The organism is Methylobacterium adhaesivum (assembly GCF_022179065.1).
Lineage (GTDB): Bacteria > Pseudomonadota > Alphaproteobacteria > Rhizobiales > Beijerinckiaceae > Methylobacterium > Methylobacterium adhaesivum.
This window is the reverse complement of record NZ_BPQD01000008.1, coordinates 1-56,565: the sequence shown is the minus strand read 5'-3', so window position 1 is coordinate 56,565 and position 56,565 is coordinate 1. Positions and strand designations below refer to the sequence as shown.

Genomic DNA, 56,565 nt, shown 5'->3' with positions numbered 1-56,565 from the left:
AGATCGATGATCGGCGCGCTGTGGGTGATCCAGCCGCAGGAGATGAGATCGACGCCGGAGGCGGCCACGGCCCCCACGGTGTCCGCCGTGATGCGGCCGGACGCTTCGGCGATGGCGCGCCCGTCGATCCGCCGCACCGCCTCGGCGAGCTGATCCGGCGTCATGTTGTCGAGGAGCACGGCGTCGGCGCCGACGGACAGGGCTTCATCCAGCTGGGCCAGGGTATCGACCTCGACTTCGATTTTCACGAGGTGTCCGGCATAGGCCCGCGCCCGCGTGATGGCCGGGACGATGCCGCCGGCGACCGCCACGTGGTTGTCCTTGATGAGCACGGCATCGTCGAGGCCGAAGCGGTGGTTCGAGCCGCCGCCGGCCCGCACGGCGTGCTTCTCCAGGGCGCGCAGGCCAGGCGTGGTCTTGCGGGTGCAGACGATCCGGGCCTTGCCGTGCGGCCGCGCCGCCGCGACCAGCCCCGCCGTCGCCGTGGCGACGCCCGACATCCGGCATAGGAGGTTCAGGGCGACACGCTCGGCGGTGATGATGGCGCGGGCCGGACCACTGAGCCGGATCACCACGTCGCCCGGTGCCACGCGGGCGCCGTCGCCCCGCTCGACCGTGACGGTCACGGCCGGATCGACGAGGCCGAAGGCAATCACGGCGGTGTCGACGCCGGAGATGACGCCCGCCTGACGGGCGGCGATGACGGCGTTCATCGTCAAGCCCGCCGGCACGATGGCGTCCGTCGTGAGGTCGCCCGCCCGGCCGAGATCCTCCAGGAGGGCGGCGCGCACGATGGGCTCCACCATGAGGCGGGGCAGGGAAACGAGGGGCGCGGCGTCGGTCATGAAAACCCCTCCGGGGCAGTTTAGGGCATCGGCGCGGACCGGAACGGCGGGTCCCGAATTGGTCGATGCGTTGTGGGGTCCCGGCGTGTCGGCCAGGTTCAGACGAAGGCGGGCGTGTCTGACAAGGCCCGGATCTCGGCCAGATCCGTCTGCGTGTGCCGGACGGGCGCCTGATCGGGATGATCGCTGCGCCAGTGAGCGCCTCGACTCTCTTGGCGCGACAGCGCCGAGGTGGCGACGGCGAGGCCGACGAGGGCGGCATCGCAGCCGGCCCGGGCAAGGGGCGCCAGCCGCTCGACGGCCTCGGTGAGACCGGCGGCGTCGCGCACGACGCCGACCCGCGTTTCCATCAGCGGTCGGATCACCGACCATTCCGGTTCTGTGCGCATCCGCTCGGGCTCGGCCTGGGCCAGGCCGGGCTGCGGGAGTGCTTCGACGGCCTCGGCGATCCACGGCGCGTAGGCCATGGCCTCGAGGAGGGAGTTGCTGGCGAGGCGGTTGGCGCCGTGCAGGCCGGTGGAGGCCACCTCGCCGCAGGCGAACAGGCCCGGCACGGTGCTGGCGCCCGACGCGTCCACCATCACGCCGCCCATATGGTAATGGGCGGCCGGACGGACGGGAATCGCTTCGCGGCTGGGATCGAGACCGGCCGTGGCGCACAGGCCCGCAACGGTGGGAAATCGCGTCGCCATGCGATTCCCGAGCGTGCCCCGGCAATCGAGGAACACCCGCGCGCCGCGTGCCTGAGCCTGGAAGATCGCCCGCGCGACGACATCGCGGGGCGCGAGGTCGCCGCCTGCGATGCCAGCCATGATGGCGGCGCCGTGCTCATCGACGAGGCGGGCGCCCTCGCCGCGCAGGGCTTCGGTGGCGAGCGGCATCGGGTCGGCGCCGACCGCGATGGCGGTGGGGTGGAATTGCACGAACTCCATGTCGCGCAAGCGTGCCCCCGCCCGCGCCGCCAGGGCGAGACCGCCGCCGACGGCGCCGCGCGGATTCGTGGTCGAGGCGTAGAGCGCACCGAGGCCGCCGGTGGCGAGCACCACGGCCCTGGCCGGAAGGCGCAGATGCGTGCCGCCGCGTTCGCAGACAATGCCGGCCACGGCCCCGTGCGCATCGCGCATGAGACTGCGGGCCTGCGCCACCACCACGTCGATGGACGGCGTGGCGGCGACGGCGCGGACCAAGGTCTCAAGGACGAGGCGTCCGGTGGAATCCCCGCCCGCCCGCACGATGCGGCGGCGAGAATGGGCTGCTTCCAGACCAAGGGCGAGGGCGCCGGTCCCGTCACGGTCGAACGGCGCGCCGAGGCCGACGAGCCAGTCGACGAGGCCGGGACCGGCCGCCGCGACCCGCCCGGCGACATCGGGCTGCGTGAGACCGGCGCCGGCCGCAAGGGTGTCGGCGGCATGGAGGGCGGGGCAATCATCCGCGCCCGTGGCGGCGGCGATCCCGCCCTGGGCCCAGCCCGTGGCTGTGCCGAGCCCGAGGGGGCTCGCGGTGATCAGGGTGACGGGACGCGGCGCGAGGCGCAGGGCCATGGAGAGGCCGGCGACTCCGGCCCCAACCACGATGACGCGGTCGGGCGCCGCGAAGGAAAAGGCGGCGTGGGCGTTCATCGCGGCCGCACCGCGAGCATGCGCTCCACCGCCAGCCGCGCCCGGTCGGCGAGGTCTGGCTCGACCGTGACCTCGTGGGTCAGGGTCTCGAGGGCGTTACGGATGTTCTTCAGGCTCATGCGCTTCATGTGCGGGCACAGGTTGCACGGCTTGATGAACTCGATGTCGGGGTTCGCCGCCGCGATGTTGTCGCCCATGGAGCATTCGGTCACGAGCACCACCTGCCGGGGGCGCTTTTCCGTGACGAAGTTCATCATCATGGCCGTCGAGCCGGAGAAGTCCGATTCGGCGACGACATCGGGCGGGCATTCGGGATGCGCGATGACGGTGACCCCGGGATAGCTCTCGCGCACGGCGTGGATATCGGCGGGCGTGAACTGCTCGTGCACCTCGCAATGCCCCGCCCAGGTCAGGATCTCGACCTCGGGCACCAGGGACTGGACGTTCTGGGCCAGGAACTCGTCGGGAATCATCAGGACACGGGGCGCGTTGAGCGAGCGCACCACGTCGACGGCGTTGCCCGACGTGCAGCACAGGTCGGACTCGGCCTTCACGGCGGCCGAGGTGTTCACGTAGGTGACGATGGGCACGCCCGGGTATTTTTCTCGCAGGCCGCGCACATCGGCGGCCGTGATGGAATCGGCCAGCGAACAGCCGGCACGCATGTCCGGGATGAGGACGGTCTTGCCGGGATTCAGGAGCTTCGCCGTCTCGGCCATGAAGTGGACGCCGGCGAGCACGATGACGTCGGCATCCACCGTCACGGCCTCACGGGCCAGCGCCAGGCTGTCGCCGACGATGTCCGCCACCGTGTGGAAGATTTCCGGCGCCTGGTAATTGTGCGCGAGGATGACGGCGTTGCGGGTCTTCTTCAGTTCGAGGATCGCCGCCACGTCGTCGGCCAGGGCCGGCCACTCGATGGCCGGCACGTGCCGGCTGACCCGCGCGTAGATGTCGGGCAGGGGCAGACCGGCATGATTCACCGGGGCAATCGGAAGACTGGTGGCCGCCATGGACGCGTCCTCACTTATGCTCAAAATGAGCATTGTGCCGACTAACGTAGGGGCGTCGGATGGCGTTGTCCAGATATGCTGGACTTGAGCATAACGTTTTTGCGATGCAGGACTTGATGGTGCGCCGCGATTGTCAGGCGGGGCGTTTGGCCGGCCTGAGGCGGAAGCCCGGCGCTGGGCGCTCGAGTAGGACTTCCCGGCGGAACCGCACGAGGCGGGCCGGTCGGCCGGTGGCGCCGCTGGTGACGCCCTCGGTCTCCTCCACGAGGCCCTGCTGGGCGACGAGGCGACGGAAATTCTGCTTGTGCAGGTTGGTGCCCGACAGGGCCTCGACCGTACGCTGAAGCTGGAACAGGGTGAAGGTCGGCGGCATCAGCTCGAACACCACCGGTCGATACTTGATCTTGCCGCGCAGGCGCCCGATGGCGGTCGCGAGCACCCGGCGGTGGTCGAACGCCATGGGCTGACCCGTGGCGGCGCCGTCGCAGGCGGCCCCCGACTGTCCCTGCGCCTCCGGGATCAGGCCGGCCTCGAACAGGAGTTCGTAGCGCTCTAGCACGCGCTCTTCGTTCCAGGTGCCGTCGAAGAGGCCGAAGGTGAGGCTCAAGCGGTCCTCGCGGCGCCGCCGAAGCTTCGGGTCCGCCGTCTCGCCGGCCCAGGCGAGGAGCTTGGCCTCGATCTCTTCCAGCGCCGGCGGACGCCCTTCGCGAAAATCCTCCCAGGGGAGATAGCGGTACCAGTTGCGCCACGACGCTTCGGCAAGGCCGCCGGGACGCACCTCGCGCACGAGGGCGAGGTAGGCCACCGAGAGGGTGTGGAGCCCATGGGCCTCGTCGCCCTGCCGGTCGCGATCCCCGAAGGTGTAGAGTTGCTCGACATAGCCGAGGCGCTGATGGGTCTGGCGCTCGACCCAGGCGCGCAGGCCCCGCTCCAGGGTCGGGTGCTCCGGCACGAGGGGCCCAGCGGGCAGGCCGTCCGAGCGGCCCCGCGCCTGACCCTCGACCTGCACCGTGAGGGCGCGCGGCTCGCCATCCGTCGCGGCGACGATGACCGCGACGAGCCCGACGGCAGACGGGTTCACGAGCGAGGCGGTGTCGCGCCCCTGCGTGTCCTTCACCGTCGTCACGTCGTCCACCCCTCGTCCCGCTCCGGCTGCTCATGACATATCGCGTCGCCGCGATGAACGACCAAACGGCGCGGCATGTGGGTCGAGCTCCGTTCGGATCAGGCCTGCTCGCGCCGGGGCAGGGGGCGGGCGGGGTTGCCCACCACGGTGTCACCGGCCGCAACGTCGCGGGTCACCACGCTGCCGGCCCCGATGATGGCATGGTCGCCCACGGTGACGCCCGGCAGGATGAGGGCGCCGCCGCCGATCCAGACGTTGCGGCCGATGCGGATCGCCCGCGCGAATTCGAGGCCCGCCTCGCGCGATGGCGCATCCCGAGGGTGATCGGCCGTGAGGATCTGCACGCCGGGGCCGATCTGAGTCCGCGCGCCGATGAAGACGGGGGCGCAATCGAGGATCACGCAACCGAAATTGAGGAAGACGTGGTCTTCGAGGGTGATGTGGAGGCCGTAATCGCAGTGGAAAGGCGGGCGGATGACGGCTCCCTCGCCGACGGCGGCGAAGCGTTCGCGCAGCAGGGTGCGGCGCTCGGCCGGCGAGAGCGCCAGCGACGCGTTGTAGCGCACCATCCAGGCCTTGGCGTCGTGGGCATCGGCCTGAATCTCGGGGTCGTTGGGGTGGTAGAGTTCGCCCGCGAGCATCTTCTGTTTCGGGGTGGATTCCATCCGGCTCGATCCTCTCACGATTCGGAGGGGCAACGCCGCTTGCCCGGTCAAGCTCCCTTGGTCGAGCCTTGCGAGACCGGGCGATGGCCTTAAGACAGAGGGGCACGCGACCAGAGGAAATGCCGTGATCGGACAGGACGACGCGCTGGGACGAACGGTCCCGGTGGATCTGCGCCTCTACGGGCTCCTCGATACGGGCGTCTGCGGCCTGGACGCGGAGCGCCTCGCCGCCATGGCGGCGGCCTCCGTGCGCGGCGGCTGCACCCTGCTGCAGTACCGCGAGAAGACCATCGACAACGCCCGGGCCGCCCTCGCGCGCATCCGGGCGATCCACGCCGCCCTGCGGGGCAGCGGCGTTCCGCTCCTCGTCAACGACCGCCTCGACCTTGCCCTCGCGGCGGGTGTCGAGGGCGTGCATCTCGGCCAATCCGACCTGCACCCGGCCGAGGCGCGGCGTCTCCTCGGCCGCTCGGCCATCATCGGCCTGACCTTGAAGACCGGGCCCCAAGCGGACGAGCTCTATCGTCTGCCCGTCGATTACGCCTGCATCGGCGGGGTCTTCGCCACGTCGAGCAAGGACAATCCCGATCCACCGGTGGGTCTCGACGGCCTCGGCCGCATCCTGTTCCGGGGCCGGCTCGCGCGCGGGGCCGGCTTCCCCCTCGGGGCCATCGCGGGCATCGATTCGAGCAACGCGGCGGCGGTGATCGGCGCCGGGGCGGACGGAGTCGCGGTCATCTCGGCTCTGTTCGGGGGTGAGGACGCCGAGGCGCGGGCGCGCGACCTGCGCCACCGGGTGGATTCGGCCCTCGCCGCGCGCGGTGTCACCCGGTAGACCCGGACCAACCGGAGGCATGCCATGACCCCCATCGCCGTCACCATCGCGGGCTCCGATTCGGGCGGAGGCGCCGGCATCCAGGCGGACTTGAAGACCTTCGCGGCCCTGCGGGTCTACGGCGCCAGCGTCGTCACCGCCCTCACGGCCCAGAACACTCTCGGCGTTCAAGCCATCCATGACGTGCCGGCGGACTTCGTTGCGGCCCAGATCGACAGCGTGTTCGCCGATCTCGACGTAAAGGCCGTGAAGATCGGGATGCTGTCGCAGGTCGCCACCATCGAGGCCGTCGCCGATGGTCTGCGGCGGCACGCGCGGGGAATCCCCATCGTGCTCGATCCGGTGATGGTCGCGACGAGCGGCGACCGGTTGATCTCCGAGGATGCGGTGGACGCCCTGCGCCGCCTGCTTCTGCCGCTCGCCGACCTCGTCACACCCAACCTGCCGGAGACCGGGACCCTCATCGGCGCGGCGACCCCGACGAGCGAGAACGACGCCGTGGCGCAGGGGCGCCGTCTCCTCGCCCTCGGCGTCCGGGCGGTTCTGGTCAAGGGTGGTCACGGGGAGGGTGGCGAGAGCGTCGACCATCTGCTCTGCGCCGATGGCACGCTCCGCCGGTTCGCCGCCCCCCGGATCGACACCCGCAACACCCACGGCACCGGCTGCACCCTGTCGGCGGCGGTGGCGGCGGGCCTCGCCCGGGGGCGGCCCCTCGTAGACGCCGTGGCGGAGGCCAAGCGCTATCTCACGGCGGCGCTCCAGGCCGCCGACACCGTCCCGGTCGGACGCGGCCATGGACCAGTCCATCACTTTCACGCCCTGTGGACCTGAGACGACCACCCGCCTTGCGCCGATTTCAAAATTGCGTTTGAAGTACCGCACGTTCGTTCGATGTATGGAACGATCCGTTGGGCTTCAGGGATCATGGACGAGCAGGCGACGACCCCGGACCGGCCGAAACCGCGGGACATCCTCACGGGTGCCCAGCTGCTTTCGGGGCAGCTCGGCAAGACGATTCAGCGCCTTCGCAAGGCCTATAATCTGTCGCTCTCGGAACTGGCCGAGCAATCCGGCGTCGCCAAATCGATCATCTCCCAGATCGAGCGCAATGAAACCAATCCGACCCTGGCGACGATCTGGCGTCTGAGTCAGGCGCTGGACGTCTCCATCGAGCGGGTGCTGGCCACCAGCGACGAAGAACCCTTCATCGAGAAAACCTCGCGGGCCGACACGCCGATCCTCGTTTCCGACGACGGCAAGGTGCGCCTTGCCATCGTCGGCTGGATCAAGACCGTCGAATGGCTGCAATGGTACGAGGTCTCGGCCGATCCCGGCGGCGTCCTCGATTCCGATCCGCACCAGCGCGGATCGGTGGAATCGCTGACGGTCACCGCCGGCCAGCTCGAGGTCGAAGTCGCGGGTGCCGTGCAACGGGCGCGGACGGGCGAGACGCTGCGCTATCGCTGCGACCGCCCCCACACCGTGCGCTGCATCGGCACGGAGCCGGCCAAGGCGATCATGGTCGTGATCATGAAGGCCGCCGTAATGGAGTGAGGGCTTGGAAGCGTCCGCTCCAGCGCTGTGCGCTCAACGCCCCGAATTGACCCAGGCGACCATTTCGGCGAGCACCCGCGCCAGGGCCGCGTCGAGGCCTACGGCGGCGGAACCCGCGTCGACCTTCGCCACGGGGATGCGCGCCGTGAACACCCGCGCGGCCACCACCTTGCCGGTGCCCTCGGCGATGATCTTGGCCGACAGATCCACGACCGCCTCACCGGACCCGGCGGCGATGTCGAAGGCGCGAATCTCCGAGATGAGCTGGAAATCGGAGACGATCTTGTCTCCCGGGCGGCTCACGGACTTGAGGCGGCCGGAATTCTCCAGGCTCTGGATCAGCCGGGTCTGGATCAGGCGCGGCAGCCGATCCGCCCACTGGCCGCCGCCGAGGAACGACAGGGCTCCGCCGGGCTCGCGCACGATGATGCGGTCCGCCTCGAACGGCTGGATGCCCACGGGTTCGGCCACGGTGAAGGACCGTGCCGTCGTACTCGCGCGGCCGGTGGGCGGCAGGGCGGCGAGGTCGAAGGTCAGGGGGGTGGCGCCACCGCAGCCGCCGAGGGCCACGGCCATGAGGCTCGCCCCGAGGGCGAGCGCCGTTGTGCTGTGTGTCATACGCGATCCGGACGTTGCAGCGCGACGGGCTGCGTCCGGTAAACTACGGCAAAGCTGTTTTCGTGCCGTGCGCCCGGACACGCTCATCCCGCCAGGGATGCATTCAGCGGCCACCGTTGTATTCCGGCAACGACGGCTTGCCGCCGAAGATCACCTGGCTTGGGTCGCGCTCGAGGTTCTTCACCGTGCGGTTCAGGGTGTTGAGGGTGCGCTGACCGTCCGTCGACAGGGCCTCGACCTCGCGCCGGCCCGTGCCGCTCAGGCGGTTGAAGCTCGTGGCGATGTTCGAGGTGCGCTTGTCGAGGTTCTCGGACAGAGTTCGGAATGCCCTGCCGGCGTCGCGCACGGAAATGGCCGCCTCGCGCACCTCCGTGAAGGTGCTGGTGCCGGCCGAACCGGACGCGGAGCCGAGGAAGCCCTCAGCGCCCTTGAGCACGGCATCGACGCGGTCGGCCGAGGCGTTGAGCTTGGCCATCATACCGCGCGCGTCCTTGAGGGCGCCCTCGATGTCGGGACTGCCGGCGGCGAGCGCCGCCGAGAAGCGGTCGGCGTTGTCGATGACGCGATTGAGCTTCTGCCCGTCGATGGCCTTGACGAGGCCGCTCACCGCCGGACCGGCATCGGCCAGAGTCTTGGAGAAGGCTTCGACGTTGGCGAGCGTCCGGTTGATGGCGCCCTCGTTGCCGGCCACCACCTTGTCGAGGCGCTGGAGCACGTCGTCGGCGCGCTGGGCGATCTGCTTGGCCGCCGCCATCATGTCCTGGATGTCGGACGAATCAGCGAAGATCGTCGGCATCTGGTCGCCCGTCCCGGTGCCGAGCGGCGGCGCGTCGGCATTGCCGCCCGACAGCGAGATGGTGGAGACGCCGGTCAGCATCGCGGAATCGAGGCGGGCGCGGGTGTCTGCGCGCAGCGGGGTGGTGCGCTCGACCTCAACGACGGCGACGACGCGGCGCGGGTCCTGCGGCAGCAGGCGCACATCCGCCACCTCGCCAACCTTGATGCCGTTGAACGCCACCGTCGAGCCTTTGGCGAGCCCCCCGACGCTACCGGAGAACACGATGCGCACGGCCTGCCGGACCTGGCTGCGCGAGCCGCCCTGCAGCCAGAACACGAAGCCGAAGGCGGCGACGAGCACGGCGAGCGTGAAGGCGCCGATGACGGCGTAGTTCGCACGAGTCTCCATCGGATCAGCGAATGCCCGGCTTCGTGGCGGACGCGCTGTGCGTCACCACACGGTGGAGGGAATCAGGCGGCTGCATGGCGCGTGCCGTTGGGAACGACGGCGCGGCCGCGCTTGCCGTGGAAGTAGGAGCGCAGCCAGGGATGGTCGCTCTCCAGCATCTCGGCGATGGTGCCCTGCGCGATGATCTGGCCGTCGCCGAGCGCCGCGATGCGGTCGCAGGCGGTGTAGAGGCTGTCGAGGTCGTGGGTGACCATGAACACCGTGAGCCCGAGGGTCTGCTTCAGGGTGGCGACAAGCTCGTCGAATTCGCCCGCCCCGATGGGATCGAGCCCCGAGGTCGGCTCGTCGAGGAACAGGATCTCGGGATCGAGGGCGAGGGATCGCGCGAGCGCCGCGCGCTTGATCATGCCGCCGGAGAGTTCGGACGGCAGCTTGTCGGCGGCGTCGGGCTTGAGGCCGACCATCTCGATCTTGAGGCGGGCGAACTCGTCGAGGAGGCGCTCGGACAGGTTCAGGTGCTCGCGCATGGGCATCTGAATGTTCTGCTTGACGGTGAGCGCCGAGAACAGGGCGCCCTGCTGGAACAGCACGCCCCAACGCTGCTCGATCTGCCGTCGCCGCGTCGGGGTGAGGCCGTCCACATCTTCCCCGAACACGGTGATCTGCCCCGAGCGCTTCGGCACGAGGCCGAGGATGGTCCGGGTCAGAACCGATTTGCCCTGGCCCGACGGCCCGACGAAGCCGAGGATCTCGCCCCGGCGGATGTCGAGGTCGAGGCCCTTCATGACGATCTTCGAGCCGAACCCGACCACGAGGTCGCGCACGCGGATGATCGCCTCCGGCTCGGAGACGGCCGGATGGTCACGGGTCGGCCGCTCGGCCTGGGCGCGTTCGGTCTGCACAGGATCAGAAATCGATTGCCGCGAAGAAGACAGCGAAGAGGCCATCGAGCACGATGACCATGAAGATTGACTTCACGACTGAGGCCGTGACGTGGCGTCCGAGCGATTCGGCCGAGCCTTCGACGGCGAACCCCTCGATGGTGGCGATGATCCCGATGATGAGCGCCATGAACGGTGCCTTGATGAGCCCGACGGCGACATGGTGGAACGACACCGCCACCTGAAGCCGGGCCAGGAACGCCTCCACGGTCATGCCGCCGTAGAGCGCGGCCGTGAGGCCGCCGCCGGCGAGCGCCGCCAGGGACGCGAGGAAGGCGAGGATCGGCAGCCCGACGACGAGGGCGAGGATGCGCGGGACGATGAGGATCTCGATGGGATCGAGGCCCATCACTCGCAGGGCGTCGACTTCCTCGCGCATCCGCATGGAGCCGATCTCGGCCGTGAAGGCCGAGCCGGAACGGCCCGCCACCATGATCGAGGTGAGGAGAACGCCGAGTTCGCGCAGGATGAGGAGCCCGATGAGGTTCACGACGAAGCTCTGCGCCCCGAAGCGCTGGAGCTGGAAGATGCCCTGCTGGGCGACGATGCCGCCGACGAGGAACGAGATAAGGACGATGATCGGTACGCCCCGGAAGGCGACCTGATCGAGCTGGTTGACGAAGGCCGTGCCGCGGAAGGTGCCCGGACGCGCCGCGACGCGCAGGCAGGCGGTGACCACCTCGCCAAAGAAGGCGAGCCCGGCCACGAGGTCCGAGCGTGCGCCGACGACACGCACCCCGAGATCGTGCAGGAATCCCATGATCCGGCCGCGCGGCGCCGGGCCGGATTCGGCGGGGGGCAGCTTCACTTCGCCGAGCAGGATGCGATGCTCGGGGCTGGCACCCGCATAAGCGAGGCGCCCGCCATTTGCCTCGATCTCGGCCCGGGTCCGCTCCAGCACCCAGGCCCCGAGGGTGTCGAGGCGAGTCACCCCCGTCAGGTCGACCACGATGGGGCCCGTCGCGGCATCGCGGGCGATGCCGGTGGCGGCGGCCTCGACGGCGTTGCCCTGGTCGACGGTCCAGCGTCCGCGCAGGGCGATGCGTCCGCCGGTGAGGGCGGAGGCGTCGGCGACGTCCGGGTTCGACAGGGCTTCGGCGGTCGACACGACACGCGACTCCTTTGAGGGTGCCTCACACAGTTTCCGCCTCCTGCCGGGTCTCGCTCTCGGCGGGACAGGGCAGCGGGCGATTCTTCAGAGACACTGAGGCGCTCCCCTCTTTTCACAGGGTGGGGTTACGCAACCGTGTCCGGGTGCTGGCGTACAAAGGCGGCGCTGTGAAGACGGGTCTGCCGCGCGAGGCGCGCGGCGCGTGCCGTCAGGCACAGGCCGATCACAGCCAGGGGCGCCATGAGGCCGAAGGCGAGGGCGCCGCCGCCCCGGCCGTAGGCGAGGCCGCTTGCGAGGGTGGCGCAGGCGGAGGCGAGGGCGTTGCAGGCGCTCAACGTTCCCTGGGCCCGCCCGCGCGCGCCGTCCGGGGCGAAGCGCGACACCGCCGCCATGGCACCGAGTTGCGTCGCACCGAAGCTGAGCCCGTGCAGGGTCTGAAGCACGACGACGGCTCCAAGGCGATCGCCGTAGACCGCCATCCCTAAGGCCCGCACGGCGCCGGCCGCGGCGCCGAGGCCGAGAAGGCGAAAGGGCGTGCGCCAATGCGCCGGACAGAAGCCGATGCCGGCGAACAGGCCGATTTCGGCCAGCACCCCGATGGCCCACAGGGCGCCGATCCAGGGCGCGGGAAAGCCGTGGAGGCTCCAATGGATGCTGGCAAAAGCGTAGAGCGCGGCGTGGCTCGCCTGGATCGCCGCCCCGGCCGCGATGGTCAGCCATAGGATCGCCGGCAACGGGATCCGCTTTCCCGTGGCGCGCGCGGGCACGGCGGCGGGCAGATCGACACCCACTCGGGCGCAGACGAGGGCGGCCAAAAGGGCCAGGGCCGTGGTGAGCACCGGCACGGCCAGGGTCTCGCCGAGCAGGCCGAGGGCCGCGCCGCCGGCGAGGTTGGCGGCCAGGAAGGCGATGGAGCCGGCCATGCGGATTCGGGCGTAGTCGAGACGAGCGCTGCGGCGCACGGCGGCGAGCGTCAGATAGTCGATAGTCGGGACCAGAGGCGCCCCGGCGGCGGCGTTGAGCGCGATGAGGAGCGCCAGCACCGGCCAGCCCACGGCCGCCCCCGCCGGCATCAGGGCGTAGGTGGCGGCGAGGGCGAGGCTCCCGGCGACGAGGAGGGCGCGGGCGCCGACGCCCCGGTCGATGAGCCCGACGAGGGGAGCGGTGGCCACGATCTTGATTGCGATGGGCAGGGCGAGGAGGGCGCCGATGATGCCGGCCTCCAACCCGAGGGCGTTCAGCCAGACCGGCATGAACGGCATGGCGATGCCGATCTCGACGAAGACCACGGCGTAGAGGCTCGCGAGCCGCATCGGGTTCGGCTCGGGTGGCGTGGCGGTGGGGTGTATCACGGGGATCGCGGGCGCCGGAGGATGTGAGGGCCGAGTCGGACTCGTAAAGCCCGTGTTAAAACCATCGTGTCAATTGGAGTGGGACGCCTGCGGCACCGGTTGGATTCGGAAGTCGCGGCAACCCGAGGACTCTGATCTTCATGTCGCGTTCCCGCCTGATGACGTCCACCGACGTTTCGGAATTCGATCGCATCGAGATGGCGATGTCCGAGAGCGACCGGGGACGTTGGTTCCTTGCCGAATTCGCGCGTCGCGCGCGGGGCGCGGACACCCAGACCGTGCTCGGCGCCATTGCGCGCCTCGAGACGGTTGTCACACAGGATCGGGACGGAACGCAGGTCGGGCGCTTGCGCGGCGACCTTATGGACATGGCCAACGCCATCGCGCGCACCAAAGCGGAGATCGCGGCGCTTGGGACCCCCGATCACGAGTCGAGCCGCCTCGGCGGGGCGTCCCTGGCCCTCGACGCCATCGTGCGCGCCACGGAACGGGCGACCTCCGAAATCCTGAGTGCCGCCGAGGACGTGCAGGAGACCGCCTGGACCTTGCGGGAAACGGGTTCGGACGCGGCCATGTGCGACGCCCTCGATCAACGCGCCACGCAGATCTACACCGCCTGCTCGTTCCAGGACCTCACGGCCCAGCGCACGGCCCGCATCATCCACACCCTCCGCTACCTTGAGGAGCGCGTCGCCTCCATGATGGCGATCTGGGGCGACGAGGCCGATGCGGTGCCGCCGCCCCCGGGAGAGTCCGCGGGCGCCGGTCCCATCGACCTGTCCCAGAGCGACGTCGACCGGTTCATCGACGAGCCGGCCGCCGTGGCGACCGCCGTCGCCGCAATCGATCACACCGTCGCGGCCATGGCGCCGGAGGAAGCGCAGGCCTCGTCGCACGAAGCCCCCGCCGATGCGGAGGATGCCGACGCATCCGAGGCCGAAGAGGCACCGCACGCCCCCGCGACCGCCGCCACCGTGGCCGACACCAAGATTGAAGAGACCAGCGCGGAATCCGCGGCCTCGACCGAGGCGGATATCACCGCCGCCTTCGCCGATATCGACAGCCTCTCGGACGAGGAGAAGCGCGCTCTGTTCTCATGAGAACGCGGCGGCGCGGTCACGACGTTTTCGGGATGAAACCCGGTTCGACGCGCATTAGGAGGAGGGCATGTCGCTCCACCTCCTGAAGCTGTGCGTCGGTCCCGCCTCCATCGCCGAGCTCGAAGCCCGCATCGCCCAGACCCGCGTCGAGGCCTTGGCGCAGGGGCGTGATCCGGCTCCCGCTCACGTGACCCGCATGGTGCCGACCCGGGCCGCCGAGATCGTCGGCGGCGGTTCGATCTATTGGGTGATCAAGGGCACCCTCGCGTGCCGCCAGGCCATCGCATCCATCACACCGGTCACGGGCTCCGACGGCATCGGCCGGTGCCGCCTCGTCCTCGATCCCGTCGTGGTGCCGGTCTCGCCGCGTCCCTGCCGCCCCTTCCAGGGATGGCGTTACCTCAAGGGCGAGGATGCTCCGGCCGACCTCGACGGCACCACGGCCGGCGACTTGGCGGACATGCCGGAGGCGCTCCGCCGCGAACTCGCGGGCCTCGGCCTCATCTGAGAGCCGATCGGTCTCTGCCGCTGCTCCCGAATCAAGCATCTCGCTTCGCTCAGCAACAGGGACCGGCCACGACGAAACCGTCGATTTGAACAACCGGAGGAACAACCCCTCCAGCTGTCGCGTCGGTCGCTTCACGTTCGCGTCACGCCCGTCCCGAAGAGGGGCGGGCGTGACGCCAGTAGCTACGCGCCGTCGAAGCGGCCGCTGGCATGAGCCAGCATCGTGTAGACCTTCCCCGTCTCCGACGTGAGGTAAGCGTCGGTGCGCTTCGAATCGCGGTCGTTGCGCGAGACATCCTCCATCAGGCGCTCGAACTCCGTCACATAGCGGTCAACCGTACGGCGGAAATCGGCATCCCCGGCATAGCGGCGACGGACTTCCTCGAAGGTCTGGCGCCCCTGTGCGGTGTAGATGCTCGTGTCGAACAGGTTCGGTTCACCCCGGCGATACCGCTCCCACAGGTCCACGGCGCTGCGATGGTCGATCATCTTGGCGATATCGGCCGAGATGACTTCCAGCGCCGTGCGACCGCGCTCCGCGACCGCCTTGTCGTTGCTCGGGCGCTTGGCACCCGACTTCATATCGACGGACGGGTTGGCATCGGCCTGCGTCTTGGCGTTCTGCGACGCCTTCGGATCCGCCACGGGCTTGGCTTCGCCGGATGCCACGGGGACGGTGGGCGCCTGGACGACCGTCGGCGTCGGAATCGTCGCCGGCAGGTTGGGGATCGCGACGGAGCCGTCGCCATCGTCGTCGAGGGAGGCGCGGGTCAGAAGGTCGGAGAGCCAGCTCCGGTCCGTACCCTTCGCACCCGTAGTCGCACGCCCGGCGGGTGCAGGCACGATGGTCATGGTTTGAGGCGGCTTCGACGCCACCGGGGCAGGGGTCTGCACGGCGGCAACCTGGCCAGGACCAGCCGGGGACTTGGCCTGCGCCGACGACGCCGAAGTCTTGGCCGGAGCCGTCGTTGCCTGGGTCTTGGCCGGGGCCGGCTCGGACGGCGCCGGTGCGGCTTGAATCTCCGTCGGGGCGGCCTGAGGCCGGGTCGACGCGGTGGTCGCAGGGCGGGCAATATCGACGCTGCGATCGGTGCGGGTGACGAGGGTGGTCAACTCACCCAGGGCCTTGATTTGATCCGAGACCACGCGGCGCATCTCGCCCGTGGCGTCCTGGGTCTCACGGGGCAGCTCGAGGATGCCGCGCTGAATTTCGGTGCGCGTGGCCTCGAGTTCCCGGCGGATCTCTGTCGCCATCTCGCGGAGGCCCGCGACGGATTCCCCGAAGCGGTCCGAAGCCGTCTCGAACACCGCAGTCATCTCGCGCGACGCCGCGTCGATGGCCGCGCGGACACCCTTGGCCGTCCGCTCGCCCTCGCTATCGGCCCCCGAACGCAGGCCCTCGAACGCCTCGACCACACGGGCGCCGGCGCCCTGTGCCGTCTCGGCCAGGCCCGTGCCAATAGCGCGGGCACGCTCTTCGGCCGTCCGCAGCGTCTTCTCGATAAGGGCATCGAAGCGGGCGGTCTCGGCCTCTAGCGAGCCGGAGCGTTCGTCGATCCGGGCCAGCACGCCCTCAATGGCGTTGCCGCGGGCCGCGATCACCTCGGACAGGCGGCCTTCGGCCGTCTCCAGAGAGCTGGCTGCCCCCGTGAGGGTCGCCGCATGGGTGCGGCCGAGATCGCCCAGGGTCCGGCCACGGGCATCGAGGGAGGCGGTGAGCTCGGCCGCCTCCTGCAGGGCGCCTTCGGCCACCGTCTTGAACTGGCCCACCTGCTCGGCGACGCCACGGCTCGCGCGCTCGGTCTCGCTGGCGATGGAACCCAGGGCCTCCTGAAGCTGCTCGATGCGGGCGGCGAGGCCTGTCTCGACGGCCGCGAGATTGTCGCCCGTACCGGCCAGGAGTTCGCCCAAGGCCGCATTGGCGCCCTCGACCCGCGCGAGCACGCTGCCGACATCCCGGCGCAGGGCCTCGTTGGCCTCCGTCAGGGTGGCGATGGCACGGGACGCGCCGCCGTCGATGGCGCTCAGGAGGGCTTCGGCGGAGGCTTGCGAACGGGCCTCGAGGTCGGCCGTACGCTGACGGATCGCCTCGACCAGGGGCGCGCCGCTCTCTGCGAGCACGCGCTCGATGGCCTGACCGCGTTCGGCGAGGACGGTCACCAATCCGGCGACCGGACCGTCCACCACGGTCCGCAGCTGCTCGGACTGCGTGGTGATGGCCGCGATCATGGTCGAACCACGTCCGTCGAGGGTCTCGACGAGCTTGCCGCCGCGCGCCTCGATGGCCTGGGTGATGGTCTCGGCGCTGCTCGCCAAACGCTGCGCCGCCACCTGGCTGCGGGCCTCGATAAGGTCCGCCAGAGCCGTGGAACGCTGGTCGAGGACCTGCGTCATCGTCGCGCCACGGGTCTCGATGAGGTCTGCCAGGGCCGTGGAGCGCTGGTCGAGGACCTCCGTCATCGTCGCGCCGCGCGCGTCGATGAGGGCCGCGATAGCCTCGTTGCGCTCGTCGAGAGCCGTGGCGAGGGCGGCGGCGTGGGCCTCGGCCAGGACCGTGTGGCGCTCGACGCGTTCGTCGAAGGCCTTCAGCATCGCGGCGGAGCGATCGTCCACGAGGGCGGCATAGGCGTCCTGTCGATCGTCGAAGGCGGTGGCCAGATCATCGCCGCGCGAGGCGACGAGGGCGGCGAAGACCTTCATGCGGCTGTCGATACGGCTGGTGAAGGTTTCGCTGCTGGTCTCGACGGCCCGCGTCAGCGCCGACCCCTGCGCATCGATGGTCCGGGCCAGATCGGCGGCGCGGCCCGAGATCAGGGTGTCGAGGGCGTCGAGACGCTCGTCGAACACCGTCGTGAGGGCCCGGGTCTTGGCATCGACATGCTGGCCGAGGGCACCCGAACGGCTGTCCACCATCTCGTCGAGGCGATTGATCCCATCGTTCAACAGGCGAGAGAGGGCTTCGGAACGCGCCGCGACGCGGCTGGTGATGGAGCCGTCGCCGTCGCCGACGAACCCGTCGAGGATCTTCAGGCGCTCGTCGAACAGGGCCACGAGGGCGTGTGTGCGGGCATCGACCCGGTCGGTCAGGGCTTCGGCGCGACTGTCGACGAGACCGTCGAGGGCCGTGAGCATCTCGTCGAACAAGGCGCGCAGGCCATTCGTGCGATCGTCCACGGCGGCGGCGAGCCGAGCGCCGCGTCCATCCACGAGGTCGTCGAGATGGCCGATGCGGGCGTCGAACAGGGTGGTAAGTGCGTCCGTCCGCGCCGCGATGGCGTTGCTCACCTGCGCCCCGCGTCCCTCGACGATCTGGCCGAGCAGGTCGATCCGGTGATCGAACATCGCCGCGAGGCTCAGGGTCCGGCCGTCCACGGCCTCCGCGAGGCTGCCGCTGCGCTGCTCCACGAGGGTGTCGAGTTCGCCGATGCGCGCGTCGAACAGACCGGAGAGGGCCTGGATCCGATCCTCGATCGCCGCAGCGATCCCGCCGGCATCCCGCTTCATGAGGGCATCGATCTCCTCGACGCGTCCGTCGAACAGGGTCGCGAGGGCCTGCGTCCGCTCCTCGAGGGTTTCACCGATCTGCTGGCCGCGACCGTCGACGAGGCTCGTCAGAACGCCGAGATGTTCATCGAACAGACTCGCCAGGGCGCGGGTGCGCTCGTCGATGTCGTGCGCGGCCTTCGCCGCGCGGCCGTCCACGGCGTCCTTGAGGCCGGCCAGACGCTCGTCGAACAGGGCCGCGAGCGTTTTCGCACGGGCGTCGATGGCGTCGGTCACCTGGGCGGCGCGGCCGTCCACGACCTCCCCGAGGGCACCGAGGCCCTGATCGAACAGGGCCGCGAGGGTGCGGGTGCGGTGATCCACCGCCTCCGTGAAGCCACCGCCACGGCGCTCGACGAGTTCGTCGAGCTGGCCGATACGCCCGTCGAACAGGCTGTCGAGGGCCTTTATGCGCTGTTCGAGGGCGGTGAGGAAGCCAGCATCGTCCCGGTTCACCAGGGCGTCGAGCTGACCGAGGCGGGCGTCGAAGGTCGTGGCGAGGACCTGGGTGCGGGCGTCGACGGCCTCGACGAGGCCGGCGTTGCGCCGTTCCGCCACCTCGTCGAGCTGGCCGACGCGCTCGTCGAACAAAGCCGCCATGGCGCGGGTACGGGCATCGACGGCCTCGACGAGGCCGGTGCCGCGCCGCTCGACCACCTCGTCGAGCTGGCCGACGCGTTCGTCGAACAGGGCCGCGATGGCGCGTGTGCGGGCATCGACGGCGCTCGCAGCGGTGCCGAGACTCGCCTCGAGGGTCTCCACGAGGTGGCGACCGCGCCGGTCGAGGGTTTCCTGCAGAGGCACGATACGATCCTCGAAGCTCGCGCCGAAGGTCTGGGCGTGGGTGTCGAGGAGGGCGCGGATCTCGCCCGTACGGTCGTCGAGGAGCTGGTGGACCGTACGCACGCCCTCGTCGAGGAGCGAGCCGATGTCCTGAGCCCGCCCGTCGAGGGCGCGGCCGAGGCGGCCTTCGCCTTCGCCGAGGGTACGGTCGGCTTCGATTACCACCTCGCGCAGGCGGCCGAGGATGCTCTCGCCACGGGTGTCGAGGAGCGTACCGAGGGCGTTGCTGCCGGTGTCGAGGAGGCGTGCGAGCTCGGTGATCCGCCCGCCGATGGCCACCATCACGGCGTGGCCCTTCTGGTCGAGTTCGGCGCCCAACGCGGTCGTGCGCTCGTCGACGAGGCGAGCCAGATGGTCGGCCCGCTCCGCGAAGGCCTCGCGCAGGCTCTGAGCCTGCTGCGACAGGGCCGCGTTGGCGCCGCCCGTCCGCTCGACGATCATATCGACGAGGTCTCGGGTGCGCGCGGCGAGGTCCGCGTCCAGGGTGTGTGTGCGCTCCTCGATGCGGCGGACCGCCTCGAGGGCCTGGGCACCGAAGGATTCGTCGATGAGGCGGCTGCGCTCCTCGAGGGTCGCACCGATGGCCTCCAGGCGTGACAGGACACCGGAGTCGAAGCGTCCGGCGCCTTCGTCGAGGCGTTGGGCGAGGTCGCGGGTCTGGCCGTCGAGTCGGTCGGTGATCTCGGCGGCGCGGGCGCTGAGGGTCTCGCCGAGGCTGAGCGTGCGGGCGGCGATATCCTGGCCCATGGTGTCGACGCGGGCATCCAGGGTCTCGACGAGGTCGCGACCGCCGTCGGACATGATCCGGGTCATTTCCGTCGTGCGCTGGATCAGGGCCTCGTTCAGAGCCGTGGCCCGGGCGCCGAGCTGAGCGTCGATCTGGTTGACGAGGTTCGCGAAGGTCTCGCCGATCTCGGCGGTGCGCTTCAGACCATGCTCCTCCAGGCTGCCGAGCTGAGAGTCGATGGCATTGCGAGCCTCCCGGGTCCGCTCGACGATGGCGTCGGCCACGGCCTGGCCCCGCACAGAGACGATCCGGTCCATCTCCTCGATCTGTCCGCCCACGGTCTGCGTGAGGGTGGTGGTGTCGCGGGTGATCCGCTCGGCGATGATATCACCCCGCGCGATGGTCTCCTGCAGGGCGGCGAGGCGGTCGGTGATCGCGGTGTCGATGGCGCCGGCATGCGTGCGGGCGGTCTCGCCGAAGCGCTCGCTCGACGCGGTAAGGGCTTCGCCGACCCGGGCGCTCTGCGCCGTGATGGCGAGGGCGATGTCGCGGCCGGCCAGGGCGAGCTGCGCGTGGGCATCGTGGGTGTGGGCGGCGATGAGGTCGCCGAGGGTGCGGCCATGGTTGCCGAACGAGGTCTCGACGTCGCGGACCCGGGCATCGAGGCTGCTGCCGATTCCCTCGGCCGCGCGGTCGATGACGCCCGCCGCCTCGCTGGCCCGGACGGCCAACTCGACGTTGATCTCGTCCAGGGAGCGGCGCAGGGCTGCGATGGACGTTTCCGTTCGGGCGGCGACGTCCTCGCCCGCGCCCTCGGCGAGCTGGCGCAGGAGGGCAGCCGCCTCCTCGGTGCGGCTCGACAACTGGTTCGCGTTGGCCGCGAGCCGCTGCTCGAAGATCTCGACAGCCTCGACGGTACGGGCCTCAAGTTCACCCGTGGCCCCGGCGGCGGAGCGGCGCAGGGACTGGGCCGCCTCGGTGGCGAATGCCCCGAGGGCGACGGTGATCTCCTCGGCGTTGCGGCGCAGGGTCTCGGCGGTATCCGCCGTCCGGTTGCCGAGCTGACCGTCCACGGTCTCGGCCGCGGTTTGGATCGCCGAGACGGTCTCGGCGGTGCGAACGGCGAGGGCCTGCCCAAGGTCCGACAGGAGACGCTCGATCCGCGCCGTCGCCTCACGGGTGCGTTCGTCGATGAGGGTGCCGACACGCTCGCCGGTGACCGCAAGGGTACCGTCGAGGCCGGCGGCCTGGACCGTGACGGTCTCATGCAGCCGCCCGGCCACGGCCTCGATCCGCTCGGCCAGCGCGCCGCCACGGGTATCGATATTGCTGGCAATGCCCTCGACGGAGCGGGCTAGGCCATCGCGCACGGCCTCGGCGCGGGCGTCCAGGGTGTCGATCAGGCCGTTCGCCGTCAGGGCGAATCCGGCCTGGGCGTCGCGGCCGCGCGTCTCGATGAGGTCGGCGATGCCGGTGCCCTGAACCGTCAGGGTCTCGTGCAACCGGCCGGTCACGGCATCGATCCGCTCGACCAGTGCCCCGCCGTTGCGCTCGATAAGATTGGCGGCCTCCTCGACGGAGCGAATCAAGCCGTCGCGCAGGGAATCCGCTCGGGCGCCGAACGTATCGATCACGCCGCCGGTGGCCTGCGTCAGGCGCTCCTCGGCCTCGCGACCCCGCGCCACGATGGCGTCGGACACGCCGCCGCCGACGGTGGCGAGATCTCGGGTGAGGGCGGAGCCCGTGGCGGCGAAATGCGCGCGCAGGGCGTCGCCGGTCTCGGCGAAGCGAGCGGTGATGTCGCCGCCCGTGCTCGAGAACTGGGCGGTCAGTTCGCCGCCGCGGGTAAGGAAGGCGTTCTCGAGGCCGCGAGCCGAATCCTCGAAGCTCTTGCGGACCTCGCTGCCCTCGCGATTGAGGGTCTCAATCACCTCTGCGCCGGTCTGCGCCAGGGTCCGGGCGACGTCGCCCGCGTTGGTGGCGAGGGTCGCGGTGAGAAGGCCGCCCGTGCGCTCGAAGGCGCGGGTCACTTCCTCGGCCCGGACCTCGAGGGTCTGGGTCAGGGTGTTGCCGACATCCGTCAGGCTGCCCCGGACGCCCTCGCTGGTGGCGGCGAGGCGCTGGACGAGGTCGTCGCCCCGGTCGGTCACGAGGCCGACCACGCGGTCGCCGGCCTCGGCCAGGGCGGCCGTGATGGCGTCGCTGCGATCGCCGAGCGCCGAAGTGATGGCTTCGCCCCGTGCGTCGAGGGCGCCGGTGACGCGCTCGCCCGCGCCGGTCACCGCCGCGACGATGCGCTCGGCGGCCCCGTCGAGTTCCTGCGTCAGGTTCTGGTGCGTGCCAGCGATGGCCCCGCGCACACGCTCGGCATTGGCCACGATGGATTCACGCTGGGCCACGAGTTCGTCGACGAGGGAGCGGATGCGGATCTCGTTCTCCGAATAGGCACGCTCGAGGGTCGCGATCTCGCCGCGCACCAGGGTCTCGAGTTCGCCGGCGCGGGCCAACGCCCGCTCGACGCCGTCGCCCACGGCGGCGACCTCACGGCGGACGGTCTGCGACATGGTGAGAACCGCGTCGGTGGAGAAATTCTCCGGCTCGGCCAAGCGGATAGCAACCTCGCCGACGGCGCGGGCGACGAGGCGCATTTCCTGGGCACGCACGGCGAGCATCGCCATGATGCTGAACAGCACGGCGGGGCCAACGAATGCGGTCGCGGCCACTGCCGCCTGAAGAGCCGTGAGCCCCTGGACATACCCCTTCAGGTCGCCCCCGGACTGGCTCGAGGCGAGGGCCATCAGGCCCGCGAACCACACGGCCGAGGCGATGCCCGCGACAATGTAGGGGGTCGGTGACGGCCGCACCCGGAGGGTCTGCTGCAGGATGCCGATGTTTTGGCGGTCGTCGTTTGCGACGAGGGAGCGGTCGGGCGGCAGGAGGCCGCCCTCGCGACGCGGACGGGCCCGATCCGGCGGCGGCAGGTCGGAGGCCAGGGGTTCCTCGAGGCGCGGCGGAGCGGTGCGGCCGCTCGGATCAAGGAGAGAGTCGCCGTCACCGACGTCGGGCAGGCGCGGTTCGACGCGGGCCTCGGACGAATCGGGCGTGAGCATGTCGAGGTTGAGAGCCTGCTCGATGGCGGACAGGGCGGCCTCGGCCGGGTCCTTGAGCTTCTTTTCCGTGGCCATGCAACCCCTCGATGCAATCCCCCATGCCGGCCGCACCCGGCGGAGGGGATAACTTTTACCAATTTACCAAACGAACTTTAGCCATCGTCGTCCGAGCCCGATACCCGACCCTGCGTCCGCGACGGCAAAACCTTAACGGAATGGTTACCAAGGCCAGGGCCCGCATCCCACCCGTCGGGTTTATCCATGGGCCTCCAAGGCCTAAACGCAAACTGGGGGCGGCCCCGCGCCTGTGGATAGGGCCTCGCGGCCGTCCCTCGCCGCGAACGAACCCAACGTCGAACTCAAGAGTGCCCTTGCCCCCCATCGATCACGACTACCTCGCCGCGCAGACCGGTGGCGACGCGGCCTTGGCCCGCGAGCTCCTCACGCTCTTGGCCGAACAGTGCCGGCACCTTCTGTCCGGGATCGCCGATCCGGACCGGTCTCTCTCCGATCGGGCCGATCTCGCCCACACCCTGAAGGGCTCGGCCCTCGGGGTCGGGGCCGGCGCCGTGGCGCGGGAGAGCGGCGCGCTGGAAGAAGCGTTTCGCGCCGGTCGGGCGGCGGATCCAATGCCGCTCGCCAAGGCCGTCGCCGAAACCCTGCAGGCGATCGCGCGGGACTAACGCGGGCGAACCGGCCGCAGGCCCGGGCGGGGAACAGGCCGGCCCGTCCGGCGTAAGCGCAGGAATGTCCATGTCGCGCGGCGTCGAACGCTTGCTTTCCGGAGCCTGCCCCTTCAAGGCAGGCTCCACGCCGCACAACCAGCCCTAGACGTGTTGTACGAGCCCGGAGCCTCTCGATGCCCAAGATCACCTTCGTCGACCATGCCGGTACGGCCCGGACCGTGGAGGGCGTGGCGGGATCGACCGTGATGGAAGCGGCGATCCGCAACAACGTGCCCGGTGTCGACGCGGAATGCGGCGGCGCCTGCGCCTGCGCCACCTGTCACGTCTACGTGGACGGGGAATGGGCCGCCATCGTCGGGCCGGCCCAGGACATGGAGCAGGACATGCTCGATTTCGCCTCCGACGTGCGGGCGACTTCGCGCCTGTGCTGCCAGATCCGCATCACGCCGGAACTCGACGGACTCACGGTCACGACCCCCGCACGCCAGGGTTGAGCGGACGGGCGCCAAGGGCCTCGCAGATCCGCACGAGATATCCGTCCGGGTCCTGCACGAGAACCTGACGGAGACCGACCTCGACGGCACCGGCCCGGTACCACGCCTCGTGAACGGCGCGGAACAGCGGCCAGTCGAGGGCCGCGAGTCCCGCCAGCACCGGTGCTAGGGACGCGACGGTGATCTGCAGGTTGAGGCCGCGCCCCAGCGGCGGTTCGAGGGGGCCAACGGACCAGTTTCCGTTGACCCGGTTGAGCATCACCTGCACGCCGCCCCGCTCGAGATAGGCGAAGCCCTCCTCCGGCCGGGCATAGGCTTTTGCGAAGCCGAGGCCGCCGCACCAGAACGCGAGACTTCGGTCCAGATCGAACACGTCGAGTTCCGGCACCAGGGCGGCGACTCCGCCTTCCGGGAGCCGGTCGCCGTTCACCGCACCAGCTCGCGCATGGCGGCGTCGATGCCTTCGAGGGTCAGCGGGTACATCCGGCCCCCGACGATCCGGCGGACCATGGCGATGGACTGGGTGTAGGCCCAATGCTCGGCTGGAATGGGGTTGAGCCACACCGCCTTCGGGAAACGCTCGAGCAGGCGGCCGAGCCAGACCTCGCCGGATTCCTCGTTCCAGTGCTCGACGGAGCCGCCCGGCGCCGCGATTTCGTAGGGACTCATGGACGCGTCGCCGACGATCACCACGCGATAATCCGCCGGATAGGTCCGCAGCACGTCGAGGAGGGGCAAGGTCTCGTCGTGACGACGGCGATTGTTCTTCCACACCCGCTCGTAGGGGCAATTGTGGAAGTAGAAATGCTCCACGTGCTTGAACTCGGCCCGCGCCGCCGAGAACAGCTCTTCGGCCAGCTCGACATGCCAATCCATCGAGCCGCCGACGTCGAGGAAGAGCAGCACCTTGACGGCGTTTCGCCGTTCGGGCCGCAGCTTCACGTCGAGGTAGCCCCGGGCCGCCGTCTCGCGGATCGTGCCGTCGAGATCGAGTTCGTCGGCCGCCCCCGTGCGGGCGAAGCGACGAAGGCGACGCAGGGCGACCCGCATGTTGCGGGTCCCGAGTTCGACACCGTCATCGAGATCGCGGAATTCACGCTTGTCCCAAACCTTGACCGCGCGGAAGTTGCGGTTGCCGTCCTGGCCGATGCGGATGCCCTCCGGATTGTAGCCGTAGGCGCCGAACGGCGAGGTGCCGCCGGTGCCGATCCATTTCGACCCGCCCTGGTGGCGCTCCTTCTGCTCCGCGAGGCGCTGTTTCAGGGTCTCGAACAGCTTGTCCCAACCGAGGGCCTTGAGTTCGGCCTTCTCCTCGTCGGTGAGGTATTTCTCCGCGAGCTTGCGCAGCCATTCTTCCGGGATGGCGGTGGGTTCAGTCGCCTCGCCCACGGTCTCGAGGCCCCGGAAGACGCTGCCGAACACCCGGTCGAACCGGTCGAGGTGGCGCTCGTCCTTCACCAGGGCCGTCCGGGCCAGGAGGTAGAATTCCTCGACCCGCTTCTCGGCGAGGTCGCGATCGAGGGCGTCGAGGAGGGTCAGGAACTCCCGCAGGGTGACGGGAACCTTGGCCTCGCGCAGGGCGGTGAAGAACTGGAGCAGCATGGACGGACAACGCGGCAGGGCGTGGCCCCGGTCAAGGGCGGGCTGCGATCGCCGGTCGGCTGGGCAGGCGGCGCGATTTCTGTTGATATCCTCCGGCAAGCCCCGGCGGCACGGATCGGAGGGCGCCTCCGAATGTTGGCAGCCGACCCGCAGACGCGGGGATCACCTTCGGACCCTGTGTCGGGGCGACGGTTCGACGGCTCCAACGGGGGTGACCGCCATGGCACTCGTCCTTCACTCCTTGAGCGATTTCAAGCGGTTCCTCGCCGAGCCCGGGGCGACGATCCAGATGGTGCGCAACACCTTCGTGGACCGTCAGGGGCCGGCCCTGCGCGAATCCTACCGGCGCAAGGGGCTGTATGCGCCGCGCACGGTGCAGGCGCTCTCGAAGAAGGCGGCGGTGTTCGCCGTGCAGGGCCACCCGACGACGGTGTGGCTCTACTGGGATCGCGGAATCCGCAAATGGCGCTTTGCCGACGACACCGTGGCGATCCCCCTCAACACCGGCCTCGGCGCCCCCGACGAGATCGTCTACCGCTGCGGCTATGCCGGGGAGCCGGAGCCCCCGGAGTTGGTGATTGAACCGCCGACGATGCCGGAGGAGGGCCAGGGTCAGCTTCTCTGATCGGCGAGGCCGAACGGATCTTCCGCTCGATGGGTCGCGGGCAGAGCCCGAGAGACGTGTTAGAACCGGGCGGTGAGGAACAGTCGCACGTTGCGGCCGGGCAGCAGGATCTCGTCTTTCTTGAACGAGGCCGAGTTGCGGATCTGGTCGTTCAGGAGGTTTCGGCCCTGGAGGCCCAGCGTCACCTCGGAGGCCCCGTAGAGCAGGGGGTCGAGGGGCTTCGTGTAGCTCACCTCGGCGCGCAGATCGTCGAAGCCCGGCGTCACCGTCTCGAGGGGCGCGATCTCCGTATGGGCGAAGGCGTGGAGCAGGTTCACCCGGGCGAACCAGCCATTGGCCCGAACGAACAGGCCGCCGCCGACGCGGTGAGGCGGAATGCGCGGCACGAAGGTACCGTCGTCGAACTGGGCGCGGACGAAATCGTACTGCGCATCGAGGCCGGCCCAGCCGTTGCCGACCGGCAGGAGGTCGAGCTGCGCGCCGATCTCGGCGCCATAGAAGGTGGCGTTGCGCTGTGAGTAGACAATCTGCTGCAACTCGTCGTCGTTGCCGCACGAGGCGAAGTCGTCGCCGCAGCGCAGTCCCGTGTCGCGTTTGTAGATGAAGCCGGTGTAGCGGGTGAAGTAGCCCGTGGCGTCGAGGCGCAGCGGCCCCTCGGCCCGGCGGATGCTGGCCTCGACGGTGCGGGCCCGCTCCTTCTTGAGGTCCGCGCTGCCGATCTCGAAGGTGCCCGTCGCGTCGTGGGAGCCGCGCGAATAGAGCTCGTAGGCGGTCGGCGCCCGCTCGACGTAGCTGCCGTTCAGGCTCGCGACGAAGCCGTAGGGGAGGTCCTGCAGCGCGCCGAAGCTGAGGCTCTTCGGCGCAAAACGGCGGCGACGCCCGTAGGAGAGCGGGTCCTCGCCTTCGACCGGCAGGAAGTCGCCGGGAAACAGCGTGGCGGTACCGGTCGCGCGGTCGCCCTCGATGCGCCCGGCGCCCTGGAAGCGCAGGCCGTTGCCGACCGCCAGCTCCTCGAACAGATAGACGGCGTTGCTGCGCGAATCCGTCGGCGCGAGGAGGCCGCCGGCCTCGCCGGCCGTGCCGAGGGTGCGGCGTCCGGCCTGGAGGCCGAGGGCGCCCGTGAGCGTGCCGAGGCTGGTGAAGACCGGGACGTGCTGGAACTCGACGCGGGCCTCCGCCTCGCGGTTCTTGAACGTCGCCTGGATGCCGTCGCGGCCATCCTCGCCGATCCCGATCTCGTCGTGGCGATAGACCGAGCCACCCGCCCAGAACCGGATCGCCGCGATGGGGCCGTCGAGGGGGCGGAATTCGCCGCGGGCCAGCAGACGATCCTGGCGCGGATCGAGGCGGGTGCGGCTCTCGGCGGCCGCGCCGCCGGGGATCTGATAGAGGGCGTCGTAGTGGCTGTAGGACAGGCCGACGAAGCCCCGGTCGCCGATGAACGACATGCCGACGGCGCCGCCCTGAGACTCGTTGGCGGAATTGCGCTGGATCCCGAGGGGCGTGGCGTAGCTGTCGGCCGCTGTCTTGAACCCGTCGGCGTGGACCGCGACGTTGCCTGCGCCCGCATCCACGGTGACGGCCCCGAGGCGGCCGTTGTCCACGGTGGAGTAGCCCGTGGTGGCCGAGCCCGAGATGCCGCGCTCCGGAATGTAGGTCGGGACGCGGTTGTTATCGACACTCACCACGCCGCCGATGGCCTGCGAGCCGAAGCGCAGGGAGCCCGGTCCACGGATCACCTCGATCCGGTTGGCGATGAGCGGATTGATGGGGACCCCGTGATCCTCGCCGATTTCCGACGCGTCCTGGACGCCGACGCCGTTCTCCTGAATGCGGACCCGATTGTTGTCGAGGCCTCGGATGATCGGCCGGCTCGCGGCGCCCGGTGCGTAGGTCGAGGCCGAGAGCCCCGGCCTGTCGGCGAGGGCGTCGCCGAGGGTGCGCGGCTGATCGCGGGCGATCTGATCGGCCGTCACCACCGTGACGGGCGAGAAGGTGTTGACGGCGACGGGCAGGATTCCCGCAGGGAGGCTTAGTCCCGGACCACTTCCGCGCAGGGGGACGACGGGGCTCGGCGAGGTGACGCTGAGTTCGGACAGCGTCGCTTCGGCTTGCTGCGCCCAAGCACTCGATACGAGGGCGCCCGATACCAGTGCGCCCTGAGCCATGAGCCCGGCACCCGTCAGGACGGTTCCAGCCAAGACCCGTTTCCGTCGAACGACCCGCATCACGCCTCGCACCAAATGTTATGTTGTTTCATTGCGCGAACGCGATAATGTTACAAGCAGGAAGGGGGCGGGGCGAAAAGGTGCCGCGACGCTGTTGCACAGGCGCATCACGCAGCCGTGGATTCAAACGCCCTTGTACGAAAGGCCAGACATCCCGAACTCACCGTCCGATGCTAACCCTCTCCATCCTGTCGATCCTTCGCGCCCTCGCTCTCCTCGTCCTGCTCGCCTTCCTGCTTCCGCTGGGCACCCATGCCCTGTGGTGGTTCGCGCGCGACAGCGTGAGGCCGGACTGGTCGAGCGCTGGCCTCCTGGGACGTCCGGAGGCCGCAGAGCCCGCTCTCGTTCGGGTCTATGCAGCGCGGGTCGGGCGCTGGCGGGGAATCTTCGCCCATCACAGCTGGATCGTGATCAAGCCGGCGGGCGCGTCCCGCTACACCCGCTACGACGTCGTCGGATGGGGCCTGCCGGTGCGAACGGACGGCTGGGCCGCCGATGGCCGATGGTTCGGCAATCCGCCGGAGCCGATTCTCGTCCTCGACGGTGCCGCAGCCGAGGCGGCGATCCCGGCCGTGCGCGCGGCGGTAGCGGATTACCCCCACCGGGCGCTCGGTTCCTACACCGTATGGCCGGGGCCGAACTCGAACACGTTCGCGGCGCACGTCATGGCTCGCATACCGGGCATCGACACGACATTGCTGCCGACGGCCCTCGGCAAGGACTGGACGCCGCCGGGCCGGTTCGCGGAGCGGACGCCGAGTGGGACGGGCTACCGCATCGGCGTCGGGGGCTATGTCGGCGTCACCCTCGGTTGGGTCGAGGGCATCGAGGTCAACCTCCTCGGCCTCGTCGCCGGTCTCGACCTGCGTCGTCCGGCCGTGAAGCTGCCCGGCTGGGGACGTATCGGGCTGCCGGGACTCGCCGTATGACCGTGGCGATCCGCGCCGCCGAACTGCACGACCACGACACCGTCTGGGCGATCCTGGAACCGACGATCCGGGCGGGGGAAACCTATGCGTTGCCCCGGGACGGCACCCGCGAGGCGATGCTCGCCTACTGGTTCTCGCCCGGCCACCGCGTCTTCGTCGCCGAAACCGACGAGGGCGTACGCGGCACTTACATCCTGAAGGCCAATCAGGCCGGCGGCGGCAGCCACGTCGCCAATGCCGGATTCATGACCCACGGGCAGGCCAACGGTCGCGGCATCGCGCAGGCCATGGGCCGGCACGCCCTGGACACCGCGCGGCATGACGGCTTCACCGCGATGCAGTTCAACTTCGTCGTGTCGACGAACATCCGCGCCGTCGCCCTTTGGGAACGCCTGGGCTTTGCCACCGTCGGGCGCCTGCCGGGGGCCTTCCGTCATCCGGTTCACGGGGCCGTGGACGCCCTGGTGATGTACCGGGCCCTTTGACGCGCGTGCACTGCGGAACCGCCAGGCCGCCGGGGCATTGCGCCTCCATGCCCGATCCGAACGTCCCTGACATCGGCCCCTCGCCGAGCCCCGATCCCTCGCGTGCCGCCGGCGGCCTGCGGGTCACCGTCGACCTCAACCGCTGCCAGGCCTACGCCCAGTGCTGCTACGCTGCGCCGGACCATTTCACGCTGCACGGGGCGGAAGCCCTTCACTACGATCCGGCGCCGACGGCGGCGGCGCGTGACGCCATCGAGCGGGCCCGCGTCTCCTGCCCGATCCAGGCGATCCTCGTCGAGGATGCGGGGAGCGGACATCCGTGACCTGTGATCACCTTGTCATCGTCGGCGCCTCCCTGGCGGGCCTGCGCGGCGCCGAAGCGGCGCGCCAAGCCGGCTTTGCCGGTCGCCTCACCCTCATCGGGGACGAGCCGCATCGCCCCTACGATCGGCCGCCCCTGTCGAAACAGGTTTTGACCGGCAGCGTTGCGCCGGCCGCCACCGCTCTGCCGAACCTCGTGCCCCTCGCGGCCGAGTGGCACCTCGGCTCGGCCGCCGCTGCCCTCGACCGAGGCGAGCGGGTCGTCACCCTGCAGGACGGTCGCCGCATCGCCTATGACCGCCTGCTCATCGCCACGGGCGCCCGGCCGCGCCCCTGGCCCGATGCGGCGCAGGGGCGGCTCGCGGGCGTCCACACCCTGCGGGGCCGCGAGGACGCGGCGGCCCTCCGGGCGTCGCTGGCGGAAAAACCCGCTCGTGTTCTCGTGATCGGCGGCGGCTTCATCGGTTGTGAAGTAGCGGCGGCGTGCCGCGACCTCGGACTGCCAGTGACTCTCGTCGAGACTGGCCCGACGGTGCTGGCCGGCGTGCTCGGCACCTATCTCGGCGCCGTGGTTGGCGCCCTGCACGAGGCGCGGGGCGTCGATCTCGTCTTCGATGCCAAGGTCGAGGCACTGGAGGACGACGGCACCGGACGCGTCGTGAGGGCGCGCCTCGCCGATGGGCGGGCCATCGAGACCGACTGCGTCGTGGTGGCCCTCGGCGCCGTGCGCAACACCGAATGGCTCACCGGGTCCGGCCTCGCCTTCGACGAGGGCGGCGTCGATTGCGATCCGGAGGGCTACGTCGTCGACACGGAGGGACGGCCTGACAAAGCCATCGCCGCCGCCGGCGACGTCGCCCGGTTTCCCCATCCGCTCTATGACGGCCGCCGTGTCGCCCTCGAGCATTGGGGCCATGCCGCCGCCCAAGGCGCCCATGCCGCGCGCCTGCTCACGGGTCACGGGGCGGGCCCTTACGACGAGGTCCCGGCCTTCTGGTCTTCGCAGGGCGGCGTCACCATCAAGTCGGTGGGTCTGACGGAGGGCGCCGACAGCCTCGTCATCGCCCAGGGCGATCCGAAGACCGGGCGCTTCCTCGCCCTCTACGGCCGGGCTGGCCGCTGCATCGCCGCCGTGTCGTTCGATTCCGTGCGCTGGCTTCCGGCCTATGCGGAGATGGTGGCGGTGCGGGCCCCGTTCCCACCGATCCGGGGCGGCGTCGACCAGGGACGTCTCTCGGAAATGGCGCCGGGGCTTGCCCAGAGGGATGAGACATGAGCGACGCAACCCTGTTCGAACAGGTGAAGGACGAAGCCAACCGGGCCGATCCCTATCCCCTGTTCGCTCGCCTGCGCGAGACTCCCGTGGCGCTCCAGTCCGACGGAACCTACGTGGCCTCGACCCACGCGGCGATCACGAGCCTGCTCCACGACCCGCGCGTCAGCTCCGAAACCCTGCCCCCGGCGGATCGGCCCAAGACCGGCAACCCTCTCTCGGACTGGATCGTGAAGCCGATCCGCGACCGCATCACCGACGCGCACCGGCCCTTCATCTTCCGCGATCCGCCGGACCACGACACCCTGCGCAAGGCCGTGATGCACGAGTTCACGAATGCCCGCGTCCAGGCCCTGCGCGCGCGCTCGCACACCCTCGTGGACGAGATCCTGACGAAGCACGCGGGATCGACCGAGTTCGACGTCGTCGATGACCTCGCCTATCCGCTGCCGGTGACGATCATCTGCGAGATGCTCGGCGTGCCGACGGAGGACGAGCCCCGGTTCCACGGCTGGGCGACGCAGCTCGCCACGGCCCTCGAACCCGACACCCTCGCCGACACGGAGGCACGGGCGGAGAACAGCCGGACCTTCGAGACCATCTCCGACTACATGACCGGCCTCATCAAGGAGAAACGCCGGACGCCGAAGGACGACATGCTGTCGGGCCTCGCCGGGGGCGGCGTACCGGGGGTGCCCCGGATGGGGGATTACGACCTCATCGCCACGTCGATCCTGATGCTGGTGGCGGGCCACGAGACCACCGTGAATCTCATCGCCAACGCCACGCTGGCGCTCATGCGCAACCCCGAAGAGCTGGCCAGCCTGCGCCGCGACCCGGGCCGCGCCCCGCGCCTCATCGAGGAGGTGCAGCGCTACGATCCCCCGGTCCAGTTCCGCACCCGCCGGGCGCTCGCGGACATCGCCATCGCCGGCACGACGATTCCGGAGGGGGCGGACATCATCCTGCTCCTGGCGTCCGGCAATCGCGATCCGGCCGTGTTCACCGACCCCGACCGCTTCGATCCCGACCGGGGCGGCATCCGTCATCTCGGGTTCGGCGGGGGATTGCACTATTGTATCGGCGCGCCCCTCGCGCGCTTCGAGGCCGAGGCGGCGCTCACCGCCCTCGCGCAGCGCCTCGACCATCCCCGCCTTGCGGACGATCCGCCGCCCTACCGGCCAGGCTCCGCCCTGCGCGGGCCCAAGCATCTGCGCCTTGCCATCGACGGCATTCGTCCGTCCTGAGCCACCGCTTTGCGGCGTTCCGGCCACACCGGGGCGCAAACTCGCTGGCGGTCCCGGGAATCCCCAGAACCCGTGAAGAGCTGCCTTGCGGCCATCGCATTTGGCGGTGAGGCAACCCGCATGGGGGTCGTGTCCGCGACCCCGACGTGTTCGGGATTTGCCTCAAGATGCCGCGTCCGCTCCTGTCGACCGTTGCCGTCCTGGCGCTTACCGCCGGCCTGGGCGCCTGTGCGTCGTCGCGTCTCGAAACCCAGTCCCGCGTCCGTTCCCCCGGGCCCCAGGCCGCCCTCGACACCACGTTGCCGGCGATGCCGTCGGCCCCCATCACCACGTCGCCCCTCGCGCCGCCGCCCGGCGCCACGGCCGTTCCCGTGGAGCCGCCGCCCGGCGCCGACGTCGCCGTGGCTCCGTCCACGCCGGTCATCGCTCCCGAGGCGAGCGTGGCGCCCGTCGCCCCGCCGGCGCCGCCACCCGTCGTGGTGGCTTCGGGGCGGTCGTCGGTGGTCGGCAGCTGGACGGCCAAGGACGCCACGGGCGCGAGCTGCAAGGTGTCCCTGTCGAGTGCGCCGGCCCTCGACCTCTACAAGGCCAGCGCCGCCGGTTGCCCGAACAAGGACCTGGCCAAGGTCACGGCCTGGGACTACCGCGACGGCGAGGTGTACCTCTACCAGCCCGGCGGCACGGTCACGGCCCGCCTGCGCCAGGGCGGGGGCGCCCTCGATGGCGCCCTCTCGAAATCCGGCGCGTCCCTGGCGATGGTCCGCTGATCGGCTTCCTCCCGCGTCGGCGGGAGGAAGCCGATCACGGGTTCACCCTGAGGCCGAGGAGCCAGGTGTTCGAGCGGAAGCTCGCCGAGGCGGTGGTGCTGTTCACCTGCTGGTAGACGTAGGTTCCGCGCAGCGTGAGCCAGCGGTTGAAACGGTAGTCGATCCGGGCCGTGCCGGAGAAGCCGCGCTCCGAGATGTTCACCCGGTCGTAGTCGCTCTGCGCGAAGGTGAGACCGCCGATGAGCGAGAGGTTGCGCAGGAGATCGTGCTGCACCTCCAGGTTGACGGCCTGGGTGCGCACGCCGCTCGAGCCCGCGACCGCCGTCTCGACGATCCCCGCCGTGGCGTTGAGGCGGACGGTGGTGAGGGGGCTCGCCGTCCAGATCAGGGCTGCGTTCATCACCGGCGCGGTGAGGTCGCGCAGGGTCGGGTCGTTGTAGGTGCGGTGCTGCAACCCAGCCGAGAGTTCGCCGGAGATGAAGCGCGTGAGGGCGATGGTGCTGCCGGTCGACAGGGTCAGGCCATCGGAATCCCGCCGCGTTCCCGTGGAATCGACGCGCAGGTCGTAGACGCGGGTATCGGCGAGGACGTCGATGAACGGGGTCAGGCTCGGCGAGATCTCGTAGCCGGCCCGGAGCTGCAGCCCGTACTGGTTCAGGTTGCGATCGCTCTGGGTGATGACGGTTCCGTCGCCGAGGCGGGCATCCTCGAACTGCGAGCGATCGACGAGGCCGCGCAGCGAGAGCTGGAGGCGATTGAAGACCTGCGTCGCCCCCACGGTGGTGCCGTAACTCGTCACCAACGGGCGCGTTGCCGTCCCGGCATTGAGATCGGGGCTGCCGGTGCGCTGGGTATCGATGAGGAAGCGGCCCTCGACATCGATGCGGGTGTCGCGGCTGGCATCGATTCGTAGGCGGGTCACGCCCGTGCCGTTGGGCCGGCTCGCCGCCGGGTTGTCCGGGTACTCGAGGTAGGACCCGCGCAATTCACCGCTGAGTTCGCTCGCCGACCAGTCGCTGCGGAAGGCGAGGTCGGCCTCCGTGCGCAGGGCCACGGAGGGCTTGGCCGCGAGGCGGGTGATCTGCTCGGGGTTGGTGTCGTAGCCGATGCTCTGCTGGAAGCCCGGCAGGAAGGTGAAGGTGCCGAGCTTGATCCCGAGGGGTGCGTAGGCCTGATCGACGGCCAGCGGCTGGCGCAGGGCGCCCGCGAACAGGAAGCCCGGGGTCTGAATGCCGGCGAGGGGCAGGACGGTCGGCAGGGGCACGCCGACCACGGCCGTGCGGACGACCGGCGTCAAGCGGATGTCGGTGGGGGACGCCTGCGTGATCTGGCGGGTGATCCGGGTGGTGGCCGAGCCGAAGCGGCGAGCCGGGGCTGCGCGGAGGCGCAGGAGCGTGCCCAGGGCGCGGTTGTTCGGGGCGCTCGACGCGCCGGGCACCAGGGACCCGCGCGGCGCGCGGCTCGGCGGGCGCAGCGTTCCGGCTCCGCTGTCGCCTTCCGGCGCATCACCGGCCGCCGGGACACCCGCGCCGGTATCGGACGGTTGCAGGGGGCGCGGTGAGCTGGCGGTGGCGGCATCGCTCAATCCCTCCGCGCTGGGATCGGTCTGGGCGGTGGTGCCGAAGCTCGGGTTCGTGTCGGTGCGAAGGGCCTGTGCGGTCGCGCCGCCGGTCCCGGCGAGGAGGGCGGCGGCCGTCAGCGCGAGGCCGCGCAGGCTCCCGTTTCGCCATGCCTCTGTCGGCCACACGCCCATCGGAAACCGTCGTCCTTGGTGACGAAGCCCGGTGCTCCGTCGCGGGAGACACCCCGGCTTCGGGGGCGATCACGCCGATGAGACCGGGCGGATCATGGTTAAGATTGCTACAACCGGCAGGGTTAATGCGCCGTCAACGACCCGGCCGAACGGGCGGTGGATCGCCTCGGCACAGGCCGCCTTGCGACCACATTCGCGCGCCATAGGCACGGGTTTGGGGGCTCGCGCGGACGCGGCCCCGGTCAGTGAGGAGACGGAGCGGGATGGCTCCAGCGAACACGGCCCCGAACGCGGCGCTGGCGTCCAACGACGCGGCCCCCGGCGTCACACCGGCCATCGCCTCGGCCCTGCGCACCATCGGCACCGAGCGCGACGGCCTCGACTGCCTCATGGCGGCCATCGGCAACGGCCTCGGGGAGGCGTTCACGGCGGCGGTGGCGCGCCTGAGCCAGGCCCGGGGCCGCGCGATCCTCACGGGCATGGGCAAGTCCGGCCATATCGGCCGCAAGATCGCCGCGACCTTCGCCTCGACGGGAACGCCGGCCCTCTACGTCCACCCGGCGGAGGCGAGCCACGGCGACCTCGGCATGGTCCAGCCCGAGGACGTGGTGGTCGCCCTGTCGTGGTCGGGCGAGACCACGGAACTCGCCGACATCATCGGCTATGCCCGCCGCTACCGCGTCGGCCTCATCGCCATCACGGCCAATCCCGAGTCCACCCTCGGCCGCGAGGCCGATGTCTGCCTCACCCTGCCGAAGGCCCGCGAAGCGTGTCCGAACGGGCTCGCCCCCACCACCTCCACGGCCATGCAGCTGGCGCTCGGCGACGCCCTGGCCGTGGCGCTCCTCGAAGCGCGCGGCTTCTCCGCCCGGGAATTCAGCATCTACCATCCGGGCGGACGCCTCGGCGCCTCCCTGCGCCAGGTCCGCGAAGTGATGCACACGGGCGAGCGCCTGCCCGTCGTGTCGCGCGGAACGCCCATGCGGGCGGCCATCCGCGAGATCGATGCCAAGGGCTTCGGCTCGGTGCTGGTGGTGGAGGCGGACGGGCGCCTCGCCGGCATCGTCACGGATGGGGATCTCCGCCGCAACGTCTTCCGCACCGACCTCGACAGTCTCGCCGTCGAGGCCCTGATGAGCGGCACGCCCCGCACGGTGGTGCCGGAAACGTTGCTGGCCAAGGCCCTCGAGATTCAGGAATCCATGAAGATCACCACCCTGGTGGTGATCGAGGGCGGCCGTCCCGTCGGCCTCGTCCACTACCACGACCTCCTGCGCGCGGGCGTCGCCTGAGCTCCATGCCCGGTCCGTCGATCCCTGCGGGATGGCGGATCAGGGGCGCTTGAGCCAGCGCCCGATCCTAGCCCCGAGGCCAACTCGGGCCCGCCCGGCATCACGGGCGTCCAAACCGTCGAAATCCGCGGCCCGGTCGACGAGTTCCTCCGCCACTCGTTCCGGATCGGGCACCGACCAGCCGAAATGGAATCCCTCGTCCGGGCCGGCCTCGCTGCCGACAGGATGGTAGTAGCGGCCCCGGGTGCCGTTGAGGCCATCGAGCAGGGGAAAGTTCGCGTTGAGGTGCGGCGCCCAGTTCAGGCCGAGGATGCGCCGGCCGGGCGCCGCGAAGGCCGCCGTGTGGAACGCCGACCCTGCCGTCCCCATCACCACCCGGCGCTCCGAGAACAGGCGCACGAGGTCGGGCAAGCTCAAGTGCTCGGGGTAGACGATGTCGACGCCGCGACGCGCCAGCGCCGCCTCGAGATCCGCTTCGTTGCGCAGGCGCGAGATGCCGGAGGCGAGGCGGGCCTTCGACAGGTAGACCGGACGCGTCACCCCGTCGACGACGGCATCCTTCCAGAACGGAGCGCCGATGGCGCGCACGAGATCGGCATGGACCGCGTGCGCGAAGGCCTGCTCCTTCAGGCTCGGCTTGGGCAGGACGAGGTGGGGGATGCGGGTCGGCCGGTCGAAGCGAACCACGTTGGCCGGCGTCAGGCCGAAGCCCGCGAGAATCGGCGCGAGGAAGGGAAGGGCGGCGGGGTCGTCCGTCGCGTGGCAGAGGAGGCGGGGCGGGGGCCCGCGCCAGTGGAGGAGCGGCCACAGGCGCCCCAGGGTGCCGACCAGGAAGTGTCCGTAATGGCTGGCGAGGGCCCCGAGATAGAGATGCGGCCCGGCGCCTGCGGAATCCGCCGGTGCCACGTCGGACGCGGCTTCGCCGTCGCCGTCGAGGTGCGTTCCGTCCGGTCCCGTCAGGCTCCAGGCGGCGGCGGCGGTGCCGGGCCGGTAGACCGCGTCGGTCACGATCCGCACGGTCGGCGGAGCGGCGATCCGGTCGGTTCGCCCCCACACCGCGCGGCAGCGCTCCAGAGTTTCGGTCACGCAGGTCCCCGCCCCGTGGGCATCCGCGATGTCTGGGCGGGATGGCGCGGGGGAAGACCCGCCGCTCGCTTTCCCGCCGTGTGAAGGCCGTCGTATAATCCCGCCATGCCCGTCGCGCCATCCCGCCATCCCGGACCCGTCCGCCGCCTCGATCCGATCCTCGTTGATCGCATCGCGGCCGGCGAGGTGGTGGAACGGCCGGCCTCGGCCGTGAAGGAACTCGTGGAGAACGCCATCGATGCCGGCGCCCGCAGCATAGAGGTCACGGTGGAGGGCGGGGGCCGGCGTCTCATCCGGGTGGTCGATGACGGCGCTGGCATGGGGCCGGAGGATCTCGCCCTGGCGGTCGAGCGCCACGCGACCTCGAAGCTGCCGGACGGCGACCTGACCCGGATCGACACCCTCGGGTTTCGCGGCGAGGCCCTGCCGTCCATCGGCGCCGTGGCCCGCCTGACCCTGACGAGCCGGACGGCCACGGGCGAGACCGGCCACAGCCTCACGGTGGATGCGGGTGTGCGGGGCGAGGTGCGTCCCGCGCCCAGTCCGCGCGGCACCCGCATCGAGGTCGCGGACCTGTTCTCGGCGACGCCGGCCCGCCTCAAGTTCCTCAAATCCGACCGGGCCGAGACGGCGGCCATCGCCGAGGGCCTGCGGCGCCTCGCCGTGGCCGAGCCCGGCATCCGCCTCGTCCTGCGCTCGGACGGTGGCAGCCCCCTGGTGTTTCCCGGCGAGAGCGAGGCGGGGCCGGCGGCCCTGCTGCGGCGCCTCACGGCGGTGCTCGGCCCGGATTTCGGCGCCAACGCCGTCCCCCTGGAGATGGCGCGGGAGGGCTTCGCCCTGTCGGGACATGTCGGTCTGCCGAGCTATCACCGGGGGGCGGCCAACCAGATCCACTTCACGGTCAACGGGCGCCCCGTGCGCGACCGCCTCCTGCTCGGCGCCGTTCGCGGCGCCTATGCCGACACCATGGGTTCCGACCGCCACCCCGTTCTCGCCCTGTCGATCACCTGCGATCCGGCCTTCGTCGACGTCAACGTCCATCCGGCCAAGACCGAGGTGCGGTTCCGCGACGCCTCCCTGGTGCGGGGCCTCATCGTCAGCGCGATCCACGAAGCCCTGCGCCGGGCCGGCGCCCGCACGGCGACGACCACGGCCGCCCGGACCCTGGAGGCCCTGCGGGGGGAGAGTCTGCCCTTTGCCGAAGCGCCCGCCACGGGCGACCGGCCCCTCCAGGCCCATACGGGCTGGGGCGCCCGACCCGCGACGGCACCGCCCCTCCCGCGGGGCCTGCCCTCGTTCGGAGCGCCGGGCCGCTTTCCGCCGGCACGGGACGCGGTTTCCCACCGATCCGGCTTCGAAGAGACGCCGCAGGCGGCGTTCACCCACGACTTCGCGCCCCCCGGCGCCGACCTGCGCCAGGAGGCCGACCCCGGGTCTCCGGAGTCCGATAACGTGGGCGACCATCCCCTTGGGGCCGCGCGCGCGCAACTGCACGAAACCTACATCGTCGCTCAGACCCGGGATGGTCTCGTCCTCGTCGATCAGCACGCCGCCCATGAGCGCCTCGTCTACGAGCGCCTGAAGCGCGAGCGCGCGGCGGGCGGCATCGCCCGCCAGGGGTTGCTCATCCCCGATGTGGTCGAGATGGCGCCCGACGACGCCGCCCGCCTCCTCGAAGCGGCACCGGACCTCGAACGCCTCGGCCTCACCCTCGAAGCCTTCGGCAGCGGCGCGGTGCTGGTCCGCGAGGTCCCGGCGGCGCTCGCCGGCGCCTCGACCCGCACCCTCGTCATCGACATCCTGGACGCCCTGGTGGGTAGCGGCCTGGAGGAGGGGAGCCTCGACGGCGACGACGCGGGCGGCGGCCCCTTGAGCCGGCGCCTCGACGCGATCCTGTCGCGCATGAGCTGCCACGGCTCGATCCGCGCCGGCCGGCGCCTGCGGCCCGAGGAGATGAACGCCCTGCTTCGGGAGATGGAGGCGACGCCGCTCTCGGGCACCTGCAACCACGGCCGGCCGACCTTCGTCGCGCTCAAGCTCGGCGATATCGAGCGGCTGTTCGGCCGGCGCTAGATCTCGGAGGGGATTCAGCCGGCGAAGCGGGCGAAGACGACGGCCGTGTCACCGTAGACGCGGCGTTCCAGGGCTTCGAAGCCCGGCGGCAGCGTGACGACCACGCTCGCGGTTTCCTCGACCACCACCAGGGCGCCGGGCAGGAGCCAGCCGCCCGCCGCCGCCGAAGCCAGGGCCGGGGGGGCGAGGTCGCGCCCATAGGGCGGATCGCAGAATACGAGGCCAAAGGTGCCGCTCGTGCCCACGGGGCCGAGGCGGGTGGCGTCGCGGCGGAACAGGCGGGTGCGCCCCTCGGCCCCGAACGCCTCGATGTTCTCACGGATGAGGCCCCGCGCCTCGGCGCCCTCGTCGACGAGAAGGGCGTAAGCCGCGCCCCGCGACAGGGCCTCGAAGCTGAGCGCCCCCGTGCCGGCAAAGAGATCGAGCACCCGCGCACCCACGACGGTGTCGTCGTAGGCGTGCGTCAGAACGTTGAACAGGGCCTCGCGCAGGCGATCCGAGGTCGGGCGAATCACATCGGTCTTCGGCGTGGCGAGGCGGCGACCGCGCTGGTCGCCGCCGACGATCCTCACCGGCCCCCGCCGCGCGGCGGACGGCCCGCACCGCCACCGGGCTTACCGAACCCGCCCGGTTTGCCGAACCCGCCGGGCTTGCCGCCCGAGCCGCCACGGCCAGCGAACCCGCCGGGCTTGCCACCGGCAGATTTGCCGCCGCCGGGCCGTCCCGCGCCACCGGCCTTGAACCCACCGGGTTTGCCGAATCCGCCGGGCTTGCCACCGGGCTTGAAGCCGCCACGATCGGCGCCGGAGCGCTCGGCCCCGATGTCGCGGTCGCCGCCCTGGCGATCGCCGCCTTGCTTGAAACCGCCCGCCTTGAACCCGCCGGGCTTGCCGCCGCCGGCGCGGAAACCGCCCGGCCGGTCGTCGCCGCCCCGGAACCCGCCGGGCTTATCGCCCCGGTTGAAGGCGGGCCGCTCGGCGCGGTCGTTGAATCCGCCGCCATCGCGGGGCTTGAAGCTGCGCGGACGCTCGTCGCCCCCGCGCGGAGGACCGCGCCGCTCGGCGCCGTCCGGCCGCGCGAAGGGACGCGGTGCCCCTTGACCGCGCGGCGCATCGTCCCGGCGCGGAGGCCGGGCGTCGGCGTCGAACCGGCGTTGCGGACGCTCGGCCGCCTCGCTGCGCCGGGCCGCCTGGGCATCGGCCTGCCGCACAGTCCGAACCGGACGCTCGGCGGCGCCCGCCTCGTCGCGGCGGAAGGCGCGGTCACGGCGATGCGGCTCGGGGGCCGGCTCCTGCGGGCTCGCCTTGAGGCGTTCGACCAGCACCCGGCGATCCCCGGTGCCGATGGAGCCCACGCGCTCGCGGCCCCGGGCGGCGGCAGCCTCGCGCTCGGCCTTCGGGTCGGCGCCACGGCGCGGAATCTTCACCCGGCGCGGGCCGTCTTCCTGCGGGGCCTCCTCGTCGGCGCGCCAGACGGAGCGGCGCGGACCCGCGCTGTTGCCGCCGGTGGGGACGCGGGCGGGCGCCGTCGGCTTGTACATCGGGCGGTCGCCACCCCGCGACGGGCCGCGCTCAGCCCCGCGCTCCGCGCCGCGCGGAGGCCGGGCGTCGCCCTCGTCGAAGTCACGGCGCTGCGCCGCCGAGGCGCTGCGGGCGGGCTGCTTGGCCTGCTGCTTCGGCGAACCGAACGGCGCGATGGGCTCGCGGACGGGGCTCTCGAAATCGACGCCTGCCTGCTCCGACAGACCCGGACCGAGCTGCTCCTTCAGCACCTTGGTGCGGATCTCCTCGGCCAAGCCGGCCTCAAGGTCGCCGAGCTGGAACGGACCGAAGGACAGGCGGATCAGGCGGTTCACGGCGAGACCGAGATGCTCGAGGATGCGCTTGACCTCGCGGTTCTTGCCCTCGCGCAGGCCGAGCGTCAGCCACAGGTTGTCGCCCGAGGCACGGTCGAGGGTCGCCTCGACGGGGCCGTAATCCATCCCGTCGATGGTCACGCCCTTGCGCAGCTTGTCGAGTTCGGCCTGCGTCGTGTCGCCGTGCGCCCGCACGCGGTAGCGGCGCAGCCAACCGGTATCCGGGTGGGCGATGACCTTAGCGAGGCCGCCGTCGTTGGTCAGCAGCAGCAGCCCCTCGGTATTGATGTCGAGGCGGCCGATGGCCACAACCCGGGGCAGGTCCTCGGGCAAGGCCTCGAACACGGTCTGGCGTCCCTCGGGATCGCGCGACGTCGTCACGAGGCCACGCGGCTTGTGGTAGATCCACAGGCGGGTGCGCTCGCGCTCGGGCAGCGGTTCACCGTCGACGGTGATCCGGTCCTCGCCCGTCACGTTGATCGCCGGCGAGGTCAGGATCTTGCCGTTTAGGGTCACGCGTCCCTGCTCGATCATCACCTCGACGTCGCGGCGCGAGGCGATGCCGGCGCGGGCGATCGCCTTGGCGATCCGCTCGCCCTCGTGCACCGACGCACCGTCGTCCGACGACTCTACCCCGGAGGCCGCCGGTTTCTCGGCCGGCTTCGCCGGCGCCGGCTTGCGGCGCAGGGGCGTATCGCCGCCGCGCGGCGGCATCGCGGCCTTGCGGATCCGGGGCTGCTCCTCGGCCGAAGGGCCGGGCACACCGGCATCGGTGGCGGGCTCCCAGGATGCAAGTCCCTCAGCCGGCTTCGAAACGGAGGGGGCGGCGGGTGCGGCGTCCGGGCCACCCGTCTTGTCGTCATTATTGTCGCTCATGCCTGCCCCATAACAGAGCGGAGGCGCCGTTGCGAGATATCCCGGCGGGAGCATTGACCGCGAGACGCGGGGCTCCACGCGAAAAGGCAGCCGTGAGGCTGCCTTTCGACGTCCATCACGCGCTCCGTCGGCGACGAAGGCGTATGAAATCAAACTTCGATTAAAGCTTGCTCTTCACCGTATCGGCAGCGCTCTTGATGCCGTCCTTGGCATCGCCCACCGTCTTCTGGGCCTCGCCCTTCAGCTCCTGAGCCTTGCCTTCGGCCTTCAGCTTGTCGTTATCGGTCGCATTGCCGATGCCCTGCTTGATGTTGCCGACGGCCTCGTTGGCAAGACCCTTGATCTTGTCGGTGGTGCTGCTCATCGCAAAATCCTTCTTAAAGACTAGGCGGATCCAACCGCGTCGATATCCAAACGGTTACGCCTGCGATGTGGTTCCGCTGAGCGATTGTCCCCGTGGCGGCGATCCGGCTAGGAGTCGTGCAATGTCCGCGCGCCGTCCGCCCCCCACCGATCCCTTGAGCGCGGCTTTCGATGCCGCACGGCGCGCGGCGCTGGCGGGCGAGGTCCCCGTGGGCGCGGTGGTGGTGCAGGATGGCCGAACCATCGCGACGGCGCACAACCGCCCGCGCGCCCTGAAGGACCCGACGGCGCATGCCGAAATCCTGGCGATCCGGGCGGCGTGCCAAATCCTCGGTGACGAACGCCTGACGGGCTGCGACCTCTATGTCACGCTCGAGCCCTGCGCCATGTGCGCGGGAGCGATCGCGTTCGCCCGCATCCGCCGCCTGTATTTCGGAGCCTACGACCCCAAGGGCGGCGGGGTCGAACACGGTCCGCGCGTGTTCAACCAGCCGACCTGCCACCATGCGCCGGAGGTCTATGGTGGCTTTCGCGAGGCCGAGGCGGCGGACCTGCTGCGGGCCTTCTTCGACGGGCGTCGGGGATAGACCTCAGCTTCCGCCGCCGCCGCCACCGCCGGTGTTCCCGATGGGCTTGGTGTTCTGCTCCGCGTTGCCGCTGGCTCCGGAATTGTTCGAGCGGGTCTCCGCGCCCGTGGCCCCGGGTGCCACCGATCCGATGGAGCCAGGGCCGCTGTTGTCGAGGCCGCCCGGCTTCACCACGGGCGCGTCGGGCGTTCCGGGCGTGGTGATCCGGGGCGGCCCGGGCTGCCGGATCTCGGCGGGGCCGTTGCCTTGGGCGAGAGCCGATGTCGCGAGGACGGCCGCGACGGATGTGAAGAGAACGAATCGCATGAAGGGCTCCCGGAGGACGTTCGACAAGCAACGGTCGTTCAACACGTGCGCATGAAGACGGTTGCAGCCGGAACCCCGAACGATCAACTCACACGGTGTCCGCTCGATGACTTCGGATCGAGCAGGCGCGACGGGTCCTCTCTCCTTCAAGAAGAGGGTGTCGGCGTTTCGTCGTGTCACCGAACGGATCAGACCGGAGCGTATTACGCCGCCGCAAGGGGTTTCGAGACGTCCTCAAGGGACCTGCCCTCGGCGGCCGTGCCCCAGATGCCGCCGACGATGGCCGCAACGGCCATAAGGGTGGCGCCGATGGCGTAGCCGATGAGAACGTTGTCGCGCGAGCCACTCTCGACCAGGGCTCCGAACAGGAGCGGCCCGGAGACGCCGCCGATGCCGGTGCCCAAGGCATAGAACACCGCGATGGCCAGCGCCCGGATCTCGAGGGGGAAGGTCTCCGCCACGGTGAGGTAGGCGGCGCTCGCGGCGGCGGAGGCAAAGAAGAACACCACCATCCAGGCGGCCGTCTGACCGACGGGGCCGAACACCTCGATCTTGAACAGGTAACCGGTGATCGTGAGCAGCACCGCCGAGATGCCGTAGGTGAAAGCGATCATCTGTCGCCGGCCCCAGGTGTCGAACAGGCGGCCCAGCAGCAGCGGCCCGAGGAAGGAACCGAGTGCGAAGGGCAGCAGGTACCAGCCGACATGGTCGCCCGGTACGCCGTAGAAGCGCTGGAGCACGAGGGCGTAGGTGAAGAACAAGGCGTTGTAGAAGAACGCCTGCGCCACCATCAGGGCGAGGCCGACCAGGGTCTGCTTGAGGTGGCCGCCCAGCATGGTGCCGAACACTTCGCCGAGCGGCGTGTGGCTGCGGGTCTTCAGCTTCATGCGCTTGTTCGGATCGACGGGCGGGAGGGTCAGCCCCTCGTCGGTGAAGCGCTTCTCGATGCCGGTGACGACGCGGTCGGCCTCCGCCACGTAGCCGTGGGTGGCGAGCCAGCGCGGGCTCTCGGGAATCCAGGTTCGCAGGAGTAGAATCACGAGTCCGATGCCGCCGCCGACGAAGAAGGCGATGCGCCAGCCCCAGGCCGGGTCGATCATGCCCGGACGCAGCACGGCGATGGAGAGGAAGGAGCCGAGCGCCGCGCCGATCCAGAACGAGCCGTTGATCACGAGGTCGGTCCAGCCGCGCACGCGGGCCGGGACCAGCTCCTGGATCGTCGAGTTGATGGCGGTGTACTCGCCGCCGATGCCCGCCCCCGTGAGGAAGCGGAAAATGCAGAAGCTCCAGATATCCCACGACAGGCCCGTGGCGGCCGTGGCCGCGAGGTAGAGCGCGAGGGTGATGAAGAAGAGTTTCTTGCGCCCGATCCGGTCCGTGAGCCAGCCGAACCCCAGGGCGCCGACGACGGCGCCGATGAGGTAGGAACTGGCGGCAAGGCCGATATCGAATTCCGAAAAACTCATGGGCGCGGCGCGAAGGGCTCCGACGAGGGAGCCGGCCAGGGTCACCTCGAGGCCGTCGAGGACCCAGGTGATGCCCAAAGCCACGATGACGAGGACGTGGAACCGACCCCAGGGCAGGCGGTCGAGGCGGGCGGCGATATCGGTGTCGATGATGGTGCCCATGGGCACGCGCTCGGGCGTGGGGCCGGCCACGGTCTCTGCCTTGGTCGCCATCGGGTTCCCTTCACGCGCACATGCGGACAACCCTTGGCAATCCGCCGGGGCCGCCATCGGTTCCGCCAAGCTTTCAGCGCGAGTCGCGGCGGGGATCGAGGGCCTGGCCGAGGGCGTCGCCGAGGATGTTGAGGGAGAGCAGCGTCGCCACGAGGAAGGCGGCGGGGGCGGCGAGCATCCAGGGCGCGGATTCGAGGGCGCGGGCGCCCTCGGCGATGAGGGCGCCCCAGCTCGTCTCGGGCTCCTGCACACCGAGGCCGAGGAACGAGAGGAAGCTCTCGAGCAGGATCACCTTCGGCACCAGCAGGGTGGCGGCGACGACCACCGGCCCGAGGGTGTTCGGCACGATGTGGCGCGCGAGGATCGTCGCCGACGACAGCCCCAGGGCCTCGGCGGCCCGGATGAAGTCGCGCTGGCGCAAAGACAGGGTCTGGGCCCGGACCATCCGGGCCATGTCGAGCCATTCCACGGCCCCGATGGCGACGAGGATGAGGCCGAGGCCGGCCTCGAAGAACACCAGCAGCATGATGACGAAGAACACGAACGGCAGGGCGTAGAGTACGTCGACGAGCCGCATCATCGCGGCATCGATGCGCCCTCCGGCATAGCCCGCCACCGCCCCGTAGGTGAGGCCGATGGCAAGCGCCACGCCCGTGGCGACGAGGCCGATGACGAGGGAGACACGACCGGCCACGAGGGTGCGGGTGAGGAGATCGCGCCCCAGCCCATCGGTGCCGAGGAGGAAGGTTCGCGCGAGCACCGGCGCCGTCACCACGAGGCGCCGCCCCTCCGCCTCCCGCGCCAGGATCTGCGCCGGGCCGAACAGGTCTGACCGAGGCAGGTAGGTGAGCACGCGCGCGTCGATGGGGGCCGGCGCCGTGAGGACGAAGCGCACGTGGCCGTCCCGCACAATCACGTCCGATACCGATGCCCGCATGCGGAAGGCGAGGCCCTCCAGGGCCGGCACCACGGTCTCGGGCCGGGGGTGGGGCGCGAGGCCCGGGGCGATGCGAACGAGGTCAGGATAGATCCGCTCGGGCGCATGGCCGGTCAACGCCGGGCCGATGCAGCAGGTGAGGACGATGGCAACGAGGAGGCCGAGGGCGAGCAGGGCCGGCCGGTTCCGCGCGAGGCTCCGGGCGATCCGCCTCATGGGGAGAGCCGCAGGCGCGGATCGAGGAGGGCGCAGAGCACGTCGGCGACGAGATTGAGAACGACGACGAACACCGCGACGAGAACCACGGTGCCCATCACCAGGGTGTAGTCGCGGTTGAGCGCCCCATCGACGAAATAGCGGCCGAGGCCGGGCAGGCCGAACAGGGTCTCGACCACGACGGAGCCGGTGAGGAGCGACGCCGCCGTGGAGCCGAGGATCGCCGTCACCGGCAGCAGGCCGGCGCGCAGGGCGTGTCGGACGATGCGGTGGGCCGGCAGGCCCATGGCGCGCTGGGTGCGGATGTGAGGCAGGCTCAGGGTCTCGCGTAAGGAAACCCGGGTGAGGCGCGCGAGGATCGCCGCCTGGGGCAACGCGAGGGTGAGGACCGGCAGGACGAGATGCGACGGTGCTCCGCTCTCCCAGCCGCCGAGCGGCAGCCACCGCAGGCCGAGGCCGAAGACGATCTGGAGGAGGGGAGCGACCACGAAGGTCGGCACGGCGAGGCCGAGGCCGGCCCCGAGCCCCACCATCCGGTCGAGGAGGCCGGCGGGACGCAGGGCCGCCCCCACGCCGAGGCCGAGCCCGAGCCCGAGGGCCAGCACCAGGGCGAGCCCCCCGATGGTCATCGAGACGGGCAGGCCGCGCGCCAGGAGTTCGCCCACGCTCACGTCGCGGAACGAGAAGGACGGGCCGAAATCCCCCCGGGCCAGGGCGCCGAGATAGTGCACGAACTGCATCCCGAGGGGCTGATCGAAGCCGTAGGTCTTTCGCAATTGCGCCATGGCGGCGGGCGCCAGGGGTCGTTCCAGATCGAACGGCCCGCCCGGCGCAAGGCGGATGAGAAAGAAGCTCACGGTCACGACGGCGAGAAGCGTCGGGATCGCCTGGAGCAGGCGGCGCAGGATGAAGCCGATCACGGCGCCAGCCTCAGGAAACGCGTCGGCGCGGCGTTGCGGAGGTTGGGATGGTATCCGGAGAGGCGGGGGCTGATGAGAGCCTTCGAGCGGGTGTGCATCACCGGGATCCACGGCAGGTCCGCCAGCGCCAGGGTCTCGGCCCGGAACAGCAGATCGGCCCGGCGGGCGAGATCGGTCTCGGCGGCGGCGGCCCGCATCAGGGCGTCGTAGGCGGGGTTGGCGTAGTGGCCGGGGTTCAGGGTGTCGTTGTCGCCCTGGAGCAGGAACAGGAAGTTCTGCGGGTCGGCGTAGTCCGCGATCCACGAGACGCGTGCCACCTCGAAGGGGCGGCCGTCGCGCAGATAGGCGAAATGGGTCTTCGCATCGGTGTAGGTGAAGCGCGTCGTGACACCGATGCCGCGCCACATCTCCGCGATGGCGACCGCCGTGTTGCGGTTGTTGTCGCTGGTGTTGAAGCGATACTTGACGGTGAGCGGCCGGCCCCCCGGCCCGAATCCGGCTTGCGCCAGGAGCGACCGGGCCTCGTCCTCCCGGTCGATGGGCAGGCTGTCGCGGCCCGCGAGTTCGGGCGAGGGCCGGTAATGCTCGAGGCCGGGCGGGCACAGGGAATAAGCCGGCGCCATGGTTCCGCCCCAGAGGCGCTCGGCCAGAAACTCCCGGTCGATGACGAGGGACAGGGCGCGGCGCACCCTAACGTCGTCGAAGGGCGGGCGGCGCAGGTCGAAGGCGAGGGCGTAGAGGCCGAGCGACGGGCCAAGCACCACCTGACCGCCGAACCGCGCCTTGAGGGACGCCATCTGGTCGCCGGGCAGGTCGGCGAGGGAGTCGATCTCCCCGCCCGCGTAGCGGCGTACGGCGCTGGCGAGATCGGGCGTCGGCAGGAACGCCACGCTCGGGATCGCGACCTCCGCCGCCGCGTGGAAATGCGGGTTGCGCTCGACGAGGACGCGATCGTTCGGCACCACGTCGCGCAGGACATAGGCGCCGTTGGAGACGAGGTTTCCCGGTCGGGTGAAGGCGTCGCCCCAGCGTCGCACCGTCGCCGGATGGACGGGCAGGGCGACGAAGTGGGTGAGGAGTTCGAGGAAATACGGGGTGGGCTGGGCCAGGGTGATGATGAGGGTGCGGGGCGAGGGCGCCGTGACCGCCAGGGTGTCGGCGGCCGCTTCCCCACGCGCCACTGCCCGCGCGCCGCGAATGGGAAACAACACCTCGGCGTACTTTGCGCCTAAGGCCGGATCGAGGATGCGCGATAGGGCGAACACGAAGTCGTCCGCCACCACCGGATCGCCGTTCGACCACCGCGCCGTCGCCCGCAGGGTGAAGGTGTAGGTCAGGCCGTCCGGCGAGACCGTCCAGGCTTCGGCGACACCGGGGATGAGGCGGCCGTGATTGTCGTAGGTGAGCAGGCCCTCGTAGAGATCGCGCAGGATATGCGCCTCCGCCGTCGTCGAGGCGCGGTGGGGATCGAGGGTCCCGGGATCGGCGTCGTTGCCGCGTCGATAGAGGCCGGCGGGCGCGGCGCGAGCAGGCCGGACCAGGGCGAGCGCGGCGAGCCCGGCGAGGCAGCGGCGCCGGTACGGGTCCGGCGCGGTCATCGCGCGCGTCTCAGGCCCCGGTCTGGGCCGTGAACCCCGCCGCCTCGATGCCGGCGACGGCGCAGAGTTCGTCGTTGTCGGAGGTGTCGCCCGAGATGCCGACAGCTCCGAGAAGAGTCTCGCCGTCGCGGATGAGGACGCCGCCCGGCACCGGCACCAGGGCGGCCGCGCCGACGAGGTGGCTCACGGCGGCCACGAAGGTCGGCTGTTCCTCGGCGCGTTTGGCGATGGCCCGCGAGCCGATGCCGAGGGCGAGGGCCCCGTTGGCCTTGCCCATGGCGATCTCGGCGCGACGCAGGGAGGTGCCGTCCTCGGCGGCCAGCGCCTTGAGGGCGCCGCGCGCATCGAACACCACCACCACGAGGGGTTTCATCGCCTGAGCCCGCGCGGTCGCGAGGGCCTTGGCGACGAGGGTCTGGGCGGCGGCGAGGGTTAGGCTCGACATGGGCACGCTCACGGTTCGTTTCAGGATCGGGGCAGGAGCCGGGTGACGTGGCCCATCTTGCGGCCGGGGCGGGCCTCGCCCTTGCCGTAGAGGTGCAGGTGGGCGCCGTCCTGCGCGAGGAGGCTCGCCCAATCGTCCGCCTCGGCGCCGATGAGGTTGTGCATCTCCACCGCCATGCCGCCGGTGCGGGCGGGATCGCCCAGGGGCCAGCCGCAGACGGCGCGGACATGCTGGGCGAACTGCGAGGTGAGGGCGCCCTCGATGGTCCAATGCCCGGAATTGTGCACGCGGGGCGCGATCTCGTTGACCACGACCCGGGCCGGGCCATCCCCCTGCGGCACCAGGAACATTTCGACCGCGAGGACCCCGACATAATCGAGGGCCTCGGCGATGCGCCGGGCCATGCCGAGGGCGGCGGCCTCGGTCTGGGGCGCGATGCCGGGGGCGGGGACGCGGGTGACGGCGAGGATGTGGTCGCGGTGCTCGTTGGCGCAGGGTTCGTAGGCGGCGAACGCACCGTCGGCGCCGCGCGCGGCGACCACGGACACCTCCGCCTCGAACGGCACGAAGCCTTCGAGGATGCAGGGCGCGCCGCCGAACTCGGCTAGGATGGTGGCGGCGTCGATCTCGCCCTCGGCCCGAATCATGCGCTGGCCCTTGCCGTCGTAGCCGAAGCGCCGGGTCTTCAGGACCGCCGGGCGGCCGATCTCGGCGAGCGCCCGCACGAGGTCGTCGGCGGTGTCGACGGCCCGGAACGGCGCCGTCTCGATGCCGAGCCCGTTGATGAAGGCCTTTTCCGTCAAGCGATCCTGGGTGGTGGCCAGCGCCGTCGCGTTGGGGTGGAGGGGCGCTTTCGCGGCCAGGGCTTCGGCGGCGGCGGCGGGAATGTTCTCGAACTCATAAGTCACCACGTCGACGCCCGACGCGAAGCGCGCGAGGGCCGCCACGTCGTCATAGGCCGCCACGGTCCGCGCCGCGCAAACGTCGAAGGCCGGGCTGTCGTCGTCGGGGGCGAAGACGTGGACCTTGAGGCCGAAATCGGCGGCGGCGAGGGCGATCATGCGGCCGAGTTGGCCGCCGCCGACGATACCGAGGGTGGAGCCGGGCTGAAGCGTGGGACGAGCGGTCAAGACAGGTGTCACCGTGAAGTCAGGTCTGCGGGTGTTCGGCGACGCTCGCGGTCTGCGCGGCGCGCCAGGCTTCGAGGCGGGACGCCAGGGCCGCATCCGTCAGGGCCAGAATAGCGGCTGCCAGCAGCGCCGCGTTGACGGCGCCGGCCCGGCCGATGGCAAGGGTGCCGACCGGAATGCCGGCTGGCATCTGCACGATGGAAAGCAGGCTGTCCTGGCCCGACAGGGCCTTCGATTCCACGGGCACGCCGAGGACGGGGAGGGGGGTCATGGCGGCCGTCATGCCCGGCAGGTGGGCGGCTCCGCCGGCCCCGGCGATCACCACCTGAAACCCCTCGGCCTTCGCCCCCTTGGCGAAGGCCACGAGGCGGTCGGGCGTGCGGTGGGCCGAGACGATGCGGTCGTCATGGGCGACGCCGAGGGCGTCGAGGGTCTCGGCGGCATGGCACATGGTCGCCCAGTCGGACTGGCTGCCCATGATGATCGCGACCGGGGTGGCTCCCGCCATCGTCGTCACATCCCTATCGCGTTCGAAAACAGGCCGATGGGCTCGCGACGCCCGATCCCGCCGAATACAAAAGCAGCCCGGTTGCCGCAAGGGCGGCCCCACCGGGGGCCGCGGCCGGCCTCAGGCGATGATATCGGGCGTAATCTGGTCCTCGATGTAAGAGATCCGATCGCGCAGGGCGAGCTTGCGCCGCTTGAGGCGCTGAATCTGGAGCTGGTCGCCGGCGACGCTGAGTTCGAGGGCGTCGATAGCCCCATCGAGGTCGCGGTGCTCCTGCTTGAGCCGCTCCAGCTCCTCGCCGGACACCGCCGGTTCGTCGTCGTTCAACGCACTCGCCATCGTAACCCTAAACCCCGGAACGCCCTCGGGGAACCATGCGTCACGGCTCGACCCTGAGCAAGAACCCCATGGCCGGCATGCACATGGAACGCCCATCCCCGGGAACGGTGATTTGAAGAAACTTTAACTCTTCTCGACAGGCGCGCAAAATTCCTCAAGCTTGACCGGCAATAGGCTTCGACAGCCGGCTCATCGTGTGCCACTCTCGGTTCGTCGAAACGAGACAGGAGAAGACACTCATGTCACTGCAGACGCACCTCACCCAGCTCGCCCGGAAGCACGAAGCCCTCGAGCGGGAAATCCACGACGCCAAGCACAGTCCCTCGGCGAACGATCTGCGTATCGCAGAACTCAAGAGAAAGAAGCTTCTCCTCAAGGATGAGATGAATCGGCTCCGAAACGACACCGATTCGGTGCACTGAGCTCCTCACGACCTCAATACTTTCTCTTAGCGTTCGCCGCCGCCGCTGGTTTCCAGGGCGGCGGTTCTCGTTTCCGGCCAAGTCTGCCGATCGCGAAGGTCGAGCCTACGCCGAGTGCAAAAACCGGGTAAGCTCGCGGCAAAGCCGGCATCCACGACCGGTTCGACAGCCGGAGGAACGATGGATCCCACAGCTCTCCGAGGGTCCGCCCGAAGCGGAAACCTCCCCTACGCCGAGATTCACGCAGCTTCCCTCGCCGACCCAGAGACCTTCTGGCTCGAGGCCGCGCAAGCCCTCGACTGGGCGAGCCCGCCGATCCGCGCCTTCGACGCCTCGGCCGGTGTCGCCGGACGCTGGTTTCCCGATGCGACGCTGAACGCCTGCCACAACGCCGTCGACCGCCACGTGGCGTCCGGCCGGGGCGAACAGGCCGCGATTCTCTACGATTCGCCCGTCACGGGCACGAAGCGCACGATCACGTACGCGACCCTCCTCGACGAGGTGTCGACGCTCGCCGGCATCCTCGCCGATCTCGGCGTCGGGCGGGGCGACCGGGTGGTGCTCTCCATGCCGATGGTGCCCGAAGCCCTGTTCGGCATGCTCGCCTGCGCCCGGCTCGGGGCCGTCCATTCCGTGGTGTTCGGGGGCTTTGCCGCCAACGAGCTCGGCGTGCGCATCGCCGATGCCGCGCCGAAGGTGGTGCTCGCCGCGTCCTGCGGGATCGAGCCGAACCGCGTCGTCGCCTACAAACCGCTCCTGGACGCGGCCATCGCGGCCTCGCCGCACAAGCCGGAGGCGTGCCTCATCCTGCAGCGCCCGCAGGGACCCGCGACGCTGATCGCGGGGCGCGACCGCGATTGGGCGGAGGCGGTGGCGGCGGCCAAGGCCGCGGGGCGCCGAGCTCCCTGCACCCCGGTCGCGTCGACGGACCCGCTCTACATCCTGTACACGTCGGGCACGACGGGGACGCCCAAGGGCGTGGTGCGCGACACGGGCGGCACCTGCGTCGCCCTCGCCTGGACCCTGCCGAACCTCTACGGCGTCGCGCCCGGCGAAACCTATTTCTGCGCCTCCGACATCGGCTGGGTCGTCGGCCATTCCTACATCGTCTACGGGCCGCTGCTCCACGGCTGCACCACGATCCTCTACGAGGGCAAGCCTGTCGGAACGCCCGATGCCGGCGCCCTGTGGCGGGTGGCCTCGGACTACGGGGCCGTGTGCCTGTTCACGGCGCCCACCGCCCTGCGGGCGATCAAGAAGGAGGACCCGCGCGCCGAGCGGGTGGGGGATTACGATCTCTCGGCCCTGCGCTGCCTGTTCCTCGCCGGCGAGCGGGCGGACCCCGATTCCGTCGCCTGGGCCGAGCGCGCCCTGGACCGCCCCGTCATCGACCATTGGTGGCAGACGGAGACGGGCTGGGCCATCGCCGGCAACCCCCTCGGCCTCGGCCTCCTGCCGGTGAAGCACGGCAGCGCCTGCGTGCCGATGCCGGGCTACGACCTCGCCGTGCTCGACGAGGCCGGCAAGCCGGTCGCCGCCGGCACCATGGGCACCATCGCCCTGCGCCTGCCCCTGCCGCCCGGCTGCCTGCACACCCTCTGGGGCTCGGAGGCGCGCTTCCGGGCGAGCTACCTCACCACCTATCCGGGCTGGTACGACACCTCGGATGCGGGCGTGGTCGATGCCGACGGCTACGTCACGGTGCTCGGGCGCACGGACGACATCATCAACGTCGCGGGCCACCGCCTGTCCACGGGTGGCATGGAGGCGGTGCTAGCGGGCCACCCCGATGTCGCCGAATGCGCCGTCATCGGCATTCACGACGCCCTCAAGGGCGAGCAACCCTGCGGGTTCGTGGTGCTGAAGTCGGGCGTCGCGCGCGATCCCGCCGTCATCGAGGCCGAGTTGGTCGCCCGCATCCGCGAAGAGATCGGGCCCGTCGCGGCCTTCAAGCTGGCGCTGACGGTGGCGCGCCTACCGAAGACCCGGTCGGGCAAGATCCTGCGCGGCACCATGAAGCGCATCGCCGATGGCCAGCCCTGGACCACGCCGCCCACCATCGACGACGCCACCGCCCTCGACGAGATCGGAACCAGCCTGAGGTCACGCGGTCTGGTGGCCTGAGCGAAGGCGAGCCCTAGTTTCCCGCGTCGAACCGGTGACGGGCACGGCCGAGAATGGCCTAGCCGGGGGGCGCCGGTTCGGCCAGAAGGACAGAAACCGTCCGGGAGAGCCACGCATGACCGTCCGCCTGTTCGAGCCCCTGCGCCTCGACGCCCTGGAACTCGAGAATCGCATCATCGTGGCCCCCATGTGCCAGTATTCTGCTCATGCCGGGCAGGCCGGTGACTGGCACCTCATGCACCTGGCCCAGATGGCGCAATCGGGTGCCGGCCTCCTCACCCTGGAGGCGACGGCGATCTCGCCGGAGGGGCGGATCTCGCCCCTCGACCTCGGGCTCTATTCCGACGCGACGGAACTGGCGCTCGGCCGCGTCCTCGACGCCGTGCGGGCCTATGCCCCGATCCCCATCGCGGTCCAGATCAATCATGCCGGCCGGAAGGCGTCGAGCCGCGCGCCCTGGGATGGCGGCGCGCAGATCACCCCCGACGCGCCCGACGGCTGGCGCACGGAAGCCCCCTCGGCCGTTCCCCACGGCGCCGACGAGGTACCGCCCCACGCCCTCGACGCGGAGGGGCTGAAGCGGATCCGCGACGGGTTCGTGGCCACGGCGCGCCGGGCGCTTCACCTCGGTATCGATGGGTTCGAGCTTCACGGGGCGCACGGCTACCTCCTGCACCAGTTCCTGTCGCCGCTCTCCAACCGGCGCACCGACCAGTACGGCGGCGATCTCGCCAACCGGATGCGGTTTCCCCTTGAATGCTTCGAGGCCGTGCGCGACGCCGTGCCGGCGGGCAAGCCCGTGTGGATGCGCGTCTCGGCCACCGACTGGGTGGAGGACGGCTGGACCGTCGAGGAGACCATCGAACTCGCCCACGCCCTCAAGCGGCGGGGCTCGGCCGCCATCCACGTCTCCACCGGCGGCCTGTCGACGGCGCAGCAGATCCCCCTCGGGCCCGGCTATCAGGTGCCGTTCGCCGAACGCATCAAGGCCGAGACGAACCTCACCACCATCGCGGTCGGCCTCATCACCGAGGCGGCCCAGGCCGAAGCGATCCTGCAGGAGGGCAAGGCCGACGCCGTCTCCCTGGCGCGCGGGCTGCTCTACAACCCGCGCTGGCCCTGGCACGCGGCGGCCGAACTGGGTGCGCAGGTACGGGCACCCAAGCAGTACTGGCGCTCCCAGCCGCGCCAGTACAAGGACCTCTTCCGCGACATCCAGCACGGACAGCGTTGAGCATGGACGACGATCTGACAACCTTCGCGGTCCAGCGCGTCCGCTACGACGAGGAGAACGGTATCTGCCTCATCTCCGGCGCCGACGACGAGGAGGAGCCGGCGGGGTACTTCATTATCCAGATCGAGAAGGGCGACCCCGACGGCCCGCTCATCGAGATCTTCGGCGAGGATCTGACCCAGGCCGACGGCGTCGCCGCCCTGCAGATCGGCCCGCGCCATCTCCTCTTCACCTTCGATCCGAAAAGCCTCATCGGCGCGGAAATGCCGATGGTGCGGATCGAGTCCGAGACGGAGATTCCCGAACGGGCGCGGACGCGCCTGGCGGTGGCGTTCGGAAAGCGCGCAAAGCTGGCGTGATCGGGAAGTGCCCCGGCGGCAATCCGCCGAGGCAGAATTAGATCAGGGCGGCTTGACGCTCGCCGGCGGTGCGCATCGGGTCGGCCGGTGCGGGGCGCCGCTTCGGGCGTGGCCCCTTGTAGCGGTCGATTCGGCGAGCGCAGAAGGCGAACAGGGCGGCAAGGGCGAGGAGCCCCGCGTCGAACCACAGGAAGAGCCCGGCCTCGCCGGCACCACCCCGGAGGGGATGGGCGGGAATCGTCGCCACGTCGGCCAGGGGAACCGCCAGGGTCAGGAGCGCCAAGACCGCCATGGCCTCGATCCAGGCCCGGCGCGGCTGTCGGCCGAAGGGAAACAACACGGCGAGCCCCCAGACGCCGAAGAACGCGGTGATCTCCCAATCGGCCCGGCTAGGCCAATCGGCCGGCAGGAGGCGGTTGGCGAGGAAGTAGGCCGCGATGCCGGCCGGAAAGCCCACGACAGTGCCGATGTTGAGGGCCTGGACGAGGCGCAAGCCCGGGAACGGCCGGGTCCCGGGTTTCGGAAGGCGCGCCACCGACCACAGGATCAGGCCCGACGCCACCATGGCGCAGCCCATGAGGCCGCAGACGAAGAACAGCACGCGGAGCGCCGGGCCGGCGAAATGCGCCTCGTGCAGGCCGACCAGGGTGGTGAAGGTCTTGGCCGCCGGCCGCAGGCCGCCCTGACGAAGCTCGACGACGGCGCCCGTAGTCCCGTCGAACGCCACCTGCGGGTGGGCGTGCGACAGGCCGTGCGGCTCCTCGAACACCGCCACCACCGTGGAGGCAGCATCGCGCGGATTGAGGACGGACAGGCGTTCCAGGGGTTCGGGCACCATCGCCATGGCCTGCGCGACCATCGGCCCGATGGGCGCGAGGGTTCCGGGCCGTCCGGCGGCGGGGCGCGGCACGGTGATCTGCCCACTCTCGGCATAGAACGCCTGGTTGTCGCCGCGATACGCCGTGGTGACGCCCCACGGGATGTACATCAGCGCCAGGGTGGCGAGGCCCGTATAGGTGATCATGAGGTGGAACGGCAGGGCGAGGACGCCCGTGACGTTGTGGGCGTCGAGCCAGCCGCGCTGGGCCGACTTGTCCCGCCGGAAGGTGAA

Annotated in this window: 50 protein-coding genes (1 of these 50 only partly in view); 21 read left to right on the top strand and 29 right to left on the bottom strand. The window is 70.6% G+C overall.

Annotated elements, in window-relative coordinates:
* The 5 genes from nadC to MFF01_RS09815 form a co-directional block, all read right to left on the bottom strand.
* On the bottom strand, window positions 1-845 hold the 5' portion of the coding sequence (nadC, locus tag MFF01_RS09835) for a carboxylating nicotinate-nucleotide diphosphorylase (protein ID WP_238224499.1). It extends 19 nt beyond the left edge of the window; only the first 845 of its 864 coding nucleotides appear in the window; the start codon lies at window positions 843-845; the stop codon falls past the left edge of the window.
* 98 nt (window positions 846-943) lie between these two features.
* On the bottom strand, window positions 944-2,464 hold the full coding sequence (locus MFF01_RS09830; RefSeq protein ID WP_238224497.1) for an L-aspartate oxidase: 1,521 nt from the start codon (window positions 2,462-2,464) through the stop codon (window positions 944-946).
* Window positions 2,461-3,477, bottom strand: coding sequence for a quinolinate synthase NadA (nadA, locus tag MFF01_RS09825; RefSeq protein WP_238224488.1), 1,017 nt, complete (start codon window positions 3,475-3,477; stop codon window positions 2,461-2,463). The genes MFF01_RS09830 and nadA overlap by 4 nt, the downstream gene beginning before the upstream one ends.
* A gap of 133 nt (window positions 3,478-3,610) precedes the next feature.
* Window positions 3,611-4,603, bottom strand: coding sequence for an NUDIX hydrolase (locus MFF01_RS09820; RefSeq protein WP_238224824.1), 993 nt, complete (start codon window positions 4,601-4,603; stop codon window positions 3,611-3,613).
* Window positions 4,604-4,701: 98 nt separating this feature from the next.
* Window positions 4,702-5,268: a sugar O-acetyltransferase gene (locus tag MFF01_RS09815; protein WP_238224486.1), complete on the bottom strand. Its 567-nt coding sequence runs from the start codon at window positions 5,266-5,268 to the stop codon at window positions 4,702-4,704.
* A gap of 124 nt (window positions 5,269-5,392) precedes the next feature.
* Here MFF01_RS09815 and thiE point away from each other — a divergent pair, with 124 nt between their 5' ends.
* The 3 genes from thiE to MFF01_RS09800 all read left to right on the top strand — a co-directional run bounded on the left by thiE (window position 5,393) and on the right by MFF01_RS09800 (window position 7,657).
* Window positions 5,393-6,103 carry a thiamine phosphate synthase gene (gene thiE, locus MFF01_RS09810; RefSeq protein WP_238224484.1) on the top strand — a complete coding sequence of 237 codons (711 nt, stop codon included), beginning with the start codon at window positions 5,393-5,395 and terminating at the stop codon, window positions 6,101-6,103.
* Window positions 6,104-6,127: 24 nt separating this feature from the next.
* Entirely contained in the window at window positions 6,128-6,934 is an 807-nt protein-coding gene (gene thiD, locus MFF01_RS09805; protein WP_238224482.1) for a bifunctional hydroxymethylpyrimidine kinase/phosphomethylpyrimidine kinase, read from the top strand.
* 93 nt (window positions 6,935-7,027) lie between these two features.
* Window positions 7,028-7,657 carry a helix-turn-helix domain-containing protein gene (locus MFF01_RS09800; protein ID WP_238224480.1) on the top strand — a complete coding sequence of 210 codons (630 nt, stop codon included), beginning with the start codon at window positions 7,028-7,030 and terminating at the stop codon, window positions 7,655-7,657.
* Window positions 7,658-7,690: 33 nt separating this feature from the next.
* Here MFF01_RS09800 and MFF01_RS09795 read toward each other — a convergent pair whose 3' ends face one another.
* From MFF01_RS09795 to MFF01_RS09775, 5 genes are all read right to left on the bottom strand, one after another.
* Window positions 7,691-8,275 carry an ABC-type transport auxiliary lipoprotein family protein gene (locus tag MFF01_RS09795; RefSeq protein WP_238224478.1) on the bottom strand — a complete coding sequence of 195 codons (585 nt, stop codon included), beginning with the start codon at window positions 8,273-8,275 and terminating at the stop codon, window positions 7,691-7,693.
* Between the two features lie 103 nt (window positions 8,276-8,378).
* The gene (locus tag MFF01_RS09790; protein WP_238224476.1) at window positions 8,379-9,461 is read right to left on the bottom strand and encodes an MlaD family protein; all 1,083 of its coding nucleotides are present in this window, start codon (window positions 9,459-9,461) and stop codon (window positions 8,379-8,381) included.
* Between the two features lie 62 nt (window positions 9,462-9,523).
* On the bottom strand, window positions 9,524-10,246 hold the full coding sequence (locus MFF01_RS09785) for an ABC transporter ATP-binding protein (RefSeq protein ID WP_306421586.1): 723 nt from the start codon (window positions 10,244-10,246) through the stop codon (window positions 9,524-9,526).
* A 121-nt stretch (window positions 10,247-10,367) separates the two neighbouring features.
* Window positions 10,368-11,510 carry an ABC transporter permease gene (locus tag MFF01_RS09780; RefSeq protein ID WP_238224468.1) on the bottom strand — a complete coding sequence of 381 codons (1,143 nt, stop codon included), beginning with the start codon at window positions 11,508-11,510 and terminating at the stop codon, window positions 10,368-10,370.
* A 128-nt stretch (window positions 11,511-11,638) separates the two neighbouring features.
* Window positions 11,639-12,826: an MFS transporter gene (locus MFF01_RS09775; RefSeq protein ID WP_238224466.1), complete on the bottom strand. Its 1,188-nt coding sequence runs from the start codon at window positions 12,824-12,826 to the stop codon at window positions 11,639-11,641.
* A gap of 179 nt (window positions 12,827-13,005) precedes the next feature.
* On the opposite strand from MFF01_RS09775, the gene MFF01_RS09770 reads away from it, so the two are divergent.
* Both MFF01_RS09770 and MFF01_RS09765 read left to right on the top strand, forming a co-directional pair.
* Window positions 13,006-13,965, top strand: coding sequence for a hypothetical protein (locus MFF01_RS09770; protein WP_238224464.1), 960 nt, complete (start codon window positions 13,006-13,008; stop codon window positions 13,963-13,965).
* 67 nt (window positions 13,966-14,032) lie between these two features.
* Complete coding sequence (locus MFF01_RS09765; protein ID WP_238224462.1) at window positions 14,033-14,473, top strand: DUF1489 family protein; 441 nt, start codon at window positions 14,033-14,035, stop codon at window positions 14,471-14,473.
* A 182-nt stretch (window positions 14,474-14,655) separates the two neighbouring features.
* Here MFF01_RS09765 and MFF01_RS09760 read toward each other — a convergent pair whose 3' ends face one another.
* On the bottom strand, window positions 14,656-22,770 hold the full coding sequence (locus tag MFF01_RS09760; protein ID WP_238224460.1) for an apolipoprotein A-IV repeat region-like domain-containing protein: 8,115 nt from the start codon (window positions 22,768-22,770) through the stop codon (window positions 14,656-14,658).
* A 290-nt stretch (window positions 22,771-23,060) separates the two neighbouring features.
* On the opposite strand from MFF01_RS09760, the gene MFF01_RS09755 reads away from it, so the two are divergent.
* Both MFF01_RS09755 and MFF01_RS09750 read left to right on the top strand, forming a co-directional pair.
* On the top strand, window positions 23,061-23,378 hold the full coding sequence (locus MFF01_RS09755) for an Hpt domain-containing protein (protein WP_373319713.1): 318 nt from the start codon (window positions 23,061-23,063) through the stop codon (window positions 23,376-23,378).
* Between the two features lie 176 nt (window positions 23,379-23,554).
* Window positions 23,555-23,875, top strand: a complete 321-nt coding sequence (locus MFF01_RS09750) for a 2Fe-2S iron-sulfur cluster-binding protein (RefSeq protein WP_238224456.1) — start codon at window positions 23,555-23,557, stop codon at window positions 23,873-23,875.
* On the opposite strand, the gene MFF01_RS09745 is transcribed toward MFF01_RS09750, so the two are convergent.
* Together MFF01_RS09745 and MFF01_RS09740 are read right to left on the bottom strand one after the other, a co-directional pair.
* Entirely contained in the window at window positions 23,850-24,305 is a 456-nt protein-coding gene (locus MFF01_RS09745) for a bleomycin resistance protein (protein WP_238224453.1), read from the bottom strand. The two genes, MFF01_RS09750 and MFF01_RS09745, sit on opposite strands and share 26 nt — an antisense overlap.
* Complete coding sequence (locus MFF01_RS09740) at window positions 24,302-25,477, bottom strand: vWA domain-containing protein (protein WP_238224450.1); 1,176 nt, start codon at window positions 25,475-25,477, stop codon at window positions 24,302-24,304. Before MFF01_RS09740 ends, MFF01_RS09745 begins: the two co-directional genes overlap by 4 nt.
* A gap of 220 nt (window positions 25,478-25,697) precedes the next feature.
* Here MFF01_RS09740 and MFF01_RS09735 point away from each other — a divergent pair, with 220 nt between their 5' ends.
* A complete protein-coding gene (locus tag MFF01_RS09735) occupies window positions 25,698-26,102 on the top strand; it encodes a hypothetical protein (protein WP_238224448.1) in 405 nt (134 codons plus the stop codon).
* A gap of 59 nt (window positions 26,103-26,161) precedes the next feature.
* Here MFF01_RS09735 and MFF01_RS09730 read toward each other — a convergent pair whose 3' ends face one another.
* Window positions 26,162-28,270, bottom strand: a complete 2,109-nt coding sequence (locus MFF01_RS09730; RefSeq protein ID WP_373319717.1) for a TonB-dependent receptor — start codon at window positions 28,268-28,270, stop codon at window positions 26,162-26,164.
* Window positions 28,271-28,500: 230 nt separating this feature from the next.
* Between MFF01_RS09730 and MFF01_RS09725 the strand changes: the two genes are divergently transcribed.
* The 6 genes from MFF01_RS09725 to MFF01_RS09700 all read left to right on the top strand — a co-directional run bounded on the left by MFF01_RS09725 (window position 28,501) and on the right by MFF01_RS09700 (window position 33,352).
* Complete coding sequence (locus tag MFF01_RS09725) at window positions 28,501-29,259, top strand: DUF3750 domain-containing protein (RefSeq protein WP_238224444.1); 759 nt, start codon at window positions 28,501-28,503, stop codon at window positions 29,257-29,259.
* A 2-nt stretch (window positions 29,260-29,261) separates the two neighbouring features.
* Window positions 29,262-29,744 carry a GNAT family N-acetyltransferase gene (locus MFF01_RS09720; protein WP_373319716.1) on the top strand — a complete coding sequence of 161 codons (483 nt, stop codon included), beginning with the start codon at window positions 29,262-29,264 and terminating at the stop codon, window positions 29,742-29,744.
* A gap of 116 nt (window positions 29,745-29,860) precedes the next feature.
* Entirely contained in the window at window positions 29,861-30,067 is a 207-nt protein-coding gene (locus tag MFF01_RS09715; RefSeq protein WP_238224821.1) for a ferredoxin, read from the top strand.
* Complete coding sequence (locus MFF01_RS09710; RefSeq protein ID WP_238224434.1) at window positions 30,064-31,341, top strand: NAD(P)/FAD-dependent oxidoreductase; 1,278 nt, start codon at window positions 30,064-30,066, stop codon at window positions 31,339-31,341. The genes MFF01_RS09715 and MFF01_RS09710 overlap by 4 nt, the downstream gene beginning before the upstream one ends.
* Complete coding sequence (locus tag MFF01_RS09705; RefSeq protein ID WP_238224425.1) at window positions 31,338-32,585, top strand: cytochrome P450; 1,248 nt, start codon at window positions 31,338-31,340, stop codon at window positions 32,583-32,585. The genes MFF01_RS09710 and MFF01_RS09705 overlap by 4 nt, the downstream gene beginning before the upstream one ends.
* Before the next feature lie 167 nt (window positions 32,586-32,752).
* Window positions 32,753-33,352, top strand: a complete 600-nt coding sequence (locus MFF01_RS09700) for an AprI/Inh family metalloprotease inhibitor (protein ID WP_238224424.1) — start codon at window positions 32,753-32,755, stop codon at window positions 33,350-33,352.
* Window positions 33,353-33,386: 34 nt separating this feature from the next.
* Here the strand turns inward: MFF01_RS09700 and MFF01_RS09695 are convergent, their stop codons facing one another.
* Complete coding sequence (locus tag MFF01_RS09695) at window positions 33,387-35,105, bottom strand: outer membrane beta-barrel protein (RefSeq protein ID WP_238224423.1); 1,719 nt, start codon at window positions 35,103-35,105, stop codon at window positions 33,387-33,389.
* A gap of 263 nt (window positions 35,106-35,368) precedes the next feature.
* Here MFF01_RS09695 and MFF01_RS09690 point away from each other — a divergent pair, with 263 nt between their 5' ends.
* A complete protein-coding gene (locus tag MFF01_RS09690; protein WP_238224422.1) occupies window positions 35,369-36,397 on the top strand; it encodes a KpsF/GutQ family sugar-phosphate isomerase in 1,029 nt (342 codons plus the stop codon).
* Window positions 36,398-36,436: 39 nt separating this feature from the next.
* Here MFF01_RS09690 and MFF01_RS09685 read toward each other — a convergent pair whose 3' ends face one another.
* Entirely contained in the window at window positions 36,437-37,483 is a 1,047-nt protein-coding gene (locus MFF01_RS09685; RefSeq protein WP_238224414.1) for a glycosyltransferase family 61 protein, read from the bottom strand.
* A gap of 105 nt (window positions 37,484-37,588) precedes the next feature.
* Between MFF01_RS09685 and mutL the strand changes: the two genes are divergently transcribed.
* Window positions 37,589-39,556 carry a DNA mismatch repair endonuclease MutL gene (mutL, locus tag MFF01_RS09680; protein ID WP_238224412.1) on the top strand — a complete coding sequence of 656 codons (1,968 nt, stop codon included), beginning with the start codon at window positions 37,589-37,591 and terminating at the stop codon, window positions 39,554-39,556.
* A 14-nt stretch (window positions 39,557-39,570) separates the two neighbouring features.
* Here the strand turns inward: mutL and rsmD are convergent, their stop codons facing one another.
* The 3 genes from rsmD to MFF01_RS09665 all read right to left on the bottom strand — a co-directional run bounded on the left by rsmD (window position 39,571) and on the right by MFF01_RS09665 (window position 42,651).
* On the bottom strand, window positions 39,571-40,128 hold the full coding sequence (gene rsmD, locus MFF01_RS09675; RefSeq protein ID WP_238224410.1) for a 16S rRNA (guanine(966)-N(2))-methyltransferase RsmD: 558 nt from the start codon (window positions 40,126-40,128) through the stop codon (window positions 39,571-39,573).
* Window positions 40,125-42,287 (bottom strand): pseudouridine synthase, encoded by a 2,163-nt coding sequence (locus MFF01_RS09670; RefSeq protein WP_238224408.1) that lies wholly within the window; start codon window positions 42,285-42,287, stop codon window positions 40,125-40,127. The genes rsmD and MFF01_RS09670 overlap by 4 nt, the downstream gene beginning before the upstream one ends.
* 160 nt (window positions 42,288-42,447) lie before the next feature.
* Window positions 42,448-42,651 carry a CsbD family protein gene (locus tag MFF01_RS09665; protein ID WP_238224406.1) on the bottom strand — a complete coding sequence of 68 codons (204 nt, stop codon included), beginning with the start codon at window positions 42,649-42,651 and terminating at the stop codon, window positions 42,448-42,450.
* 121 nt (window positions 42,652-42,772) lie between these two features.
* Between MFF01_RS09665 and MFF01_RS09660 the strand changes: the two genes are divergently transcribed.
* Window positions 42,773-43,237: a nucleoside deaminase gene (locus MFF01_RS09660; protein WP_238224403.1), complete on the top strand. Its 465-nt coding sequence runs from the start codon at window positions 42,773-42,775 to the stop codon at window positions 43,235-43,237.
* A 3-nt stretch (window positions 43,238-43,240) separates the two neighbouring features.
* Here the strand turns inward: MFF01_RS09660 and MFF01_RS09655 are convergent, their stop codons facing one another.
* From MFF01_RS09655 to MFF01_RS09615, 9 genes are all read right to left on the bottom strand, one after another.
* Window positions 43,241-43,543, bottom strand: a complete 303-nt coding sequence (locus MFF01_RS09655) for a hypothetical protein (protein WP_238224401.1) — start codon at window positions 43,541-43,543, stop codon at window positions 43,241-43,243.
* Between the two features lie 203 nt (window positions 43,544-43,746).
* Complete coding sequence (locus MFF01_RS09650) at window positions 43,747-45,222, bottom strand: MFS transporter (protein WP_238224399.1); 1,476 nt, start codon at window positions 45,220-45,222, stop codon at window positions 43,747-43,749.
* A gap of 73 nt (window positions 45,223-45,295) precedes the next feature.
* Entirely contained in the window at window positions 45,296-46,375 is a 1,080-nt protein-coding gene (locus tag MFF01_RS09645; protein ID WP_238224397.1) for an ABC transporter permease, read from the bottom strand.
* Complete coding sequence (locus MFF01_RS09640) at window positions 46,372-47,295, bottom strand: ABC transporter permease (protein ID WP_238224395.1); 924 nt, start codon at window positions 47,293-47,295, stop codon at window positions 46,372-46,374. Before MFF01_RS09640 ends, MFF01_RS09645 begins: the two co-directional genes overlap by 4 nt.
* A complete protein-coding gene (locus MFF01_RS09635) occupies window positions 47,292-48,893 on the bottom strand; it encodes a peptide ABC transporter substrate-binding protein (protein ID WP_238224393.1) in 1,602 nt (533 codons plus the stop codon). The genes MFF01_RS09640 and MFF01_RS09635 overlap by 4 nt, the downstream gene beginning before the upstream one ends.
* A gap of 10 nt (window positions 48,894-48,903) precedes the next feature.
* A complete protein-coding gene (locus MFF01_RS09630; RefSeq protein WP_238224387.1) occupies window positions 48,904-49,338 on the bottom strand; it encodes a GlcG/HbpS family heme-binding protein in 435 nt (144 codons plus the stop codon).
* Window positions 49,339-49,358: 20 nt separating this feature from the next.
* Entirely contained in the window at window positions 49,359-50,468 is a 1,110-nt protein-coding gene (locus MFF01_RS09625; RefSeq protein ID WP_283207175.1) for a 5-(carboxyamino)imidazole ribonucleotide synthase, read from the bottom strand.
* A 19-nt stretch (window positions 50,469-50,487) separates the two neighbouring features.
* Entirely contained in the window at window positions 50,488-50,976 is a 489-nt protein-coding gene (purE, locus tag MFF01_RS09620) for a 5-(carboxyamino)imidazole ribonucleotide mutase (RefSeq protein WP_238224378.1), read from the bottom strand.
* Window positions 50,977-51,096: 120 nt separating this feature from the next.
* Complete coding sequence (locus tag MFF01_RS09615) at window positions 51,097-51,315, bottom strand: YdcH family protein (protein WP_238224376.1); 219 nt, start codon at window positions 51,313-51,315, stop codon at window positions 51,097-51,099.
* Between the two features lie 239 nt (window positions 51,316-51,554).
* Between MFF01_RS09615 and MFF01_RS09610 the strand changes: the two genes are divergently transcribed.
* From MFF01_RS09610 to MFF01_RS09595, 4 genes are all read left to right on the top strand, one after another.
* Window positions 51,555-51,737, top strand: a complete 183-nt coding sequence (locus MFF01_RS09610) for a YdcH family protein (protein ID WP_238224374.1) — start codon at window positions 51,555-51,557, stop codon at window positions 51,735-51,737.
* A gap of 180 nt (window positions 51,738-51,917) precedes the next feature.
* A complete protein-coding gene (locus MFF01_RS09605; RefSeq protein WP_238224372.1) occupies window positions 51,918-53,861 on the top strand; it encodes an AMP-binding protein in 1,944 nt (647 codons plus the stop codon).
* A 115-nt stretch (window positions 53,862-53,976) separates the two neighbouring features.
* A complete protein-coding gene (locus MFF01_RS09600) occupies window positions 53,977-55,095 on the top strand; it encodes an NADH:flavin oxidoreductase/NADH oxidase (protein WP_238224370.1) in 1,119 nt (372 codons plus the stop codon).
* Window positions 55,096-55,097: 2 nt separating this feature from the next.
* Window positions 55,098-55,454 carry a hypothetical protein gene (locus tag MFF01_RS09595; protein WP_238224368.1) on the top strand — a complete coding sequence of 119 codons (357 nt, stop codon included), beginning with the start codon at window positions 55,098-55,100 and terminating at the stop codon, window positions 55,452-55,454.
* A 37-nt stretch (window positions 55,455-55,491) separates the two neighbouring features.
* On the opposite strand, the gene MFF01_RS09590 is transcribed toward MFF01_RS09595, so the two are convergent.
* Window positions 55,492-56,565: PepSY-associated TM helix domain-containing protein (locus tag MFF01_RS09590; protein ID WP_238224366.1), on the bottom strand; the 1,074-nt coding region annotated here is incomplete at its 5' end.

What these genes read in the sequence shown, in the direction of transcription:
- MFF01_RS09830 (WP_238224497.1), bottom strand. Translation starts at nt 2,464, where the DNA reads ATGAACGCCCACGCCGCCTTTTCCTTCGCGGCGCCCGACCGCGTCATC.
- nadA (WP_238224488.1), bottom strand. Translation starts at nt 3,477, where the DNA reads ATGGCGGCCACCAGTCTTCCGATTGCCCCGGTGAATCATGCCGGTCTG.
- MFF01_RS09815 (WP_238224486.1), bottom strand. Translation starts at nt 5,268, where the DNA reads ATGGAATCCACCCCGAAACAGAAGATGCTCGCGGGCGAACTCTACCAC.
- thiD (WP_238224482.1), top strand. Translation starts at nt 6,128, where the DNA reads ATGACCCCCATCGCCGTCACCATCGCGGGCTCCGATTCGGGCGGAGGC.
- MFF01_RS09800 (WP_238224480.1), top strand. Translation starts at nt 7,028, where the DNA reads ATGGACGAGCAGGCGACGACCCCGGACCGGCCGAAACCGCGGGACATC.
- MFF01_RS09795 (WP_238224478.1), bottom strand. Translation starts at nt 8,275, where the DNA reads ATGACACACAGCACAACGGCGCTCGCCCTCGGGGCGAGCCTCATGGCC.
- MFF01_RS09790 (WP_238224476.1), bottom strand. Translation starts at nt 9,461, where the DNA reads ATGGAGACTCGTGCGAACTACGCCGTCATCGGCGCCTTCACGCTCGCC.
- MFF01_RS09785 (WP_306421586.1), bottom strand. Translation starts at nt 10,246, where the DNA reads ATGAAGGGCCTCGACCTCGACATCCGCCGGGGCGAGATCCTCGGCTTC.
- MFF01_RS09775 (WP_238224466.1), bottom strand. Translation starts at nt 12,826, where the DNA reads ATGCGGCTCGCGAGCCTCTACGCCGTGGTCTTCGTCGAGATCGGCATC.
- MFF01_RS09770 (WP_238224464.1), top strand. Translation starts at nt 13,006, where the DNA reads ATGTCGCGTTCCCGCCTGATGACGTCCACCGACGTTTCGGAATTCGAT.
- MFF01_RS09765 (WP_238224462.1), top strand. Translation starts at nt 14,033, where the DNA reads ATGTCGCTCCACCTCCTGAAGCTGTGCGTCGGTCCCGCCTCCATCGCC.
- MFF01_RS09760 (WP_238224460.1), bottom strand. Translation starts at nt 22,770, where the DNA reads ATGGCCACGGAAAAGAAGCTCAAGGACCCGGCCGAGGCCGCCCTGTCC.
- MFF01_RS09750 (WP_238224456.1), top strand. Translation starts at nt 23,555, where the DNA reads ATGCCCAAGATCACCTTCGTCGACCATGCCGGTACGGCCCGGACCGTG.
- MFF01_RS09740 (WP_238224450.1), bottom strand. Translation starts at nt 25,477, where the DNA reads ATGCTGCTCCAGTTCTTCACCGCCCTGCGCGAGGCCAAGGTTCCCGTC.
- MFF01_RS09735 (WP_238224448.1), top strand. Translation starts at nt 25,698, where the DNA reads ATGGCACTCGTCCTTCACTCCTTGAGCGATTTCAAGCGGTTCCTCGCC.
- MFF01_RS09730 (WP_373319717.1), bottom strand. Translation starts at nt 28,270, where the DNA reads ATGGCTCAGGGCGCACTGGTATCGGGCGCCCTCGTATCGAGTGCTTGG.
- MFF01_RS09725 (WP_238224444.1), top strand. Translation starts at nt 28,501, where the DNA reads ATGCTAACCCTCTCCATCCTGTCGATCCTTCGCGCCCTCGCTCTCCTC.
- MFF01_RS09705 (WP_238224425.1), top strand. Translation starts at nt 31,338, where the DNA reads ATGAGCGACGCAACCCTGTTCGAACAGGTGAAGGACGAAGCCAACCGG.
- MFF01_RS09700 (WP_238224424.1), top strand. Translation starts at nt 32,753, where the DNA reads ATGCCGCGTCCGCTCCTGTCGACCGTTGCCGTCCTGGCGCTTACCGCC.
- MFF01_RS09695 (WP_238224423.1), bottom strand. Translation starts at nt 35,105, where the DNA reads ATGGGCGTGTGGCCGACAGAGGCATGGCGAAACGGGAGCCTGCGCGGC.
- MFF01_RS09690 (WP_238224422.1), top strand. Translation starts at nt 35,369, where the DNA reads ATGGCTCCAGCGAACACGGCCCCGAACGCGGCGCTGGCGTCCAACGAC.
- mutL (WP_238224412.1), top strand. Translation starts at nt 37,589, where the DNA reads ATGCCCGTCGCGCCATCCCGCCATCCCGGACCCGTCCGCCGCCTCGAT.
- MFF01_RS09670 (WP_238224408.1), bottom strand. Translation starts at nt 42,287, where the DNA reads ATGAGCGACAATAATGACGACAAGACGGGTGGCCCGGACGCCGCACCC.
- MFF01_RS09665 (WP_238224406.1), bottom strand. Translation starts at nt 42,651, where the DNA reads ATGAGCAGCACCACCGACAAGATCAAGGGTCTTGCCAACGAGGCCGTC.
- MFF01_RS09660 (WP_238224403.1), top strand. Translation starts at nt 42,773, where the DNA reads ATGTCCGCGCGCCGTCCGCCCCCCACCGATCCCTTGAGCGCGGCTTTC.
- MFF01_RS09655 (WP_238224401.1), bottom strand. Translation starts at nt 43,543, where the DNA reads ATGCGATTCGTTCTCTTCACATCCGTCGCGGCCGTCCTCGCGACATCG.
- MFF01_RS09650 (WP_238224399.1), bottom strand. Translation starts at nt 45,222, where the DNA reads ATGGCGACCAAGGCAGAGACCGTGGCCGGCCCCACGCCCGAGCGCGTG.
- MFF01_RS09645 (WP_238224397.1), bottom strand. Translation starts at nt 46,375, where the DNA reads ATGAGGCGGATCGCCCGGAGCCTCGCGCGGAACCGGCCGGCCCTGCTC.
- MFF01_RS09635 (WP_238224393.1), bottom strand. Translation starts at nt 48,893, where the DNA reads ATGACCGCGCCGGACCCGTACCGGCGCCGCTGCCTCGCCGGGCTCGCC.
- MFF01_RS09630 (WP_238224387.1), bottom strand. Translation starts at nt 49,338, where the DNA reads ATGTCGAGCCTAACCCTCGCCGCCGCCCAGACCCTCGTCGCCAAGGCC.
- purE (WP_238224378.1), bottom strand. Translation starts at nt 50,976, where the DNA reads ATGGCGGGAGCCACCCCGGTCGCGATCATCATGGGCAGCCAGTCCGAC.
- MFF01_RS09615 (WP_238224376.1), bottom strand. Translation starts at nt 51,315, where the DNA reads ATGGCGAGTGCGTTGAACGACGACGAACCGGCGGTGTCCGGCGAGGAG.
- MFF01_RS09610 (WP_238224374.1), top strand. Translation starts at nt 51,555, where the DNA reads ATGTCACTGCAGACGCACCTCACCCAGCTCGCCCGGAAGCACGAAGCC.
- MFF01_RS09605 (WP_238224372.1), top strand. Translation starts at nt 51,918, where the DNA reads ATGGATCCCACAGCTCTCCGAGGGTCCGCCCGAAGCGGAAACCTCCCC.
- MFF01_RS09600 (WP_238224370.1), top strand. Translation starts at nt 53,977, where the DNA reads ATGACCGTCCGCCTGTTCGAGCCCCTGCGCCTCGACGCCCTGGAACTC.
- MFF01_RS09595 (WP_238224368.1), top strand. Translation starts at nt 55,098, where the DNA reads ATGGACGACGATCTGACAACCTTCGCGGTCCAGCGCGTCCGCTACGAC.